The following is a 48,133-nucleotide window of genomic DNA, read 5'->3' as shown; positions in this document are numbered from 1 at the left end:
GTCGTTTGGGGGGGCGGGGGCGCGGGGGGGGGGCCCCCCCCCCCCCGGACCGGTGGTGCGGTGGATGCCCCGGATCAGGGGGCGACGGACACCGCCTCGGCCCGCTCGGCGGCCGGCCGGTCCGCGACCACGCGCTCCGCCAGATGCCCGAAGACCAGCCCGAAGGCGGTCCACAGCACCAGCTGGACGGCGAGCGCCGACAGCCGGAACTGCCACAGCAGCGTGGCGGAGAAGTCCGCGGGCACCTCGTTGACGACCGGCAGGAACGCATGGGCGAGCCCGACGGTGACCACGAAGGCGGCGACGGCGGCCACCGTCGCGTACCAGTTGCCCAGCTTCGGAGCCAGCCGCCGGCCGAGGATCGTGGCGGCGACGGCCAGCAGGATGCCGAGCAGCATCATCAGGAAATACAAGGCGGTGCGCTTACCGATGGTGTCGGGGTCACCGACCGACGGCGGATTGGCCGGGTACTTCAGGAACGGCACGACATAACCGGCCACCAGCGCCGCCCCGGAGAGCAGCAGGGCCGTGGCGCGCGCCCCGAACCGGCCGATCCGCCCCAGCGCGAAACAGAAGGCCAGCGCGGCGATCCCGCCCAGCGCCACGCCGTAGACCAGGACGCCGGTGGCGAGGCCGGCCGTGGACTGCAGTCCACGGCTGACCACTTCCATCTCGTGTTCGTGGCTGTGCGCCTCCTCGAAGGCGATGGCCGCGTCGATCCGCGGTTCGCCCAGCACGTAGGCGACGAGGAGCGCGAACCCGCCGGCGGCCAGACCGGCGAGCATGCCGCGCACCAGCAGGGTTCTGACGGTGAGGGAGTTCATGGCTGCGGTCGCCCGGTCAGTGGCAGGGGAAGCCGAGGAGGTGGCGCCCGTCGTGCAGCCATTCGTGGACTTCCGAACCGGACAGCAGCGAGGTGGCGCCCTGCTCCGCGCCGACGAAGTACAGCAGGACCAGCATCAGCACACCGGCGAACAGTGCCCAGGGGGCGATCGTCTTGAGCGGGAGCGGGGCGGGGGTGGCGCCGGCGGCCGGCGGTGCGATGGTCTGAGCCATGGCAGGACCTCCTGTTGGGGGGAACTCGCGTCCCCGGTAAATGGGAGTGCAGAACGACATGCGGGTCTGGCTCGTCCGGTACCGGCCCCTGGCGGGCTGATAAAAAACCGGACATACAGTGGCGCGACCGCGCCGGGATCCCACCGGCTTCCGTCATGCCGTCGTCAAGCACCGGGAAACGTACCGCGATCCGGCCACCTGGCCAAGACCGTACGGGGGGCGGACGGGTGCGGAACGGGGGCGCATCGACCGTCAACTCCCTTGTCGCAGCGGTGAGTTGGAGTCCGAGGAGAAGGAGAGAAGAGAGCATGACAACTCGGGTGATGCTGGTCTCACCGGCCGCGGGTGACGCCCAGCGCGCGGTGCGCTTCGACGACGACTTCCCGCCGCACGCGGCCGGACTGCGGCGGGCCCGGGCCGCCGCGGGCGTGCTGCCGGCCGCCGACCGGGTCTTCACCTCGCCCTCCGTGCGCTGCCGGCGCACCGCGGAGGAACTCGGGCTGCCGGCCGGGCCGGTGCCGGAGCTGGCGGGCTGCGCGATGGGGGAGTGGCGGGGGCGAACCCTGGCGGAGGTGGCCGAAACGGAACCGCTCGCGGTCTCCGCCTGGCTGTCCGATCCGGACTTCGCCGGGCACGGCGGGGAGTCGCTGCGGCAGCTCTGCGACCGGGTCGCGGGCTGGCTGACGCGAGCGGCGCTGGAGGCCGGGCGGGTGGTGGCGGTCGTGGAACCGGACGTGGTGCGGGCCGCGGCGGTGTGTGCGATGAGGGTGCCCGCGGACGTGTTCTGGCGGCTGGACGTGGCGCCGCTGACCGTGACGGAGCTGAGCGGACGGGGCGGCCGCTGGAATCTGGGGCTGGGCCGGGCGCTGGACCGCGGGGCGGGGAGCTGACCGGCGGGAAGCCGGCCGTGCGCCGGGGGGAGGCCGGTCGCGCCCCGGCGAGAAGCTGACCGTACCCCTTCAAAATTCATCGGTCGCTTCATCTACACATAAAGGCGACATAAGCGCAGAATGAATCCGTGGCCCGATGCCACGCGATAACGGCCAGGCTTGCGAGCGAAGGAGGCGAGTCGCATGGCCGACGTCTCACACCCCAGGGGAGATCTCGCAGGTCACCCCGACGCTTCGGAGATGCAGGCCCGATACGAGCGGGTGCTCGGCGGGCGTGATGTGGTACTTGTCGACGGTCCGGTCTTCCTCGTCGGCCTGTACTGCGCCGTCTCGCCGTGGATCGTCCATTACGCGCTGGCGCAGCCGGCCCTCATGGCGCACAACCTCATCGTCGGGATCGCGATCGCCCTGCTGGCGGTCGGCTTCACCACGACCCCGGCGCGGATGTACGGCCTGAGCGGCGCGATGTGCGCGATCGGCGTGTGGATGATCATCGCGCCCTGGATCGTGGGCCGCGGCGCGGACGCGGGCGTCATCTGGAACAACATCGTCATCGGTGCTCTGACGTTCCTGCTGGGCGCCTTGTGCGTCACCGCGGCATCGAGGCGCCGCACCACCGCCACCTGAAGGCGCCTCCCTGAGGTCGCACGAGTGACCGCCGGTCCGCCTGCCCCACCCCGGGCAGGCCGGCCGGCGGCCGTGTGCCACCCCCGGGCCGGCTACCGGCGCCGCCCGCGCCTGCCCGCCGAGGGGCGCCCGCCCTCTCTCGGAAGATCGAGGCGGGCCCCGCCCCGGCCGGCCGAAGCGCCGCGCCCGGATACGTCCCCACCTGCGTTGTCGTGTCCTGCCCGGCCCTGCCCTGCCCGTAACGCCGTTGGCCGCGCCGGCGCTCCCCGGCCGCCGCGGAGGCAGGCATGCGCCAACCGGACAAAGCCGGTTAAATCGATCGTGTGGGGCAGGGGCCTTGGGACCGCCGCCGCCCCGGAGAGGGAGCGCCCCGTGACCGCTGCACCCGTCGATGACCACGAAGACTTCGCCGACGCCGACCGCGGCTTCATCGCCGAGCTCGACCCGCCGCGGATCACCACGGACGACGGCCGGCCGGTCTGGGACGCCACGGCCTACGCATTCCTGGCCCAGAACTGCCCCGACACCGCCCACGAGGGCCTCTGGCGGCAGGGCCGGCTGGTCGGCCGCCAGGGCCTCTACGAGGTCACCGACGGCATCTACCAGGCCCGCGGCCTGGACCTGGCCCATATGACCCTGGTCGAGGGCGACCACGGCGTCATCGTCGTCGATCCGCTGCTGTCCGCCGAGACCGCCGCCGCGGCCCTGGAGCTCTACCGCAAGTACCGCGGCGACCGGCCGGTCACCGGGCTGATCTACACCCACTCGCACGCCGGGCACTTCGGCGGCGCCCGCGGCGTCGTCCCGGCCGGGCACCACCCCGTACCGGTCCTCGCCCCGGCGGGCTTCCTCGCCCACGCGGTCGGCGAGCACCTCTCCGCCGGACCCGCGATGTCCCGCCGCGCCGCCTTCACCTACGGCACCGCGCTGCCGAAGGGACCGGACGGCCAGATCGGCTGCGGGCTGGGCACCACCCGGTCCACCGGCACCCGCACCCTGATCCCGCCGACCGTGGACATCACCCGCACCGGCCAGGAGGAGATCCTCGACGGCGTCCACCTCGTCTTCCAGCTCACCCCGGACGCCGAGGCCCCCGCCGCGATGAACTTCGGCTTCCCCGCCCACCAGGCGCTCTGCCTGGCCGAGAACGCCACCCACACCCTGCACACCGTCCTGCCGCTGTACGGCGGGCCGGTCCGCGACAGCCGGGCCTGGTCCCGCCACCTCGACGAGGCGCTCGTCCTCTTCGGCGACGGAACGGAGGTCGCCTTCGCCTCGCACCACTGGCCGACCTGGGGCAAGGACCGCATCCGGGCCCTGCTCGCCGGCCAGCGCGACCTGTACGCCTATCTGCACGACCAGACCCTGCGGCTGCTCAACGCCGGCTGCACCGCTCCCGAGATCGCCGAGCAGCTGCAGCTGCCCCCGGCCCTCGCCCAGGTCTGGTCCCACCACGGCTACTACGGCTCGGTCAGCGACCACGTCAAGGCCGTCAGCCAGCGCTACCTGGGCTGGTTCGACGGCAACCCCGCCCACCTGTGGGAGCACCCGCCGGCCGAGCAGGCCCGGCGCTACGTCCACGCCCTCGGCGGCGTCGAGGCCACCGTCGACGCCGGCAAGCAGTACGCGGCCGACGGCGATCTGCGGTTCGCCGCGACCCTCCTCAACCACGCCGTCTTCGCCGAACCGGACAACCTGCGCGCCCGCCGCGCACTCGCCCAGGTCTACGAACGCCTGGGCCACGGCGCGGAGAACGCCGTCTGGCGCAACGTCTACCTCACTGGTGCGGGCGAACTGCGCGGCGCCCCCGCCGCCCGGGACGACACCCAGGACGCCACCGCCGCCCCCGACCTCGCCCGGGCGCTCACCGTCGACCAGCTGCTGGACTCGCTGGCCCTGCGCATCGACGGCCCGCGCGCCTGGTCGACCGCGCTCACCCTCGACCTCTACCTCCCCGACGAGGACCGCACCTGGCGGCTGACCCTCTCCAACGGCGCGCTCACCCACCGGTCTTCCCCCGGCGCCCCGGCCCCCTCCGCGGACGGCGTCCCCGACCTCACGCTCACCCTCACCAAGCCCCAGCTCCTCGACCTCCTCACCCCGCACGCCCCCGCCGGGGCCGCCCCGCCCACCGAACCCGGCCCGCTCCGCCGGCTCCTCGCCCTCGTCACCGCCCCGGACCCGGCGTTCCCGGTGGTCACCCCCTGACCCCTGCCGCCGCCGGTGTCCCCGCGTCAACCCCACGCCCCCCGGACCACCACGCCACCCCGCGCCACCCAGGGCGCGGCTGGGGCACACTGGCCCCGTGGCGAGCAGCATTCCCGAGGAATCGACCAGCTTCGTCGGACGGCGGAGCGAACTGCGGCGGATCGGCGACGCGTTGACGGCACATCGGCTGGTCACCCTGACCGGCCCCGGTGGCGTGGGCAAGACCCGGATCGCCGCCAGGGCGGCCAGGGCGGCGGCACCGCGGTTCCCCGACGGGGTCGGCTGGGCCGATCTGTGGCCGTTGCAGGGCGACGGGCTGCTGCTGGCCACCGTCTGCGACGCCGTCGGGCTCGCCGACCACACCGTGCGCACCCCGGCCGCCGCGCTGTGCTCCTGGCTCACCGACAAACGGCTGCTGCTGGTGCTGGATTCCTGCGAACACCTCGTGCCCGCCTGCCGGGACCTGCTCGGTGACCTGCTGACCGCGGCGCCCGGCGTGACCGCACTGGTCACCAGCCGGCAGCCGCTCGGCCTCGACGGCGAACGGGTCACCGAGATCGGCCCGCTGCCCTGCACCGGCGACAACGACGCCCTGGCCCTGCTCACCGACCGGGCCGGCACCGCCGCACCCGGCCTCGTCCTCACCGACCCCGCCCACGCGGCCACCGCGGACGGCATCTGCCGGCGGCTGGAAGGCATTCCGCTCGCCCTGGAGCTGGCCGGCGCGCAGATGGCCACCAGCTCCGTCGAGCGGATCGCGGAGCGGCTGGCCACCCGCTTCGACACCCTCGACACCGCCGGAGGGCTGCCCCTGCCGCCCCGCCACCGCACCCTGCGCTGCGCCATCGGCTGGAGCCACGAACTGTGCACCCCCCTGGAGCGGTTGCTGTGGGCCCGGCTCTCGGTCTTCCGCGGCACCTTCGACACGGAGTCGGCCGGGGCGGTGTGCACCGGCGGACCCCTCACCGCGCCCGAGGTGCGCACCGCCCTGACCGGACTGGCCGCCAAGTCCGTGCTCACCCGCGAGGGCGGCCGCTTCCGCATGCTCGACACCCTGCGCGAGTACGGCCGGATGTGGCTCGGCGAGCTCGGTGAGGCGTCCGCGATCGCCGACCGGCACGCCGCACACTTCGTCGACCACGGCCGCCGCGCCGAAGCCGGCTGGCTGGGCCCCGGACAGGTCGGCTGGTACCGCAGGGTCGCCGACGCGCACGTCGACCTGTGCACCGCACTGGACCACCTGCTGGTCACCGCCCCCGAGCGGGCCCAGGAACTCAGCGCCGCGGTCGGCTTCTTCTGGAGCTGCTGCGGCCATCTGCACGAGGCCCGCGACTACCTCTCCCGCGCCCTCGCCGCCGACGACCGGCCCGGCCGCGCCCGCACCCGGGCGCTGTGGGCGCTCGGCGTCGCCGTACTCCTCCAGGGCGATCTGCCGCAGGCCGAGGCCCTCGGGACGGAATGCGCGCGGGCCGCGAGGACGTCCCGGGACGCCGAGGCGGTGCTGGCGGCCGGCTATCTCCTCGGCCTCACCCACCTGATGGCCGGCCGCTCGATGTCCGCCCTGACCGTCACCGAGCAGGTCCTCGGCCCGCCGCCGGACGCCCCCTTCGACTCGCCGGGCCGGCTGCGCTGCCATCTCGTACGGATCTTCGCGCTCACCGGTCTCGGCAAGCTCGCCGAGGCCCGCGCCGAGGCCACCGCCCTGCGCCGCGGCTGCGTCGAACGCGGCGAGTACTGGACCCGCTCCTACACCGACTACCAGCTCTCCCTGATCTCGCTGTACCAGGGCCGGCCCGAGGAGTCCGCCGGCCACGCCCGGGCGATGCTCGCCGCCAAACAGGGCATCGGCGACAAGTTCGGCATCGCCCTCGGCCTGGACCTGCTCGCCGCCGCACTGGCCGCACAGGGCGCCGGCGCCGCGGCCGCCCGGGTCTACGGCAGCGGCCAGGCCCTCTGGCGCACCGTCGGCCACCCCCAGCGCGGCACCCCGGAACTGCGCGCGGTCCGCGAGGAGTGCGAGCGGCGGGCCCGCGCGGCGATCGGCGACCGGGCGTACGCGGAGGCCTTCCGGGAGGCCAGCGAGGAGCGCCCGGGCACCTCGCTGCCCCGGATCCTGGCCGGCGAACCGTGACCGCCGGGCCCGCGCCCGGTCACGCGGGCGGCTCACCGGCCAGCGCGTACAGCGTCTCGTAGGCGGTGGTGATCATCCGGCAGGTACGGCCGCGCCGGGTGGCCAGCGCCACCAGACCGGTGTGCGTGGCCGGGTGGAACCCGAGGAACGCCTGCTGACCGAAGGTCGCCCCGACGTGGAAGAGCAACGGCCCGCGCGGCGCCGGATGTTGGTACCACGTCAGGGTGTGGGTGTTGCGGCGCCGCCAGCCGCGCCGCAGCAACGGGACCTGGACGTCGCGCAGCGGCCCGGCCAGCGGCGTGCTCTCCGGCGAGAGGTGCGCCTCCAGATACGTGAGCAGATCGCCGGGCGTGGCCCGCACCGACCCGGCGGCCATGAACGCGCCCATGTCGGCACTGGCCACCGGCGTCACCCCGTTGGTCCGGTGCCCGACCGCGTCGGTACCGGTGGCGCCGGGCGCCAGCGTGGTCCCGGACAGTCCCAGCGGGCCCAGCACCCGGCCGGCGAGCAGCGCCGGATAGTCCTCGCCGGCGGCCCGGGACATCGCCGGACCGAGCAGCGCCAGCCCGAAGTTGGAGTACCGCCAGCGGGTGCCCGGCCGGTTCCGGGGCCGGGTGCGGGCGAAGGTCCGCAGCAGCCGCTCGGTGTCGTAGCGGGCGTAGCCGTTGGCGTACGGGTGCAGCAGCGCACCGGCGACCAGGTCGGCCGGGATCCGCGGCAGCCCCGAGGTGTGGGTGGCCAGATGCCGCAGGGTGATCCGGCGCGCCCGCGGATGGCGCAGCGGCAGCTCGGGCAGGTGGGCGACCAGCGGATCGTCCAGTGACAGCACCCCGGACCGGGCCAGATCGGCCAGCAGCAGCACCGTGAACGTCTTGGACAGCGAGCCGAGTTCGTAGCGCAGGGCCTGCCGCGGGGTGGGCGGGGCCAGCGCGGTGCCGCCGGTGACCACGGTCCGCAGGCCGCGCCGGGTCACCGCCAGCACCACGTCCGGCGCGTCGATCCGGGTGACCGCGTCGGCGAGGCGGTCGGCCGGCGGGCCACCGCGTGCCGCGGCCATCAGCGCGTGCCCATCAGCGCGCGCCCATCAGACCGCGGACATGGCCCGGGAGGTGGCCATCGCCGAGGCGAACGCGGCGACCAGGGTGGGGTGGTGCACCAGGTCGAAGACCCGCGCCGGATCGCCCTCCGGCATCCCGCGCTGGATCGGCATCGCGCCGCTGTCGGACTGCGCGGCGGCGTACCGCTCCCACAGCTCCGCGTCCAGCGTGGGCCGCGGCAGACACGCGTCGACGACCAGCAACTCGCCCAGCAGGTCCCAGTGTTCGAGGTCCGCCCAGTCCTCCGTCCAGGCCGGCAGGTACCGCGTGAGGTAGTCCGCGATGTCCGGGGGGATCCGTTCGGGCGCCTCGCCCCAGTTGGTGAGGTGGAAGACGGTGTGGGTCAGGTCGTAGGCGATGTGCAGCTGCACCGTCCACGGCTCGGCCAGCTGCCCCAGCCAGGTGCGCGCCACCGCCTGGTCGAAGTCGCTGCTCGGGGCGAGACCCAGCTTGCGTTCGGCGTTGAGCACCCCGAGGCGCCGGTTGGGCATCATCTCCAGCGCGTTCCAGGTGGCCGTGCGCCGGCACACCGCGATCGCGGCCTCCAGCCCCGGATGCCGGTGACCCAGCTCGTGGAAGGTCGCATAGACCTCCAGCGGTACGGGGGAGAGCGGCTCGTCGTGCTGCAGCCGGGCCAGCACGTTGCCACCGTCCAGCAGCTCCCGCCAGGCGAAGTCCAGCAGCTGCCCGGCCCGGGCCTTCTGCCGGGAACCGGCCACGCCCTCGCGGAACAGCACCTGCATGTTGAGCGCCAGCTCCCCGATGGGCTTGAGCCGTTCGACCACCGCGCCGCCGGAGCGGAAGTCCTCGGGGGTCAGCCGGAAGTGCTCGCGGTGGTCGTCGAGCCAGGACAGGGCCCGGTCGCCGACACCGTGCAGCAGGGCGGGGGACGCGGCCGTCACGGTCACGGGGCACTCTCGCTTTCGCCGGGCGTCCGGCCGCCCACCAGCACCGGATCCCCGCCCCGTGGGCCGGCCTCGGCCTCGTCGGCGGCGATCCGGGCCAGGGTGGCGGCGAACGCGGTCACCAGGGTGGAGTGGTAGCAGGCGGTGAACAGCTCGCCCGGGTCGCCGGAACCGGGCGCCGCGCCCAGCTCCGGCACGCTGCCGTCGGCCGCCTGCGCACCGGCCAGCCGCTGCCAGGCCACCGGATCGTACGGGGCCCGGGGCAGGCACGCGGTCACCGCCAGCAGCTCGCCGACCAGGTCCCACAGCTGCTCCGCCAGCCAGTTCTCCAGCCAGGAGGGCAGCCACAGCCGCAGATAGCCGGCGAGCTCGGGGGACAGCCGCTGCCGGTTGCGCCCCCAGTCGGTCAGATGGAAGACGTCATGGGTGATGCCGTAGGCCGCCTTGCGGTCCAGCGCCCAGGGCTCCGGCAGCCGGCCGAGGCCGGTCAGCGCCAGCACCGAGGCGAAGTCGGCGTGCCGCCGCAGCCCGATCCGCCGCTCGGCGTTGAGCACCCCGAGCGTACGGGTGTGGTCCTCGCGCGCCACCCGCCAGCCGCGCAGCCGCGTGGTGGTCCGCACCAGCTCGTCGGCCTCGGCATGGCGCAGCCCGGCCTGCGCGAACACCCCGTACAGCTCCACCGGGTAGGTGGCGAACGGCTCGCCGCGGATCAGCTCGGCGAACAGTTCCCCGTCCCGGGTCTCGTTCCAGGCGAACGCGAACAGCCCGCGGGCCGTCCGGCGGATCTCCTCCCGCGGGTGCATCGCCCCGATCAGCTGGGTGAGTTCGGCCAGCTCGCCGAGCGGCTTGAGGGTCAGATTGGGGTCGGCGTCGGTCGTCACGTCGGGCGGCAGGCGGAAGAACCCGCGCGCCCCGTCCAGCCACCCGAGGCTCGCCCGGACCAGATGGTCCAGCAGCCCCGGGTCGCCGTGCCCGCCGGTCACCCGCCCCGCCCGTAGAACCGCCGGGCGGCCACCACGTGCAGCGCGACCCGTGGATCGGCGCCGCCCATCTGGTGCACGAACGCCAGCCCGCTGTCCAGCCCCAGGGTCTGCGGCACGTCGGGCAGCCGGGCCAGCCAGCGGCCCACACCGGCCGCCTGCAGCCAGTCGCGGCGGCGGACCGCCCGGACGAACCCCCGGGACAGGTCGTCCGTACGGGCGGCGAGCTGCTCGGCGAGGCCGGGCGCCAGCCCCGGCAGGGCCAGCGCGGCCAGCTGCGACACCCGGTGCGACAGCTTCGGCCAGGGGGAGTCACCGACCCACGCGGTGCCGGCCTCCGGTGCCGGCGGCCACGACCGGCCGTCCCCGGGCAGGAACGCGTGCGCCGCCTCGACCAGGCCGCGGTAGCTCCACACCGACACCTCCGAGGCGCCGTCACCCGGCGGATAGGCCAGCAGCGCCTGCCGCACCACCGCTTCGTCGTCCGCGCCGGCCGGTGCCGTCCGGTGTTCCATGGCGTACGGCGCCAGCGCATCGGCGCCGAGCACCCGTACCGCGGCCGGGGTCAGCGCGTCCTCGTGCCGCAGCATGCCGGACAACGCATAAGGGTCGCCCTCACCCCGCAGGGCGAGGGCGACCCCGGTTGCGGCATCGGCGATCACAGCGCTGAGCGGGACTGCTCCTTGCGTCTGTTCAGCCAACGCTTTCCCCTCAGCGGACGTCGGTCTTGGGCCGGGGGGTGGGCGGCGAGATCAGGAGCAGCGCGGCCAGCAGCAGCGCACCTCCACACTCGCGGGTGTCGCGGAAGACGCCGTCGGCCTCGGCGGGTTCAAGCAGTCCCTCGACCTCGGCGGCCAGGGTGGCCGTCTCGACCGGCGCTGTGCGATCCGTAACCATGCGATCAACTCCTTTGACGAATGGGATACCAGATTCACATCGTGGTTTTTGGGACGCAACGGGAGAGAGTTCGCGAAGAGCGACGAACTTCGCATGCTTGACGTTCGCTCAGAGACCGTTCCGCGCCTCAAACTCCTCGTGGATCATGCGAGTTGGGCGCTGGGCACCGTGTTCCGACGGCGCTGCGCCCCGGGCGCGCCAGGGATGACACGCTCGCACCGACGGCGGATTTCGCTGCTCCGTTCGGATGTCATCGGGCCCCGGGAGGGATGGCCCGGCGGCCACCGGCGGCACGGTGGCCGGGCTGCCCTAGAGTGCGACCGTGCCGACGTACAGCATTGGTCAGGCAGCGGGGCTGCTGGGTGTGAGTTCGGAGACCGTCCGGCGGTGGGCCGACGGCGGTCAGCTGCGGATGGCACGGGACGGCGGGGGGAACCGCGTCATCGACGGGGTCAGCCTGGCCGGGTTCGCCAAGGAGCGGGCCGCCGGACTGCATCCGGTGCCCGGCGAGGTGCTCACCTCCGTGCGGAACTCCTTCGCCGGGATCGTCACCAAGGTGACGATGGACGACGTGATCGCCCAGGTCGAGATCCAGTCCGGGCCGCACCGGCTGGTGTCGGTGGTCAGCCGGGAGGCGGTCGAGGAGCTGGGGATCGAGGTCGGGGTGACCGCCACCGCCCGGGTGAAGTCGACCCATGTGCACATCGACCGGCCCGGCGGACGGGAGTGAGGGGGAGGGGCGCATCCCCTCGGTGGCGCGGTGGGGGCGGCCCGCTCAGCGGCAGAGCAGGGCCGCGTGCAGGTCGAGTTTGTGGTCGAGGCGGGACAGGTCGCGGCCGGTGAGGGTCTCGATGCGCTGGATGCGGTAGTGCACCGTGTTCACGTGCAGGTGCAGCGCCTCGGCCGTCCGTGCCCATGAGCCGTGCTGGGCGAGGAAGACCTCCAGTGTCTCCAGCAGCATCCGGTGCGACGTCGAGCCGGCCCGCGCCAGCGGACCCAGCACCTGGCTGCTGAAGGCCGCACGGACCTCCGCCGGGACCCCGGCCAGCAGCTCGGCCAGCGTGCCGAGGTCCTCGACACCGGCCACCCGGGCACCGTCCGGAGCCCCGGCCCGGGCCGACGCCAGGGCGTAACGGGCCTGCTGGAAGGCGGAGTTGAGGCCGCCCGGGGCCGGTACGGGAGCACTGACCCCGGCGTGCAGCGGCGCCTGCGGGCGGCAGGCGGTGAGCGCCGGCCAGACCTCGGCGAGCGGGGCGGAGTCCTCGGCGTCCGGGGCCGCGTGGACCACGGCGACCGCCTCGCCGCCCGGCAGCCGCCCGGCCGCGAACCGTTCGCCGGGGGAGTGCCGCAGCGCCTCCGCCAGCGCGCTCACCACCCGCCCGCTCTCCTCACCGCCCAGCGCGGCCACCACCACCCGGTACGGCCCGTCGGCCGGCAGCCCGCACGCCCGCAGCGCCGCGTCGAGTGCCGCGCCGTCCGCCGCCCCCGCTTCGGCCGACGCGAGCAGGGCGACCAGCGCGTCCGCGGCCCGCCGCCCGGCCGCCTGCCGCGGCGCGGCACGCCGGCGGTACCGGTCCACGACCTCGGCGATCTCGTGCACCGCCCGCGGCGGGGCGTCGGCCCGGCCGGCCATGTGCAGATGCCAGGTGTCGTACGGGCCGGCGTCCCCGTCGATCCGTACCGTCGGGCCCGCCCCGGCCGCTTCGCGGGCCTTGAGGGCCTGCCGTGCCGTCAGCGGCGGGGCGGCCGGGGTCCGGGCGATCACCCGGCCGGTCGCGGACAGCAGGTAGCAGGGCGGGCCGCCCAGGTGGGCGAAGGCACGGTCCAGCAGCGCGTCCGGGGCGGCGTCCGCGGCCAGCAGCGCGGCCAGTTCGTCACGGACGTTCTCCGGCAGCGCGTAGTGATCCGTCGGGCGCCGACTCAGCTCGCCCCACTGGCGCAGGTACACCGCCTCCGTGACGGCGCGGAAGGTGGTGTGCGCGGGGACCGCGACCAGCACGATGCCGTGGTCGCGGCAGGAGTCGACGAGCACCTCGGGGACCGTGCCGTGGGTCTCCTCGCCCACCAGCAGCGCGGTGGCCCCGGCGGCGTCCAGCGCGGAGACGAACCGGTCGACCTCGGCGCGGCCGTCACCGGGCGTCCACCACACCAGCCCGCTCAGCACCAGCTCGCCCGGCTGCAGGAACCGCGCCGGGTCCGCCAGATCGGTGGCGGTGACCCCGCGGACTTCCCGGTCGAGCAGGGGGCCCTCGCCCCACAGCAGGGTCAGGTCGAGCGAGTCGACCCGCAGGAGATCGTGGACGTGCATGTGCTGGCTCCTCGGTCGGCCGCCGGAGACGAACTCCGGCATCTCACATTCACGAGGCGAAAGTGAGTAATGGCATCGTAAATGCAAGCTGATCAAGCCCCAAGCCCTCTTGGTTGGTCATCCAGTTCCGGCCCGCGGCGATGGTGGTTCTCCGTGCTCCACACCGGTCGTGCCGGGCGGTGCGCCGTTGCTTCCCTCGGCGGCATGGACCTCCACACGGTGCTGGAAGTGCGCGACGCCCGGCAGAGTGCCCCCTGGCGCCCCGGCGATGCCTATTTGGGCGGCGGCACCTATCTCTTCTCCGAACCCCGGCCGTGGCTGCGGCGCCTGGTCGACCTCGGCCGGATGGGCTGGGAGCCGCTCACCCGGCGGCCGGAGGGCGCGCTGAAGATCGCGGCGACCTGCACCATCGCCCGGCTCTCCCGCTTCGCGGCCATCTCGACGCCCCGGAGGCCCCGCTGTTCGAGCAGTGCTGCCGGCGTTCCTCTCCTCGTTCAAGATCTGGAACATGGCGACCGTCGGCGGCAACCTCTGCAACGGACTGCCCGCCGGGCCGATGATCTCGCTCACCGCCGCGCTCGACGGCAGCGCTCTGCTCCGGGCCCAGGACGGCTCACTGCGCCGCACCGAGGTCGCCGATCTCATCACCGGCGCCGGCCACAAGGACCTCGCCGAGGGCGAACTGCTCCGCTCGGTCACCCTGCTGGTGATCCGCGGTCAGCTGCGCCGCCCGCTCGCGCTCACCGTCGCCCAGCTGCGCGCACGGTGGCCGCGGCACCGGGCCGAGGTGGTCTTCGACTGCGCCACCAACGGGCCGCAGCGGCACACCTTCGAAGGGGTGCTGCTGCGGGACGTCCTCGACGCCGCGGGCCCGGCCTTCGACGCGTCCCGGCGCAAGGAGCGCTCCCGCTATCTGCTGGCCGTCAGCGGCGGCGACGGGCACCACACGGTGCTGTCCTGGGCGGAGATCGACGCCGACTTCGGTGACGCCCCGGTCCTGCTCGCCACGGCCCTGGACGGCCGCCCCCTCGACACGGCCGGCAGCCGGCTCGTGGTCCCCTCCGACCGCTGCGGGGCGCGCTACATCAGCGCGATCACCGGCATCTGGGTGGGCCCCTGCGCCCCGCCCGAGCCGTCGTCGTGACGCCCGGGCCGGTGCGGTCAGGCCGCGGCGAGCGCGATCTCGGTGGACTTGACCAACGCGGTCACCTCGGAACCGGCGGCCAGCCCCAGCTCCTCGGCCGCGTCCCGGGTGATCGCGGCGGTCAGCTCACCGCCCCCGACGGCGACCTTCACCCCGGCCATCGCACCGCCGGCCGAGACAGCGGTGACCGTGCCGGGCAGCCGGTTGCGGATGCTCAGCCCGCCGACCTCGCCGGTGGCCAGCGCGACCTCGGTGGACTTGATCAGCGCACGCACCGCCGTGCCCTCCGCCAGGCCCAGTTGTTCGACCGCCTCGCGGGTGACCGCGGCGGTGATCTCCTGCCCGCCGTCCAGCCGGACCCTGACCAGGGCCATGACCTCGCCGGGGGCGACGGAGCGGACGGTCCCGGACAGCTGATTGCGGATGCTCAGACTCATGCCCCACACCCTGCGCGCTGCCGCCCGGCCGCGCATCGCGAGGAATTTCGTCCCTTCCTCCAAGGCGGCTGGCATTTGCTACGGAGATCCTTCCAGCGGATTGCACCTGCGAGGCCGAGCTGCCTATCTTGTCGCACATGCAGTCCTACACGATCGGCCAGGCGGCGCGGCTGCTGGGCGTCAGCCCGGACACCGCCCGCCGGTGGGCGGACGCCGGCAAGGTCGCGACCCATCGCGACGACAGCGGCCGCCGCCTCATCGACGGCCGCGACCTGGCCGCCTTCTCCATCGAGGTGGCACAGACCGGCGCCGGTGAGGACGACACCTCGTACACCTCCGCCCGCAACGCCTTCCCGGGCATCGTCACCGCCGTCAAACTCGGCGATGTCGCCGCCCAGGTCGAGATCCAGGCCGGTCCGCACCGGCTGGTCTCCCTGCTGACCCGGGAAGCGGTGGAGGAACTGGGACTGGAGGTCGGCATGCAGGCCACCGCCCGCGTGAAATCCACCAGCGTGCACATCGACCGCTCCTGAGCCACCCGACCGCACCCGAACCCCCGCGGTGGCGTCCGCCCGCACCACCTGGCCGGCTCCCCACCGTCCACCGCGGCAGCACCACAGCCGGACCGCGCCCCGTCCCCACCGGCCGGCTGCCCACCCCAGCGGCGTCGCCCTTCCCCCAGCTCTCGAACGTCCTCGAGCAGGGGAGGCCCCAACCGGCGCGGCTTTCCCCATCCGCTCGGACGCCCCCTCGTCCCGCGTCACAAGGAGTCCCGCCCATGCCCCCGTTCCTCACCGGACGCCGCGCCGCCGCCGCGGTCGTGACCGCCGCCCTCCTCGTCCCGCTCGCCGCCTGCGGCAAGGACGACGGCAAGACCGACAAGGGCGCCGAGAAGTCCGGCGGCAGCACCGCCACCACGCAGCTGACCGTGCTCGCCGCCTCCTCGCTCACCGACGTCTTCAAGAAGGCCGCCGCGGTGTACGAGAAGGAGCACCAGGGCACGAAGGTGAACTTCTCCTTCGCCGGCTCCCAGGAACTCGCCGCCCAGGTCAAGCAGGGCGCCCCCGCCGACGCCCTGGTCACCGCCGACACCAGGACGATGGACGGGCTGAAGGCGGACGCCGGCACGCCGACCGTCATCGCCCACAACCGCCTGGTCATCGTCACCGGCGAGGGCAACCCGAAGAAGGTCCACACCCTCAAGGACCTCGCCGACAGCAAGCTGAAGGTCGTGCTCGCCGCCCCCGAGGTGCCGGTCGGCCGCTACAGCAAGAAGGTCCTGGACGCCCAGCAGCTCAAGGTCACGCCGGTCTCGCAGGAGCCCAACGTCCGCGCCGTCCTCGGCAAGGTCGAAATGGGCGAGGCGGACGCCGGCCTGGTCTACCGGACGGACGCCGCCACCGCGCCGAAGAAGGTCGACGCCATCGACATCCCCGACAAGCAGAACGCCGTCGCCGCCTACCCGGCCGCGACCCTGAAGACCTCGAAGCACGCCGCCGCCGCGGCCGCCTTCGTGAAGTGGCTGAGCACCCCCGAGGCCCAGAAGATCCTGCGAGACGCGGGCTTCCAGAAGCCGTAACGGGGCTGAAGCGCGCACGGGACTGCCCGGCTCGGGGGAGCGGACAGCCCCGTGCGCGCCACCGGGGCCGGCCCGCCCGGCCCGCCGGCGCCGGCCGGCCCGATCCGCCCCGACCCCAGGACCGACGATGAGACGCTCCCGCACCCCCGCCCGGCCCGCGGCCGCCCGGCGCCGCACGCCCGGCACCCGCAGCCCCGCCGCGCTCGCCGTGCCCGCACTGCTCGCCGTCGCGTTCCTGCTGATGCCGCTGCTCGGCATCCTCGCCCGCACCACCTGGAGCGACCTCGGCACCCATCTGACCAGTCCCGGTGTCACCGAGGCGCTCGGCCTGTCGCTGCTGGTCTCCTTCTGGGCACTGGGCCTGTCGCTGCTGCTCGGCGTGCCGCTGGCCTGGCTGCTGGCCCGGGTCAGCTTCCCCGGCAAGGCGGTGGTCCGCTCGCTGGTGCTGCTGCCGATGGTGCTGCCGCCGACCGTCGGCGGTGTCGCCCTGCTGCTCGGCTTCGGCCGCCGTGGACTGCTCGGCCCCTGGCTGGAGGACACCTTCGGCATCGTCCTGCCGTTCCACACCTCGGGCGCGGTGGTCGCCGCCACCTTCGTCGCGATGCCGTTCCTCATCATCAGCCTGGAGGGCACGCTCGCCGGCCTGCGCCCCAGTTACGAGGAGACCGCGGCCTCCCTCGGCGCGTCCCCGGCCCGGGTCTTCGCCACCGTCACCCTCCCCATGGTCGCCCCCGGCCTCGCCGCCGGCGCCGCGCTCACCTGGGCCCGCGCCCTCGGCGAATTCGGCGCCACGATCACCTTCGCCGGCAATCTCCCCGGCACCACCCAGACCCTCCCGCTCCAGGTCTACCTGCTGCTCCAGGACGCCCCGGAAGCCGCCACCTCGGTCTCCCTGCTGCTGCTCGTGATCGCCATGGCGGTGCTGATCTGCCTGCGCGGCCGCTGGACCGGCGCGACGCCGGCCGGCCGTACGCCGCCCACCGTGCCGGCCCCCGACGAGACCGAGCCGCCCGGGACCGACGACGGCGGTCTGACGGATGTGACGGGTCGTCAGGGAGTCGCCGTCACCGTCGCCGAACAGCATGCGAACCGCTGGCCGCTGCACGCCGAGGTCACCGGCGGCACCGAACTGACCCTGGACGCCGGAGCCGGCACCACCATCGCGGTCGTCGGCCCCAACGGCGCCGGCAAGACGACCCTGCTGCGCGCCCTGCTCGGCCTCACCCCGCGCGCCCACGCCACCCTGCGGCTCGGCGCCACCGACGTCACCGCCCTGCCCCCGCACCGCCGCGGCGTCGCCTGGGTCCCCCAGGACGGCGCGCTCTTCCCGCACCTGAGCGCCCTGAGCAACACCGCCTACGGCCTGCGGGCGCACGGCGTCCCGCGCACCGAGGCCCGCCGCGCCGCCCAGGAGTGGCTCGACCGGCTGGGCGTCGGCCACCTCGCCCACCGCCGGCCCGCCCAGCTCTCCGGCGGCCAGGCCCAACGCGTCGCGCTGGCCCGGGCGTTGGCCGCCCGCCCCCGCCTGCTGCTGCTCGACGAACCGCTGGCCGCCCTCGACCAGACCACCCGCGCCCACGTCCGGCACGCGCTGCGCCGCCATCTCGCGGGCTTCGGCGGGGTCTGCCTGATCGTCACCCACGACCCCGTCGAGGCGGTCTCGCTCGCCGACCGGGTCCTCGTCCTCGACGACGGCCGCGCCCTCCAGGACGCCCCGCCCGCCGAGGTCACCCGGCATCCCCGCTCGCCCTGGGTGGCCCGGATGCTGGGCCGCAACGCCTGGCCCGGCACCGCCACCGGCGACGGCCTCGCGCTCGCCGGCGGCGGGCACCTCGTCGTCGCCGACCGCCTGCCCGAGGGGGCCCGGGCGCTGGCGGTGATCGCCCCCGAGGCGGTCTCGGTCCACCTCGACAAGCCCGCCGGCAGCCCCCGCAACGTCTGGCCCGGCACCGTACGGGAGATCACCTCGGCGGGCAGCCGGCTGCGGATCCTGATCACCTCACCGCACGCCCCCGACCTCGTCGCCGAGATCACCCCGTCCGCCGCGCTCGAACTCGGCCTGGCCGACGGGGTGCCGGTATGGACCGGCATCAAGGCCACCGAGGTCTCCCTCGTGACGCTCTAGCGACGACGGGACCCCGCTTCTCAGCGGTGTTCCGAGGCCGCCGGCTCCAGCACGAACACCGGGATCTCGCGGGTCGTCTTCTTCTGGTAGGCGTCGTAGTCCGGGAACGCCTCGACCGCCCGCCCCCACCACACGGCCTTCTCCTCGCCGGTGACCTCACGGGCCGTCATGTCCCGGCGGACCGGGCCGTCCTGGAGCTCCACCCGGGGGTCGGCGACCACGTTGTGGTACCAGAGGGGGTTCTTGGGCGAGCCGCCCAGGGACGCCACCACGGCGTACGTCCCCTCGTGCTCCACCCGCATCACGGGGGATTTGCGGATCTTGCCGCTGCGGGCGCCGCGGGTGGTCAGCACCACGACCGGCAGCCCACGGATCGTCGTGCCCCGCGTTCCGCCGGAGCTCTCGTACTCCTCCACCTGCTCCCGCACCCACGGCGTCGGGCTCGGTTCGTACTCACCCTGAAGAGGCATCCGCCCCTCCTCTCTCCCTGTACGGCGGTCATGGCACCGGCCGCGGCCCACCGCGGTCCGCGGCCGCCCCGACCTTCGCTCAACAACCGCGGGGGACGCAATCATCCCGGCCGCCGCGTCGTGTCCCGGTCCCTCCACCGTCCCCGCCGGCGGACGCTGGGGAGGGGACGACCGGGGCCCGGCCCGCACACCGTTCGGTGTGCGGAACCGGGCCCCGAGGACGGTTGGTGACGTCAGGACACCAGCTCCACCGCGCGGCGGCTCCGGCGGTGCTGCTCGGCCCAGTTGGTCAGCGCCGCCTCACAGGCGTGGTCGAGGTGGCGCAGCCCGCTCAGGTCCAGCTCCACGTCCCGTTGGGCGGGCAGCGCGTCGAGCTGGTCCAGGATCTTGGGCAGCCGCAGGAAGGTGGCGTTGCCGACCGCCCGCACCAGCACCGGCTGCTCGGCGTCCTTTGGCGTCTCGATGTCCAGGTGGACGTGCGAGGTCTCCCAGGCCGTCTTCGCGACCGCCAGCAGCAGCCCGATCAGCACCCCCTCGAACATGTTGACCGTGACGATGGCCAGCGCGGTGACCAGCAGCACCACGGCCTCGCCGCGGTGCTCGCGCCACAGCGGCCGCCATGCCTTCAGCGGCAGCAACTTCCAGCCCGCGTGGATCAGTACGCCCGCCAGCGCCGCCACCGGGACGATGCCCAGCGCGGCCGGGAACGCCGCCGCGAAGACCAGCAGCCAGACCCCGTGCAGCACCCGGGACGCCTTGGTCCGCGCGCCGGCCTGGACGTTGGCGGCGCTGCGGACGATGACCGCGGTCATCGGCAGCGCGCCGAGCAGGCCGCACACGGTGTTGCCGGCGCCCTGGGCCATCAGTTCCTTGTCGTAGTCGGTCTTCGGCCCGTCGTGCAGCCGGTCCACCGCCGCGGCGCTGAACAGCGATTCGGCGGAGGCGATCAGCGCGAAGGCGAGGACCGTGCCCAGCACGCCGATATCGGTGAGCCGGCCCAGGTCCGACATGCCCGGTGGCTGGATCGCGTCCAGCAGCCCGCTGACCCGGACCCGGGCGACCGGCAGGTCCAGTGCCCAGACCGTGGTGGTGGCGAGCGCCACCGCGACCAGCGGCGCCGGGAGCACCCGGGCGCCGCGCCGCCAGCGCGGCCACAGGACCAGCACGGCGACGGTCCCGGCGCCGACCGCGAGCGCGGAGAGCGCGGTGCCCGAGCCGACGGTGGCGGCGGCCAGCGACGGTACGCCGCCGATGTTGGCCAGTCCGCTGCCCGGCGCCTTGGCGTCCGTGAGGGCGTAGAGCTGACCGGCGATCAGCACCAGGCCGATGCCGGCCAGCATGCCCTGGACGACGGCGACCGAGATCGCCCGGAACCAGCGGCCCAACTTCAGTGCGCCCATGGCCAGTTGAAGGACACCGGCCGCCAGTACCAGGGCTCCCAGCGTCCCGAGGCCGTACTCCTTGACGGCCTCGAAGACCAGCACGGTCAGGCCCGCGGCCGGGCCGCTGACCTGCAGGCTGCTGCCGGGGAGGAGCCCGGTGAGCAGACCGCCGACGACCCCGGTGACCAGGCCCAGTTCGGCCGGTACGCCGGAGGCGACGGCCACCCCGACGCACAGCGGGACGGCCACCAGGAAGACCACCAGGGAGGCGGTGAAGTCGGCCCGGAAGGACGCGGCGCGGGAGGAGAACAGTCGCTTCATCGTCGTCACCCCCGCGCTCACAGCGGAAGGAACAGGTCGGTGGCCGGGTGGTGGGCCGCGACCAGGCCGGTGTGCACTTCGTAGAACCAGCCGTGCAGGTTCACCTCGCCGGCCGCCAGCCGCTCCTGCACGCACGGGTACTCGCGCAGCCGGGCGAGCTGCTGGCGCACGTGCTGCTGGACCGCGGCGGAGACGGTCGGCTCGGGGTCCTCGGGCAGTTCGTCGGAGAGCGCCTGGGCCAGCCAGTCGCGTACCGCGGGCGCGCCGGTCAGATCCTCACCGCGGGCCTTGGCGCCGACCGCGCCGCAGTGCGAATGACCGCAGACCACGATGTCGGCGACCCGCAGCACCCGCATCGCGTACTCGATGGTGGCGGCCTCCGCGCAGGCCACCATGTCCTCGCGGTATACGGGCACGGCGTTGCCGGCGGTGCGCAGTTCGAAGAGTTCGCCCGGACGCGCCCCGGTGATCAGGGACGGTACGACCCGGGAGTCGGAACAGGTGATGAAGAGGGCGAGGGGGGACTGGCCGGCCGCGAGCCGGCCGTAGGTCTCCTGCTCCTCACGCCGCTCGGCGATACGGGCCGTCAGGCCCCGGGCATGCTGGATGAAGGTCTCCACGAGGAGGTCTCCTGCTGATGAGTGGTGCCACTGTGGGGGTGGTGGCGGGAACGTGCGAGGCCCGTTTGGTGGTGCAAGCCACCACGGCCGCGCTCAGCAGCGGAAGACGCAGTGCAGGACGGGGAACGGGGCCGGTCTCGATGCGGCCCGGGTCGAACTGCCCGCGGCCGGGCGGCCGGACCCGCCGGCGGAAGGCGCCGCCGGGACGTCGGCACCGGACGGTGGCAGCGGACGGCCGGCGTGCCGGGGCACGCCGACGGAGGTGCGCGCGGTCCCCCGTGGGGCGCCGCGCTCGGCGTCCCGTTTGGTCTTCTCCTCGTCGGAGTCGGAGTCGGAGCCGGGTTTGACGGCCGGCGGGGCGCCCGCGGACTTGGCGGCGGGGGCGGCGAACGTGGCGGTCGCATTGGCGCCGGCGGCCACCGCACCCAGCAGGAAGGCCAGTACGACGGCGACGGCGATCAGCGGGCCCCGGAGCATGCGCACCGGTATGCCGGGTGTGCCGCGGTCCTTCCGCATTCTCGTCCCCCGTCGTAGGTCCCTGTGCCTACAGCTTCTCCTTACAGTGCAGCATCCATATTTCCGGCAGGAAAACGAGAAATGACGCCATGTTTCAAGATTTCTCGTGCGGCACCGGCGCCCCGTCCGCCGGGTGCGGGCACTCATGCCCCCTCCGCTTCCGTACCGGCGCCCGCTCGCGCCGTGCGGACGGTGCGCGGCCGCCGGGCCGACCAGCCGACGGCGGGCACCACCGCCAGCGCCAGCACCCCGCCGGCCAGCGCCAGGACCGGATAGCCGCCGGCCGCCACGACCAGCCCCGACGACAGCCCGCCGGCCGCCCCGGCGCTCGCGATGCCGACGTCGACCAGGCCCTGGACCGCGGCGCGCCGCTCGGGCGGCAGGGCGTCGGTGACCATGGCGGTGCCGCTGACCAACCCGGCGTTCCAGCCCAGGCCCAGCAGCACCAGGGCGGTGGCGAGCAGCCCCACCGCGTGCGGCGGCGCCGTCGCGGCGAGCACACCGGCCGCCAGCAGCAGCGGACCCGACGCGGCGGCGATCCACCGCCGGCCGTACCGGTCGACCAGCAGCCCGGTCAGCGGCGAGGGCAGGAACATGGCCGCCACATGCAGCGCGATCACCAGCCCGGCGGCCTGCGGGTTTGATCCGTGCGCCAGCATGTGGACCGGCGTCATCGTCATCACCGCGATCATCACGAGCTGGGTGAGGACCATGACCGCGGTACCGGCCGTCAGACCGCGCCGCTGCGCCTCGCCCAACGGGCCGCCGCTCGCGTCGACTTCGGCCGGAGTGGCGTCCGCCCGCTCCGATGCGGCGGCGAGGCGCGCGGCCAGCCGGAGCGGATCGGGCCGCAGCAGCACGGCCAGCACCAGCGCCGCCGCGGCGAACGCCACGCAGGCCAGCAGGAACGGCCCGGCCAGCCGGGGGATGCCCCAGGCGTGCGCCAGGTCACCGGTCCAGGTCACCAGGTTGGGGCCGGCCACCGCGCCGAGCGTGGTGGCGAACAGCACCGTGCTCACCGCGCGTCCGCGCCGTGCGGGGGAGGCCAGATCGGCGCCCGCGTAGCGCGCCATCAGATTGGTCGCGGTGCCCGCCCCGTAGACCAGCAGGGCCCCGCACAGCAGCGCGGCGCTGCCGACGGCGGCCGCCACCACCACCCCGAGGCTGCCCAACGCCCCTGCGCCGTACCCGAGGGCGAGCCCCGGGCGCCGGCCCCAGCGGCGGCACAGCCGGCCGATCCCGGCCGCGCCGCACGCGGCCCCGGCGGTGAACAGCGCACTGGGCACGCCCGCCAGACCGGTCGAGCCGAACATGTCCTCGGCGAGCAGCGCGCCGACGGTGATGCCCGCGGCGAGCCCGGCCCCGCTGAGGACCTGGGCCACCACCAGGACGGCCAGGACGCGCCGTTGTTCCGGCCTCTCGTGCATGATGTGGGGACCCCTATACCGGTGCTAGCGGCTTCAGCGCCGCGATGTCCGCGAGCGGCATGTCCAGCTGCTCGTGGAGGAAGCGCACGATCGTCCAGTGCGGCAGCGCGCCCTCGTCGAACGGCCCGAACTCCGCGCAGTACAACGGGATCCAGCGCAGCGCCTCCTCCAGGACCTGTTCGCGGCCCGGCTCGCGCTGGTAGTCCTCGTAGGCGATGCTGCGGTGCTCGATGAAGTGCCGCCCGGGGAGCCGCTGTTCGCACAGCGCGCGGTATTCCCGGGTCTGCAGGATGAGGTAGTGCCAGATCTCGTCGATGTCCTGCTCGACCGGGAGGAACAGGCCGCCGAGCCGGTCGGGGTACCGGGAGACCAGGAAGAGGTAGCGCAGGCATTCCGTGACCTGGCGCGCCACGAATTCCCGCGGCGCCTCGCCGCGGGCGGCGAAATGGTCGATGACCTCGGTGTGCAACGCCTCCCCGAGCAGCTCCCGGAGGGCGTCGGCGGACAGCGGCGGACGGCTGGTCATGGGTCTCCTGTACGGGTACGGACGGGCAGGCGGGGAGAGGTAGTTCAGTCGGCGTCGACGAGCCAGGCGTACTTCCCGGATTTCCCGATGGGAAGGTGCGCATGGTGCACCACCCGGCAGCGCCGCCCGGTGAGCTCGCCGACGGCGTCCTCCAGGGCGGTGGACTCGGTGGCCCCGACGGGTGCGCCGTGGAAGGTGGTGTACGCCAGCAGGGCCTCGGCGGGACCGGTCAGCTGAAGTTGGTGGACGAACACGTCGGGGGTGACCTCGCCGATGCGCCGGTCGAGATCTCCGTGGGCGACCGGCCCGCTCCGCGTCGGCAGCAACTCCTTGCGGCGGCCGCAGAATTGGGCGATCCGGTCCGGGTCCGGGGTGCCGTCCAGGGTGCGTACGCAGTCGCCCGAGCGGTAGCGGATCAGCGGCATGAAGGGGTTGCGCACACTGGAGACGATGAGTTCGTGGATCGTGCTCCCCGGGGCGACCGGATGGAGCTCCACGCTCATCCCGTCGAGGTACGGACGGTATCTGCCGCGCCGGTCGCTGAAGTAGAGGTAACCGAGCTCGGTGCTGCCGAAGAGGTCGATGACCGGGCAGTCGAAGTGCTGCGCCAGGAAGCGGCGGACGTTGACCGGGGTGTACTCGTAGGCATGGATGACGCTGGCGGGCGGCGGGAAGTCGTCCCACAGCCCCCACTCCCCGACCTTCCGCAGCAGGTGCGCCAGGTGGTACCCGGAGCAGTCGAGGTGGTAGAGCCCCTGCGGATGCGACCGCCGGGCCGCGTCGATCTCCTGGAGCATCCGCACCACCTCGTCGCGTTCCCAGCGCGCGGGGTCGAGCCGCAGGTTGAGGTAGCAGGTGCGGTCGTCCAGCCACCGGTCCTCGAAGGAGGGGACCACCGCCGGCGGTACGCCCCGGCGGGCCGCGCCGACCCGGGCCACGTGCTCGGTCGCCAGCACGGTGGTGAGCGAGACCCGCCGGCAGCCCGACTCCCAGGTCCCGGCGATGTCCGGATGCTCGCTCCACAGCCGGTAGTAGGAGTGCAGCAGGAAGTACGGGGGCCGGATCAGCTGCATCCGGGCGTGGTTGGTGCCGGTGGACAGTACGTACTCCGCCTCACCGGCTTCCAGGGCCGCGGCCAGGTGGGGGGTCATCCAGTTCTCCGGGAAGCCACGGGCGATGTCCGGTTTGTCGAGCACCGGGAAATAGCCCTTAGCCAGCGAGGCGCGGTAGAGCGGTATGTCGCGGATCTGCTCGATGACCTCGGCGGTCGGCTGACCATCCATGGAACCCTCGTCATGGCTCGAAGGAGAAGGGACGTGCCCACGGGGACGGGGCGCGGCGCCCGGGAGCGGGCCGGCCGCGGGGGAAGTGCCGCGGCCGTGTCCCGCTCCCGGGCGCCGGGGAGTGCCGGAGAACGATCAGGAGATACAGCCGGCCTTCGGCGTGGCGCTGATGCAGCCGGCCTTGGGTGCGGCGCTGATGCAGCCCTGCTTCGCCGCCTGCGAGGCGGAGTTGGCGGCCAGCCAGCTGCGCCACACGTCGTCCTGGGCCATCTTCTTGATGAGCTGCTCCATGGGGACCTCCGGTGAGAGTACGGAAGACGGTCCGGCAACGGCGCTGACCTGCGCCGATGCCGCACACCGAAAGTAAAAGACTGGCCAAGCGCATGTCAATGAAAGGCAATGCCGGGGCGGTGTGAAGCGACTTCGGCGCGCCAACTTTGGCGGGATACCACCGGGCTGACCGGAGCCCGGAACTACCTGACGGCCAGTCAGGAAAAGCCCGCCCGGGAAAGGGCCCGGCCGGCGCCGTGCGCCATCCGGCCGCCGCCGATCGGGGGACCTGCCGGGCGGGCGCGCGGCGCGCGACCGTGCCCGGGGAACGCTCACCACCGGCCACCCGGCCCCTCGCACCGGTTGCCGTACCAGGGGAGTGAAGCTGTGCACATTCTGCTCATCGCCGGCGCCTTCAACAGCCTGACCCAGCGCGTGCACGCCGAACTCGGCGACCGCGGCCACCGGGTCGGCGTGGAACTGGTGACCGCGCGGACCCCGCTGCTCGACGTCGTACGCCGGCACGCCCCCGACCTGATCGTGGCGCCCATGCTCACCACGGCCGTCCCCCGGGAGGTGTGGTCCGCCCACACCTGTCTGATCGTGCACCCCGGTCCGGTCGGCGACCGCGGCCCGTCCTCCCTGGACTGGGCGGTACACCTGGGCGCGGATACCTGGGGTGTGACCGTCCTGCAGGCCAACGACGAGATGGACGCCGGCGACATCTGGGCCTCGGCGAGCTGCCCGGTCCCCGAGGTGGGCAAGAGCGACCTGTACCGCAACGAGATCGCCGACGCGGCCGTCGAGGCGGTGCTCACCGCCGTCGAGCGCTTCGCCTCCGGCACCCACCGCCCGCAGCCCCAGGCCACCTTGCCCGAGAGCGCCCGAACCGGCCGGCCCAGGCCACCGTTCCGCCAGGACCTGCGGCGCATCGACTGGCGGTCCGACCCCACCGCCACCGTCGTACGCACGCTCCGCGCCGCCGACTCCCGGCCCGGCGTACGGGACGAACTCCTCGGCCACACCTGGATGTTGCACGGCGGTCACCCCGAGGACACCTTGCGCGGGCGGCCGGGTGACCTTCTCGCCACCCGGTGCGGCGCGATCTGCCGGGCGACGGCCGACGGCGCGGTGTGGATCCCCGAACTCCGGGCGCCGCGCCGGCCGGGGGAGCCCGGAACCGTCAAGCTCCCCGCCACCCTCGCACTGGGCGACCGTCTGCCGCCGCTCCCCGAGATCCCGGCCCCGCTCGACGCCGGCGACGCGCCTCGCACCTGGAGCGACATCCGCTACCGCGAGGACGGCCCGGCCGGCTTCCTGGAGTTCTCCTTCCCGGGCGGGGCGATGAGCACCGACCACTGCCGGCGGCTGCTCGCCGCCTACCGCCACGCCTGCACCCGGCCCACGTCCGTGCTGGTCCTCGGTGGCCGACGGGACTTCTTCTCCAACGGGATCCACCTCCATGTGATCGAGGCCGCGGCCGACCCCGCAGAGGAGTCCTGGGCCAACCTCCGTGCCATGGACGACCTCGTCGAGGCCGTACTGACCACCACCGACCGGCTGGTGGTCGCGGCGCTCGGCGGCAACGCCGCGGCCGGCGGGGTGATGCTGGCGCTCGCCGCCGACGAGGTGTGGTGCCGCTCGGCCGCGGTGCTCAACCCGCACTACCGGCTGATGGGGCTGTACGGCTCCGAGTACTGGACCTACACCCTGCCCCGCCGGGCCGGGCGCGAGACGGCCGAACGGCTCACCACCCGCGCCCTGCCGGTCACCGCCGCGACCGGTCAGCGGCTCGGCCTGGTGGACCGGGTCGTCGAGTGCGGCGCACGGGACTTCACCCACCGGACCACCGAACTGGCGCGGCGGCTGGCGGCCTCGCCGGCGGTCCAGTCGCGGATCGCCGCCAAGAAGGACGCCCGGGAACGGGACGAGGCGCAGCGGCCGCTCGCCGCCTACCGGGAGCATGAACTCGCCCGGATGCACCGGATCTTCTTCGACCCGGACCAGCCGTACCACGCCCTGCGCCGGGCGTTCGTCCGCAAGGAACCCGCGGACGGCACCCCCGCGCACCTCAACCCGGCCGCTTCCGCGGGGATTTGAGCAGCGCGCAGGAGTGCCGGCCGGCGTCAGGAAGCGGGCTGGTACTTGTATCCGACGCCGAAGACCGTACGGATCGAATCGCGCAGGCCCGGCCCCAGACGTCTGCGCAGCCGGGCGATGTGCACGTCGACGGTGCGGGTGCTCGACTGGCAGCTCGGCCAGACCGCGGCCATCAGCTGCTCCCGGGTGAAGGCCCGCTGGGGATGCCGGACGAGATGCGCGAGCAGGTCGAATTCGAGCTTGGGCAGGCCGAGTTGGCGGCCCTTGATGAAGACCGTGCGGGCCGCGTTGTCGATCTGGATGGGCGCGGGGCGGAGGGCCGGGCCGGCCGCCGGCTCCCCGGGACGGGGCGGGGTGTCACCCGGTGGCGCCAGGATGATGTGCACCTCGTCCGAGGGCAGCCGGTGCACCGAGACCGGCTCCAGGGAGTGCAGGGTCAGTTGCCAGGTGCCGTCCGGGAGCCGGTCGACCGCCAGGGGTGGCCCTTCGCCGGGCCCGGCCATGACCGGGCGGCCGAAGTCGGCGTCCGGTCGCAACGCAAGCGGGGTCGTCGAGGAGTTCATAAACATGATCTGGGCCCATTCCTCTTGCAAAGCAGGCGTGTACGGACAGACATGGCGGTGCTCGACGTTCGAAGGGTGCTGAGGTGCTGTGCAGCCATCGCGACGTTCATCCGGTGGTGGGGCGTGGTGGCGAACAGGCACGTGTGAGGCGGCTGCACCCAAGGGGGGCAATCGCTTCCGTCCGTGTCACAAGAACGTTCGCGCCCATGCCCGTACGCGGCCATGACGTGGTGCGTGGCCACGGCCTCCGGTCGGAACGAACGCTACATGTGATCGCGCGGTTCCGGAAAGTAGCTTCCGCTAATTTCGGTTGCTCTTGAGCCGAATCCGTGATTGCGGTGCGCCAACTCCCGTGCGGCACGGGTGGGTTGTGACCGGCGGCGGGATGTCGTTTCGTTCAACGAAGGTGCGAAAAATTGCCGGAATCTGAGGGTGCGTCATCAGTGTGGGAGTCGTTTGCGCCTGGAAGGGCGCCGCGAAGAGGCCCGGAGCGGCGTCCGTGCCGCACCCGCGGTGACTTCTCGGTCCGGGAGGGGGTCTCGGGCCGGCATGGCCGGAAATCGCGGGCGAACTGACCGAGAGGTGGGGGCCGTCGGCGCCTACGTGGGTCCGGTGCGACGGATCGACGGCCGTCGCGGGGTGCCGGGCGGGGGAGTCGGGTGCGATACGGAGGGGTAGCGCGCCGACGTCCTCCACTTGTGGAGGGTGCGTGAAGGCCTGAATATGCCAATTAAATGCCCTGCGGCCTGACGGAGGCGCAAAGTGAAGAGGGCCGCGGGAAGTTGGCCGGAAAATGGTTTCCCCTTCAATCTCTTTCTCCGTGGTCAGAGCAAAAGGGTGCGGAACCAGATATTCCAGGCGACTGTTTTCCAGGTGAGTTGATGATGAGTAGGGTGTGGCCCGCTGCTGCTCGACCGGTGGCAGGGCCAGCTGAATTCGGCGCGGCTGGAATGCGGTGTGGCGGATGACGCCTTCGTGACCGGGAGGGAACCATGGCGGCCGGCTCTTTCGAGGGGCAGTACGTGTGGAGTCCGGCGGCCGACGACCGGGCGCTGGCCCGGGCCTGCATGGACGTCACCGCCGGGCGGTACCTGAGCGCGCACGACGTCCTGAAGGAAACCCGCGACGATTTCGAGGTACGCGCCCACCGCTCGCTCGTCCTGGCCTCGGTCGCCGCCGACTCGGACCTCGCCGAACGCTGGCTGGCCGAGGAGCCCGGCCCGGAGGCCGCACTGCTGTGGGCCAGGGTGGCCATGCTCCGGGCGCTGCGCATGGCCGACGCCGGCGCCGGTGACCGGCGGCAGGGCGCGCTGGCGCGGATCGCCCGGACGGCGTGCGACCGGGCCGCGCAACTGCTGCCGAAGGACCCCACCCCCTGGGTCGCCCAGCTGGCGCTGACCCGTCTCGAGCGCCCCCTGGACCCCGCGCCCCAAGGTCTGCTGACCGCGCCGCCCGGCCCCTGGTACCTCTTCGCCCACATCCTCCGGCTCGACCCCTGGCACCGCGAGGCACACCACCGCTTCCTGTCCTTCTTCTTCCCGCGCTACGGCGGTTCGTCCAGCGCGAGCTGGGACGTCGCCGCGTTCCTCAGCCAGCGGGCGCCGGCCACCTCGCCGTTGCGGCTGCTGCCGCTGGTGGCCCTGGTCGAGGACTACAACCCCGCGGCTCCGCTCGCCGACCGCACCTGGGAACAGCCCCAGTGGACCAGCGCGGCACTGAGCATTCACCGCAACTGGCTGCCGGAGGTACGGGACTACCGTTTCACCCCGGTGCTCGATCTGGCCTATCTGGCGCACGCGTTGTACATGGCGAAACACGAATTCGAGGCCCGGGAGGTCCTCACGGCGATGGGGCCGTACGCCTCCCGTATGCCCTGGAGCGCATTCGGCGATCCGGCGGAACAATTGTCGAAGGCGAGGCGTTCCTGCGGTCTTCCGGTGCCGCACGACATCTGATGCGGTAAATCTTCCCCCCAGAAAGGTTGCGGTTGTGTCCGAGCGCACGTCGATAACCCGCTCGAAATCCCCCCGTACGGCCGACCCGGTCACCCTCGACGACGACGCCACACTGCATGCGATGGGCTATCCGAGGAAACTCACCCGGAGATTCCTCGCCTTCGACAATTTCGCCATCTCGTTCACCATCATCAACATCATCTCCGGCATCTTCTCGTCCTTCGGATTCGGCATGAACGCGGGCGGGCCGCGGATCCTGGTCTTCGGCTGGATCGGGGTGTCGGTCATGGTGCTGTTCGTCGGCGCCGCGATGGGCGAGATCGCCTCCGCCTACCCGACCAGCGGCGCGCTCTACTTCTCCGCCGGCAAGCTGGCCAAGCGGCACCAGGGCGCCTGGTCCTGGTACACGGGCTGGCTGAACTTCGTCGGCCAGGTCGGCGGCACCGCCGCCACCAACTTCGCGGCCGCCACCTTCATCCAGGCGTTCGTGGCGATGCAGTGGCCGTCCTACACGCCGACGCCGCAGCAGACCGTCGTCATCACCGCCGCCATCCTGCTCGTGCAGGCGCTCGCGAACACGTACACGGTCCGGCTGGTTGCACTGGTGAACCGGATTTCCGTCTGGTGGCTGCTGATCGGCATGGTGGTGATCGTCGGCGCGCTCACCTTCGTTCCGGACCACCACCAATCGCCCTCGTTCGCCACGCACTTCGTCAACAACACCGGCTTCACCCACGCGATGTACGGCGGAATGCTCGGACTGCTCGTCACCAGCTGGACCTTCACCGGTTTCGACGGCAGTTTCCACATGTCCGAAGAAACCGTGAAGGCAACGGTCAACGCGCCGCGCGGCATCATGCGGGCCATCACCTACTCCGCGATCACCGGGCTGATCCTCATGCTCGCCCTGGTCTATGCGATTCGGGACTACGGCCATGCGGCGGGCGCCGAGGCGCCGCCGGTGCAGATTCTCATCGACGCACTCGGTCAAAACACCGCGAAGTTCCTGCTGTTGATCGTGATCGGCGCGATGCTGTTCTGCGGACTCGCCAACATGACCAGCAATACCCGGCAGATCTTCGCGTTCTCCCGGGACGGGGCGATGCCCGGCTCCCGCTGGTGGCATTCGGTGTCCGCCCGCACCCGTACGCCCGTCAAGGCGGTCTGGCTCGCGGCGGCCTGCCCGCTGGTGCTGGTGCTGCCCGGCTGGTGGTCGCACACCGCCTTCACCGCGGTGGTGAGCGTGAACGTCGTCGGGCTGTTCCTCGCCTACGCCGTACCGATCTTCCTGCGGCTGCGGCTCGACGACTTCCAGGCCGGGCCCTGGCACCTGGGCCGTTTCGGCAAGCCGGTCGCGGCCATCGCGGTGATCTGGATCCTGATCAGCAATGTGCTGTTCATGCTCCCGCAGGCGTCCCCGATCACCCCCGCCTCCTTCAACTACGCGCCCCTCGCACTGGCCGTGGTGCTCGTCATCGCCACCGTCTGGTGGTTCGCCACCGCCCGCCGGCGCTTCCAGGGCCCGGTCAGCTACGGCCGCCCGGACGAGGTCGCCGCGATGGACCTCATCTAGGGCCGGACCCGTCGGACCGGCCCCGGGACCCGAGGGACCTCCGTCCCCGCTGTCACCCCACGCCCACCGCCCCCACCGGAAGGGACCAGATCACCCGTCATGCCCGCCACCGACGCACTCACCGTCACCACCGCCACGCCGGACGACTGGCAGCAGGTGGTCCAGTGGGCCGCCGACGAGGAGTGGAACCCCGGCCGCGACGACACCGCCTGCTTCCACCCCACCGACCCGGACGGCTTCTTCCTGGGCCGCCGCGGCACCCGGCCCGTCTCCGCGGTCTCCGTCGTCAACTACTCCGCGTCCTACGCCTTCCTCGGCTACTACCTCGTCCACCCCGACCTCCGCGGACAGGGGCTGGGCCTGGCGACCTGGCGCGCCGCCTTCCCGCACGCCGGCACCCGGACCGTCGGCCTCGACGCGGTCCCGGCCCAGCAGGCCACCTACCGGCGCGCGGGATTCACCCCCGCCCACGAGACCGTCCGTTACGGCGGGCGACCCGGCCGTCCCGGCACCCCGCCGCCGCCCGAGGTCGTCCCCGTCACCGGCTCCCACCTCGATGCGCTCGCCGCCTACGACCGGCGCTGCTTCCCCGCCGACCGGCGCGGCTTCGTCACCCGCTGGCTGACCGCCCCCGGCCACACCGCCCGGGCGTACCTGCACGACGGGGAGATCGCCGGCTACGGCGTGCTGCGCCCGGCCCGCACCGGGCACCGCATCGGCCCGCTCTTCGCCGACACCGACCGGGCCGCCGAGGCGCTCTTCGACGCCCTGGCGGCCACCCTCGCCCCCGCCGACGAGATCTCCCTCGACGTCCCCGGCCCCCGGTCCGGCGCCCACGCCCTGGCCACCGGCCGCGGTCTGACCCCCCGCTCCCACACCGTCCGCATGTACACCGGCCCGGTCCCCCCGACGGACCAGCACCGCACGTACGGCGTAACGAGCCTGGAACTGGGCTGACCGTCCACCGGGCGCCCCGGTGGCGGGGCGCCCGGACGGTTCAGGCGCCCACGGTGCCGTCGATGCCCTCGCGGAGCAGGTCCGCATGGCCGTTGTGACGGGCGTATTCGTGGATGAGGTGGAGCATCACCAGGCGCAGGGAGACGTCTTCGCCCCAGCGGGGCTGGTGGCCCGTGATGTCGAGGGACGGGGCCTGCTGCTCGATGCGGCGGGCGTGCGCCACCTCCTCCTGCCAGGCGGCGAACGCCTCGGCGCCGGTGGAGCCGTCCGGGTCGTAGGCGGCCTGGTAGTCGCCCTCCGCGGACCAGACGAGCGGCAGGTCCTCGCGGTTGATCACCCGGCGGAACCAGGTGCGCTCCACCTCTGCCATATGGCGTACCAGGCCGAGCAGGGTGAGCGTGGAGGGCGGCATCGAGCGGCGGCGCAGGTCCTCGTCGGAGAGGCCCTCGGCCTTCATGGCGAGGGTGGCGCGGTGGAAGTCCAGAAAGGCGCGCAGGGTCTCCCGTTCGCCGGCGCGTACGGGCGGGGAGATGCGTTCGGTGGTCATGGCGGTCCTTCGGGAGGTGTCAGAGAGGGGTGGCCGGAGGCCTCCGGGCGGCGGAGCGGGAAAGTAGCGGACCGTCCCGGTCTGAGGGACGATCTTCGTGAGTGCTCCGTAGCGCGCCGGGGAGGCGGCCGATGGGATCTTCCCGAGTGGTGCGGGCCGCCGCAAGCGTTTTTCTGGCGCTCGCCGCCGCGGGCTGCGCGCACGACCGCGGATCGCCCGCCGCCCCGCCGACGGGCCCACGGGGTCCCGGCCCCTGGCACCGGGTCTTCGCCGACGACTTCCGCGGCGACCGGCTCAACCCGGCCAGATGGACGACGTGTTACGACTGGAACCAGGGCGGGTGCACCAACCGCGGCAACGACGAGCTGGAGTGGTACCGGCCCGGCCAGGTCTCGGTCGGCGACGGCCGGCTCACCCTGACCGCGCGGCGGCGGACGACCCGGGGGACCGACGGCCGCGTCTACCCCTGGACCTCCGGCATGGTCTCCACCGGCCGCAGCTCCTGGAACGCCCGCCCGCGCGCCGTCTTCACCTACGGCTACTTCGAGGCGTCGGTGCGCATCCCCCGGCAGGGCGGGATGCTGCCGGCCTTCTGGCTGATGCCGGCCTCGCGGTTCACACCCCCGGAGATCGACATCGCCGAGGTGCTGCAGACCCCCCGGCTGATCGATATGACGGTGCACTGGCGGGGGCCGGACGGCGATGAGCGGGCGACCGCGGGCAGCTTCGGGCCGGTGGACTTCCCGGCCCGTCACCATGTGTTCGCGCTGAACTGGGAACGGGACGCGCTCACCTGGTACATCGACGGCGAGATCCGGTTCCGGGTGACCGATCCCGCGAAGATCCCGCATGTACCGATGGAGCTGCTGTTCACCCTCGCGGTCGGCTATCCCGCGCTCCCGCCGCCGGACGTGCACACGGCCCGGATGTCGGTGGACTGGGTACGGGTCTGGCAGCACTGAGCCGGTCCGGGCACGGGCCCGCCCGGCGTTGGTTCCCGGGCGGGCCCGTGCCCTCCGGCGGGCTCACGACGGGACACAGGGATCACTTCCCGTGCGGGGCCTGGACGGCCGGGGTGTCACTCCTCTAAGGGCCGCCCCGTTGCCCGGGGCAGGGTGCCGGCTTCCGACGGCCCGCCGACCGGACGGCCGAGCAGGGCGCGGGTACGGCGGTACAGGCGCCAGCCCGTCGTGCGAAGGGACTCCCCGGCGGGATTCACCGGTGCGCCGCCGCCGCGGACCCACTGGGTGAACTGCTCCGGCCGGGTGTCCGCCCGCACCATCAGCCGGGGGATGCGCATCGGGTCCCGGTCGGCCGTGGCGAGGGCGTTGCGCACCGCGCAGGCCGAGGTCCAGCCCGCCTCCCGTACCGTGCGGCGGACCGCACTGCTGGAGTAGCCGTGCGGATAGGCGAAGGCGTAGACCGGGTGGCTGAGTGCGTCCTCCAGCCGCCGCTTGCAGTCGACGACCTCGTGCCAGACGCGCTGCGCGGGCAGGGCGTCCAGCTGGGGGTGGGTGACGGTGTGGCCGCCGATCTCGATGCCGAGCGCGTCCAGGGTGGCGATCTGGCGCCAGCTCAGCATGGCGGCCGGCGGCAGCAGACTGCCCTCCGGCGCACCGCCGGGCGGATGCACGGCACCGGTGGTGATGAACACCGTTGCGGGCAGGGCGCGTTCGGTGAGCAGCGGTGCCACCGACCAGTAGAAGTCCGCGAAGCCGTCGTCGAAGGTCAGCACCGCGCAGCGGGCGGGCAGCGCGGGCCCGCCGCGGATCGCGGCCACCAGCCGCCGCAGCGGGATGACGGTGAGCCCGGCGTCCGCGATGCGGTCGAGCTGCTCGGTGAAGGCCCGGGGGGAGACCGTGTACGGCGCGATCCAGGGCGGCGGGTCGCTGTTCACCGAGTGGTAGAGGAAGACGGGCACGGCGCTCATGACCGGTGTCCTTTCAGGACCCCCATGTGGGGCCGGAAGTGCTCTCAGGAGCCTCCTGGGGTGCGCTCCGGCAGGATGCGGTAGACGACCGCGTCGGCGGTGCGGTGGATGACGGGATAGTCGGAGCGGTGGGCCAGTGCGCTCCGCAGGTGGGCCAGGGTGCCCGGCGGCAGCGCTCCGGTGGCGGTGACCTGGGCCTCCTGGGCCCGGTTCAGGATCAGGTAGACCGGGCGCGGCGGCCCCGCCCCGGTCAGCACGTGCAGCTCGGCCGCGGGGTCACGGCGCACCTGCCACTGGTCGCCGGGCGCGGCCTCGGACAGCCACAGCCGGTCGTGGTACTCGTAATCGTGGTAGGCGTACGGGAAGTTGTCCGAGGCGCCGACGATCAGCGAACCCTCCGGGGCGTGCGTGGCCAGCCACTTGGCGGCCGAGGTCTCCGAGGTGGTGAAGTAGTTGACGTTCTCCTTGCCGAAGTACGCCAGGGACAGCGCGCCGAACAGCGCCACCAGCACCACCGGCACCGCCGCGGCCCGTGCCCGCCGCAGCGCGCGGCGCAGACCGCGGCCGCGGGAGGCGGTCAGCAGCGGAGGCAGCAGCAGCGCCGCGGCGCCGAACGCGGTCGCGGGCAGCGCGAACAGATACACCCGGAAGATCATCTCGCCGCCGTAGCTGTTGGCCACGGCCCAGGGCAGCGGCGCCACCGCCAGCCACGGCAGGGCGGTGCGCCGCAGCGAGGGCCGCACCAGCACCGCCAGCGCGGCGAGCGCGAAGACCACCGCGGACAGGATCCGGTCGGCCCAGGCGACCATCACCTGGCCGCTGGTGGCCCCGGTCAGGCCGAGCAGTCCGGACCCGGCGTTCGACTCGGGCGTGGTCAGGCCGGTGATCAGGTCGTTGAGGTTCGCCTCCAGGAACGGCCGGGCCGCGGTCAGGTCCCAGGCCAGCGTCAGCGTCAGCGAGACCAGCAGGACCGGCAACGCCACCCGGCGGTTGCGGCGGGGCAGGGACAGCAGGAGCAGCGAGCCGATCAGCATCACCGGGGTGAGCGGATGCGACACGACGATGGTGACGATCGCGAGCAGCACCAGCACCGCCCAGCCGAGCGGTGGCCGGCCCGGTCGCGGCCGGCCCGGCCGCGGCAGGCGGTGGACGACGGCCGCGATGACGCAGACGTACAGCAGGAAGGCGAACGCCTGCGGCGAGAAGTAGTCCTGGCCCACCCACGAGCAGCTGAAGAAGAGGAAGGCGCCGCCCCAGACCAGCCGCCGGCTGCGGGTGAAGGAGCGGTACAGCGCCAGCAGCGGGACCACCAGCGCCGCGTTGATCAGCAACGGGAACCAACTGGCGTAGGAGCCGGGCGACTTGAGTCCGATGTGGCTGACGAAGAGGTCGTTGAGCCAGAAGAAGCCCGGCCAGTGGGCGTAGATGGACAGCCGGCCGGCCGCCGTGGGCAGGGTGCCGGTGTCCAGCAGCACGTCGGTGACCGCGACGTGCTTCCAGGCCCAGGAGTAGCGCAGTTCGGGGTAGAGCGCGAGAGGGGTGGCGTGCAGGAAGGTGATCAGCGCCAGCACGTAGCCGGCGTGTTGCCAGGCGCGGGTGCGCCGGTCGGCCAGCGCGGCGCAGAATCCGATGCCGAGCAGCACCAGCCCGGTCCAGTAGATGACCGGCAGGACCTGCACCAGGCCCAGGTCCCGCATCGCGCCGAGGTCCACCGCGCGCAGCGAGAGTCCCCACAGCAGCAGCGCGGTGGGCAGCGCGAGCACCGCCAGGGTGTGCAGGGCGGCCTGGGCGCGGGTGCGTTCGACGGGGCGGCGCAGCCGGCCGACGGCATAGCCGAGGACGGTGGCACCCACCCCGGTCACCAGCGCCGGCACCGTGCGCGGCGGTGCCTCGCCGCCCGGCCGCAGCCCGTCGGCCACCGCGGCCGGCAGGGTGTGGCGCAGATAGGTGCGTTCGCTGGCCAGCGCCGGGCCGGTACCGGCGTGCCGGGCGACGGCCGCCTTCGACAGCCCCTCCGCGTAACAGCGGGCCCGGAAGTACGCGCGGGTGGTGCGGGCGCCGGGCACGTGGTGGCGGACCGCGGCGGCCGGCTCGTACAGCAGTTTCCCGTCGGGGTTGCGGGCCGCGACCCGCAGGCACAGTTCGGTCTCCTCGCAGCCCAGCGGGCGGGTGCCGATCCGGCCCAGGTCGGTGCGGAAGCCGCCGGCGGCCACCACCTCGGCGCGCCGGAAGGACATGTTGGCACCGATGAAGTTCCGTACCGGCGCCCGGTGTTCGGGCAGGCCCTGGTACGAGCAGCCGACCACCCAGTCGAACTCGCGGGGGAACCAGGCGGGCCGGCCGGTCTCCCACAGGGGGCGGACCAGCCCGCCGACGCCGAGCACCCGCGGATCGTGGTAGGCGGCGAGCAGCCGGGCGGTCCAGTCCGGGTCGGCCGCCGCGTCGTCGTCGAGGAAGGCCACGATGTCGCCGCCCGCGGCCCCGACCCCGGTGTTGCGGCCGCCGGAGAGCCCGCGTGCCTCGGCGTTGGGCAGCACCCGTACGCCGGAAAGTGCGCACTCGGCCCGCCGCGCCAGCTGGGGGCAGTGGTCGACGACGAGCACGATCTCGTCGGCCGGTTGGTGCTGGCGCTGCACCGAGTGGACCGCGTCCAGCAACTGCTCCCAGCGGTCGAGGGTGTAGGCGCAGATCACGACGGTCAGGGTCGGCTCGGTACGGGACGCGGCCGGAGCCGGCCGCGTTCCGACGGTCGTCGGTGCGCCACCACAGAGCACGCCGAGCACGAAGCGGACCGCCTGCAGCAGACCGGTGGCGAGGAGGCGGACTCCGAGCGCGTTCATCGGGGGCTCCTTGCGGGGGACGGCAGCCAGCGCGGCAGCGTGATCAGCAGCGGCAGGGCGAGTGCGCACTCGGCCAGCAGCCAGGCGGCCCCGACACCGGTGATGCCGAAGGGCGGGATCAGCCGGACGGTCAGGCCCAGCACCAGGGCGCACAGCGCCGCCTGGAGGGCGACGGCCCAGGCCAGCCGGCGGCGGGCGCGCGCCACGTCGATGGCCACGTTGAGCAGCAGGTTGGGCAGTGCGGACAGGGCCAGCAGCCGCAGCACGCCGGTGGCATGGTGGGCGTAGTCGGCACCGAAGACCGACAGCAGCCAGGGGGCGGTGACGACCAGGGCGGTCACCGCGACGGTCAGCAGCGGACCGGAGTGCCGCAGCACCCGGCGGCCGAGCTCGCTGATCCGGGCGGGGTCGTGCGCGGCCTCGACCAGCAGCGAACTTCCCATGTTGTACGTCGCCAGGTACAGGGTGTAGGCGATCACCCACGACAGGGAGAAGTAGGCGTTCCGGGCGCCGCCCAGGGTGTCGAGCACGATCAGCGGCACGATGTTGTAGGCGGACAGCCGGAAGAGGGCGCCACCGTAGTCGGTGGCGGCGTAGCCGAGCAGCCGGGTCGGCATCCGCCCGTCGGCGTGCGCCCGTTCATGGGCCGGCACCGCGCGCCGCAGCAGGACGTAGTTGGCGACGAGCAGCGAGACGGCCAGTGCCCCGGCCCACGACAGCAGGATGCCGGAGCTGATCGCCCAGCCCGCGGCCAGCGTCAGCACCAGGACCTTGACCACCGCGAACACCGCGTTCTCGCCGAGCACCCAGTGCGCCCGGCGGACGCCGGTCAGCGCCCCGTCCTGCACGATGAACAGCGCATAGCCCATCGTCCCCGCCACGAAGAACGGGGCGATCAACGTGCCGCGCAGGAAGCCCAGTCCGGGGGCGATCAGCGGTACCAGGGCGAGGAAGGCGCCGGCCAGCAGGCCGGCGCACAGTCCGGCCGCGGCGTAGCTGCGCAGCAGCAGCCGCCGGGTGTGCCGGCCGGCCGACGGGACGAACCGCACCAGTACGTCGGAGAGGTTGAGCTGTCCGAAGCCGGCGAGCAGGGTCACCGCGGAGATCACGGCGTACGAGCGGCCGACGGTGTCCGGGCGGTACCAGGACGTGGCGAGCACCCAGTAGAACGCCCCGACCGCGGCCGTCATCAGCGAACTGGCCACCAGTACATGGCCGTTGCGCAGCAGCGGCTCGTAGCGGAGCGCGGAGCCGACGCGCCGGCGCAGCACGACCAGATAGGGCGCGGCGGTCAGGTCCGCGACGCCCGGGGGAGCGGTGTGCGGGGTCATGACGGGCCCGTTCCGGCGGTGGCGGCGTGGTGGGTGGCGCGGACGCTGCGCAGATAGCCGACCGGCCCGTAGAGCAGGCCGCGCAGCTCCAGCAGGGCCAGCCGGGCCGGCCAGGCGCCGGCCGGTGCCGAGCGGTCGTGGGCCCGGCCGACGGCGTACCGGACGCCGCCCGGCAGCCGGCGCAGCAGGGCGGGCAGCGCCCCCGGACGGTGCCGCAGCGCGGCGGCCAGGAAGGCGCCGAACCCGGCGCCGTAGCCGAACGCCTGGGCCGGCAGGGCGGCCGCCGCACGGCGGTGGCGGTGCCAGATGACGGCGTCGGGCTGGTAGACGATGCGCTGCCCGGCGGCCAGGACGAGGAAGAAGGCCAGCAGGTCGTCGCCGCCGTACGCCGGGGTGCCGGTGCCGGTCGACGGGTCGAAGCCGCCCAGCGCTCGCAGCACGTCGGTGCGGAACGCCATGTTGGCGCCGGAGCCGAATTGCCCGGCGGTGAACGGGAAGAGCGGATCGGCGGGCGGGTCCGCCAGCGACCAGCTGCGCGCGGCGAACCCCTTGCCGAAGCCGCCGTGGAACTCCAGCGCGGACTGTGCCGCGGTCTCCAGTTCGGCCGGCACGATCAGCCCGGTGACGCAGCCGACCGGTGCCCCGCCGTCGCCCGCGGCACCGCCGTCGAAGGCCCGCTCCAGGGCGTCCAGCCACCCGGGGTCGGCCAGCGTGTCGTCGTCGGTGAAGGCGCAGATCCGGCCGCGGGCTGCGAGCAGTCCGCGGTTGTGCGCCCGGGCCAGGCCCGCCATGGATTCCCTCACATACCTGACCCGGGACGGATAGCGGTCGCGCACCAGCCGCTCGGCGGCGTCGTCGCGCGGCGCGTTGTCGACCACCACGACCTCGTACGAGGGGTGCCGGCTGCGCAGCAGCGAGTCCAGGCACTGGCCGAGCATCCCGGGACGGTTGTGGGTGGCGACGATGACGGTGATCGTGGGCGGCGCGGCCGCTCCCGGGTCCCGGACCGGACGACCGGGAACGGTCCGGGGTGCCTCCGGGGCGGCCACCGTGGTCAGTTGGCGATGCGCGGCTTCGGCCAGCGCGTGGTACAGGCCGGTGGTGTCCCCGAGGACACCGTGGGCGCTGACCATCCCGAGCGGGTGTCCTTGCAGCCGCACCAACGCCAACACGCGTCCACCCGGAGCGGCGGCCGGTGCGCCGCCGGGTGAGCGCAGCTCACCGGGCGCCGCCAGGTCCAGCTCGACGACATGGGCGGGGGTGTAGAGCGAATCGTGGGCGGCGAGACCGGGGCAGGCCGCAGCGGTGCGCGGACCGAGGCCGTTCATCGCTTCCCCGCTCCCAGGGGCGCCGAGCGCCGCCCACCGGGGCGTTCGGCGACCAGCGTCCGCAGCACCCGGCGGCCGTCGGAGACCGCGTGCAGATGCGAGCGCCCGCTGCGGCGGGGAAGTTCCAGGCTGGGCACTTCGGCGACGCGAAGTCCCAGCCGCAGTGCGTGGGCGATCAGTTCCGCCTCGATCTCGAACCCGGGCGCCTGCGGGTGCAGGTCGTCGAGGAAGCTGCGGCGGAAGGCGCAGAAGCCGTAGCACAGGTCGGTCAGGGTGGCGTGGTAGAGCCGGTTGACGACGGTGAGCAGTGCGCGGTTGCCCAGCGAGCGCACCGCCGTCAGGTCGAGCGAACCGCCGCCGGCGATGAAGCGGGAGCCCTTGACGAAGTCGAAGCCGTTGTCGAGGAAGTGCACGTAGTGCGGGATCTCGCCGGGCCACATGCTCCCGTCGGCGTCCATCATGACGATGTATTCGCAGGTCGCGGCCAGGAAGCCGGTACGCAGCGCATTGCCCTTGCCCTGCCCGGTCTGCTGGACCACGCGCACCGACGGCAGGCAGTGCGCGGCCATCCGCACGGTCGCGTCGTCCGACGCGCCGTCGACCAGGATCACCTCGTCGATGGAGGACGGGATGTGGTTGAACACCCAGGGGACGTTGCGGGCCTCGTTGTGCGCCGGGATCACCAAACTGACGGTGTGTGAGGTCGGTGGGAGGTCGCTGGCGCGGCGCATCGGGAGCGGACTGGTGATGCGGTCGCTGGAGCGGCGCAGCGGGCGGCCGCCGTCGACGGTGCGCTGGATCGTGCCCGAGGGCAGGGTGGTACTCATGAGCGTGCCTCACGAAGCGGCAACGGACGCCCGGGCCGGAAAGCCGCAGGGCGTACTTGAAGGTGAGGGGCGTACACGTCGGCGCGGCCGCCGGAGCCTGTTCGACAAGGCGCGGTACACCCGCGAACCGAAGGAGAACGAACTGCGGGGACGCGACGCAGGAGGGCCTCGCGGAGGAACTCGGTCGCTGTGCCCGGGCGATGAGACGCCGGCCGTTCTCGGACGCTGGAAGCGTCGACCACCACAACTGGCAAATGTGCTGTCCGTTGGGGCTGCGGGGCGATGCCCGCGCTGCCTACGGGTGCCAGGGCCCCATCATGGACAGCCCCTCGGTACCGAGTCAAGAGGAAATGTCCAAAATGTCGGAGAAATTATCTTCGGGGTACGGAGGGCCGTTCAGCCCTCGCCGCCGGCGCGGGTGCCGCCCGCGGCCTCGACGATCCGCCGGGTGATCTCCCCGGGCCGCACCGGACGGCCGTAGTACCAGCCCTGTGCGCAGTCACAGCCGATCGACCGCAACCGCTGTGCGTCGGCGGCCGTCTCCACGCCCTCCGCCGTCACCGACAGCCCCAGCGAATGCGCCAGCGACACCATGCCGCCGATGATCCGCCAGCCGACCGGATCCTCCCCGGACGCATGCAGTTCGGACACGAACGATCCGTCGATCTTCAGCCCGGAGACCGGCAGGTCCCGCAGGTACGCCAGGTTCGACCAGCCGGTGCCGAAATCGTCCACCGTCAGCGACACCCCCATGCCGACCAGCTCGTGCAGCGCCTCCAGCGCCGGGTCCCGCGGGCCGAGCATCGCGCTCTCGGTGATCTCCAGCTGCAGCCGGTCCGGCTCCAGATCGCTCGACCGCAGGATCCGGTCGATATCCGCGATCAGCCCGGCGTTGCGGGCCTGCCGCACCGCCAGATTGACGTTCATCCGCGGCGCCGCGTCACCGAACCGCGCCGCCCAGCGAGCCGCCTGCTCACAGGCGTGCAACAGCACCCAGCGGCCCAGCGGAACGATCAGCCCGCTGTCCTCGGCCGTCGTGATGAACTCGTCCGGACCCAGCACCCCCAGCTCCGGATGGCGCCAGCGCACCAGCGCCTCCACCGCCACCATCGCCCCGTCGTCCAGCGCGCACAGCGGCTGGTAGTCGAGGAAGAACTCCCCGCGGTCCAGCGCCATCGGAATCCGCACCGACATCGCGTACTGGCTCACCGCCACCGCGTTGCGCTGCGGATCGAACAGCGTCCAGCGGCCCCGGCCCTCCTTCTTCGCCCGGTACAGCGTCAGGTCCACGCTGCGCATCGCGGCGCTCGCCGTCGTCGCGGCGACCGGCTGCTCCACCACCCCCATGCTGGCCCTGACCACCAGCTGCTGATCGCCGATCAGGAAGGGCGGTCCCAGCGTCCCCAGCAACCGCTGGGCCAGCGCGATGCCCTCCTGCGGCCCGCTGCTCCGCTCCATCAGGACCGCGAACTCGTCCCCGCCCAGCCGCGCCACCAGATGACCCAGCGGCGCCACCCCGGAGTGCAGCCGGTCCGCGACCGCCCCCAGCAGCTGGTCACCCGCGTCATGGCCCAGGCTGTCGTTGATGTTCTTGAAGCCGTCCAGGTCCAGCGAGCACAGCCCGAACCGCGCCCCCGGCCCCGGATCGTCGAACAGCGCCTCCAGCCGCTCGAAGAACGCCGTCCGGTTCGGCAGCCCGGTCAGCGGATCGTGCGTGGCCTGATGGCGCAGCCGTTCCTGCAGCCGGTGCTGGTCGGTGATGTCCTCCAGCATCGCCACCTGGAAACGGGGCGTGCCCTGTTCGTCGCGGATCAGCGAGACCGTCAGATGCGTCCAGATCACCTCGCCGTCCCGCCGGTAGTACGGCTTGTCGCACTGGAAGTTCTCCCGCCGGCCCTTGACCAGCTCGTGGTACGTCTCCCAGACACGGGCCGAATCCTCGGGGTGGACCAGCGACTCGATGTTGAGCCCGCGCATGTCCGCGGCGGTGGCCGCGAACATCTCCTGCAACGCACCGTTCACCGCGATGAGGTTCCCCTCCAGGTCCGCGAAGCCGATGCCGATCGCCGCGCGCTCGAACATCGCCCGGAACCGGGCCTCCGACGCGTACAACGCCCGCTCCGCGTCCCGCCGCGCCAGGTCCACCGCACGCCGGATCGCCTCCTGCTCACGCAGCGTCCGGTCCCGCAACGCGGCCGACCAGCCCGCGGCGAACGCCCCGGTCAGCGCGGGCCCCCGGCCGTCCGCCGCCGGCCACTCCTGGATCAGCTCGACGGCCCGGGCGAGCAGCACGGGATCGGTGAACTGGGCGTCGACCAGCAGCGCCCCGGCCCGCTCGGCCGGCCCCGGGTCGAACGGGTCCTCCGCATGGGCGCGGCTGAGCAGCTCGGCCGTGCGGTACACCAGCGGGCCCAGCACCCCCGGGCTCACCGCGGCACCGTGGCCCTGCCGCAACAGCCGGGACCAGGAGTCGCGGAAACGGACCGCGGCGGCGTCCACGCGCCGCCCCCCGGCCAGGAAACTCACCGTTTCAACCCCACTCCCGCCAGACCGCTGACCAGCTCCGGATGCGGTCCCACCGACGCGGGGTCCTGCGGACGCCACTCCGTGAGGTAGACCACCCCCGGCTCCAGCAGCTCGAATCCGTCGAACAGCGCCACGATCTGCTCCCGGGTACGCATGGTCAGCGGCGCCGATGCCCGTGCGTACAGGTCCTCGTGCTTGTCCACCACATCCGGCCGGCCCTCCCGCGACCCGTGCGACAGCGCCAGCGCACTGCCCGCCGGCAGCGGCGCGAACAGCTCCCGGACGATCCGCGCCGGGTCCTCCTCGTCCGTCACGAAATGGAGCACGGCCAGCAGCAGCACCGCCACCGGCTGGCCCGGACGCAGCAGTTCCGCCACCGCGGGCTGCGCCAGCAGCGCCGCCGGATCCCGCATGTCGGCCTGGGCCACCGCACACAGCGGGTCATCGGCCACCAGCAGTCTGCTGTGCTGCACGGCCACCGGGTCGATGTCCACGTACACCACCCGTGCCTCCGGCTGCACCACCCGCGCGACCTCGTGGACCGGGCCGAAGGTGGGGAGCCCGGAACCGATGTCCAGGAAACGGGTGAGGCCCTCCCCGGCGAGGAACTGCACGGCCCGCCGCAGGAAGGCCCGGTTCGCGCGCATGATCAGCGGCAGGTCCGGCCACATCTCGATGGCCTCCCGGGCGAGCTCCCGGTCCGCCGCGAAGTTGTGCGAACCGCCCAGGTAGCAGTCGTAGACCCGGGCGACGTTCGGAACGTCCTGGTCGGTGCCCTCGGGTACCCACCGCCGCCGCGTCATCCAGCGTCCCTCCTCCCCAGGCGAGAGGAATCCCACGCTGCAGAGAAAAGCCTCCTACGATCCCATATCCGCCGCAAGCGGGCCAGTCGGGAGCCGTGCCGCGTACGCCGGACGGGCGGACCGCGCGCACCGCCGCCGGCGCGCGCAGAATGGAATCCTCCGAGGGGACGCCATGCCCGGACGCATCGAGGACTACGCCCTGCTGGGCGACCTGCAGACCGCCGCCCTGGTCGGACGGGACGGCTCGATCGACTGGCTGTGCCTGCCCCGCTTCGACTCGCCCAGCTGCTTCGCGGCCGTCCTCGGCGACGAACGGCAGGGCCACTGGCGGATCGCCCCGGTGTCCGGCGGAGCGTGCACCGGCCGCGCCTACCGCGGCGACACCCTGATCCTGGAGAGCATTTGGCAGACCCCCGACGGCGCCGTCCGGGTCGTCGACTTCATGCCGCAGCGCGACCAGTCACCACGCCTGGTCCGCCTCGTCGAGGGCCTGCACGGCACCGTCGAGATGCGCGGCGACCTGCGGCTCCGCTTCAACTACGGCCGGATCGCCCCCTGGGTGCGGCGCACCGAGCACCACCGCATCGCGGTCGCCGGCCCGGACTCCGCCTGGCTGCGGCTCGCCCCCGGCGTACACACCTACGGCCACGACACCAGCACCCGTTCGGAGTTCACCGTACGGGCCGGTGAGCGGGTGCCGTTCGTCCTGACCTGGCAGCCCTCCCACCTGCCCAACGCCCACCGGATCGACCCGGACCGGGCGCTGCGGGAGAGCACCGACGCCTGGCGGCGCTGGACGGCCGGCTGCCGCTACGACGGCGAATGGCGCGACGCCGTCCGGCGCTCCCTGATCACCCTCAAGGCGCTCGCCTACCGGCCCACCGGCGGGATCGTCGCCGCCGCCAGCGCCTCCCTGCCCGAACACCTCGGCGGGGTGCGCAACTGGGACTACCGCTTCTGCTGGCTGCGCGACTCCAGCATGACGCTGTCCGCCCTGCTGCGCGGCGGCTTCCGCGACGAGGCGGCGGCCTGGCGGCAGTGGCTGGTACGGGCCATCGCCGGCGACCCGCGCGACCTGCAGAGCGTCTACGGCGTCGCAGGCGAACGGCGGCTGCCCGAGACCGACGCCGACTGGCTGCCCGGCTACGAGCGCTCCGTCCCGGTCCGCTTCGGCAACGCCGCCGTCGACCAGCTCCAGCTCGACATCTACGGCGAGGTCGTCGACACCCTCTACCTCGCGCTGCGCGCCGGCATCCCGATGGAACGCCATGTCTGGGGCCTGCTGCGGACCTTGATGTCCTTCATCGAGGCGCACTGGCAGGACCCGGACGAGGGCCTGTGGGAGGGCCGCGGCGGCCGCCGGCACTGGGTGCACTCCAAGGTCATGTCCTGGGTCGCCGCGGACCGGGCGGTCCGGATGGCCCGGCTGACCGGCCTCCCGGCGCCCGTCGACCGCTGGCGGGCGATGCGCGACGCGGTACACGCCAATGTCTGCGCATACGGTTACGACCGGGAACGCGGCGTGTTCGTCCAGCGCTACGGCAGCCGTGACCTGGACGCGGCCACCCTGTTCATCGTCAAGACCGGCTTCCTGCCGCCCGACGACCCCCGGGTCGTGCGCACCGTCGACGCGGTGCGCGACGGACTCGACCACGCCGGCTTCCACCGCCGCTACGCCGCGCGGACCGCGGTCGACGGCCTGCCGGGCACCGAAGGCGCCTTCCTGGCCTGCTCGTTGTGGCTCGCCGACGCGCTGGCCGCGACCGGCCGCCGGGACGCCGCCCGGGAACTGTTCGCCCGGGTGCTGTCGGCGGCCAACGACGTCGGCCTGCTCTCCGAGGAATGGGACCCCGCACAACGCCGCCAACTGGGCAACACCCCCCAGGCGTTCACCCATGTCGCCCTGGTGAACACGGCGTTCCTGCTGTCCGAGGACGCCGCCGTCGCCGCATGACGCCGCCCATATCCGGCCAACTCCCTTTACCTGCTTGTTCGTTCAGCCGCGCAGCGCCCCGTAGCGCCGCAGCGCGCCGCGCACCCGGGAACGCAGCCAGGGCCGGGCGGTGATGAAGTCCCGGGCCGTACGCTCGGCCGCGTCGTGCAGCAGACAACCGCCCGCCACCAGTGTCGGCCGCCACAACACACCCTGTGGCAGGCTGCGTTGCTCGGTGGTGAACGCCTGCTTGTACTCCGAGTCGCCGGTGCCCAGGTCGACGGTGGTCACCCCCAGCTCCGCCGCGGTCGCGATCACCCGGCCGAGCAGCACCGTCCCCGGCGAATGCGCCGCGTACCGGTGGTCGAAGGCGGTGACGCAACAGGTCATCACGGTCGCCGAACGCAGCGTGAGCTGCATCGCCGCCGGCTCGTCACCCAGGTACAGCACGGACAGCGCGCCGGTGCACGTCGGCGCCCGCAGCCCCGCCAGGACGCGCGCCAGCTCCGTACCGCACTCCGTGGCCAGCGGATCGGACCAGCCGCTCGCCCGGTACTGCGCCGACTTCCAGCGCAGCATCGTCCTCAGCAGCCCCGGATCGCACTCGTCGAAGACGTACCGCACCGGCACCTCGCCGCGCGCCAGCCGGTTCTCGTGCTTGCGCAGCGTCTTCGCCGACGCGGGCGAACGCCGCCGGACGGCCGTGCGGTGGGCCTCGTAGCCCTCGCTCAGATCGGCCAGCGGACTCGGCACCCGGCCCAGCAGCCGGACCCCCGCGGGCACCGCGGTGCCCGCCCCGCCGAGCGGCGGACCGGCCGGCTCGGCCTGCACGAACCGCCACACCGCCAGCCGGCACGCGGCCAACACGGCACGGTAGTCGGGCCGCGGCAGACCGGGCTCGCAGAGCAGCCCGCCCACGTCCGTGAAGCCCTTGCCGATGACCTCGCCGACGCCGTGCCCGCGCTCCTCGAAGCCCAGCCAGCCGCACCGCCCGTCGCTCTCCAGCACCGCGACCCGGGCGGCCGGCCGGACCCCGCCGACCGCCCGCGCGAAATCCGGGGACAGCACCGGGTGCGCCGGGCGGCCCGGCGCGGACAGCGCCCGGGCCCAGCGCTCGGCCCGGATCCCGTCGAGCGCACCGGCCGCCAGGACCTCGATGTCCATCCCTACGCCTCCGCATCCCGCGCCGGGGCAGCCGGCGCGGGGTCGTCGGGGAGATCCGGAAGAAGACCCTCAGGAGCGTCCCCCGGAGCGCGCGGCCGTCACGGCAGATACCGCTCGATGACGCCCGGACCCTCCTCGGCGATGAGTCGCCTGGCCCATTCCAGGCTCGACGGGGTGGGCTCGCGCCCGGACGCCCGCACCAGGTCCTCCGGGTCGTAGGGCCGCTCGCTGCCGGTGTACAGCTCGGCCGGCCGGTGCGGGGCCGGCTGCTCCTTGCCGTTGCTCGTCACAGGTCCTCCTTCGTCCGCGCCCGCCGGGTCGCCGGGACCTCGCTTGGTTCCATCATGGGGCGGTCACCGAACACCCGCACGGCGTACGCCGGACCGCGGCCCCGCGGCCGGTCCGGCCCCCGGCCGCGGCGCCCCCGGATACCGCGGCGGGAACGCCTGCTCGGTCCAGATGGTCTTGCCGTACGGCGTGTACCGGGTGCCCCAGCGCTGCACCAGCTGCGCGACGATGAACAGCCCCCGCCCGCCCTCGTCCTCACTGGCCGCGTG

Annotated in this window: 44 protein-coding genes, 1 pseudogene and 1 riboswitch (1 of these 46 running past the window's edge); of the genes and pseudogenes, 16 read left to right on the top strand and 29 right to left on the bottom strand. The window is 73.4% G+C overall.

Translation table 11 applies throughout. The features are described from left to right. Positions 1-74 precede the first annotated feature (74 nt). Entirely contained in the window at positions 75-824 is a 750-nt protein-coding gene (locus ACFV1J_RS22765; protein ID WP_385860710.1) for a CbtA family protein, read from the bottom strand. Positions 825-840: 16 nt separating this feature from the next. Beyond that, the gene (locus ACFV1J_RS22760) at positions 841-1,056 is read right to left on the bottom strand and encodes a CbtB domain-containing protein (protein ID WP_385860709.1); all 216 of its coding nucleotides are present in this window, start codon (positions 1,054-1,056) and stop codon (positions 841-843) included. 41 nt (positions 1,057-1,097) lie between these two features. Further along, a riboswitch (cobalamin riboswitch) is annotated at positions 1,098-1,253 on the bottom strand. A 111-nt stretch (positions 1,254-1,364) separates the two neighbouring features. Between ACFV1J_RS22760 and ACFV1J_RS22755 the strand changes: the two genes are divergently transcribed. From ACFV1J_RS22755 to ACFV1J_RS22740, 4 genes are all read left to right on the top strand, one after another. Then, complete coding sequence (locus ACFV1J_RS22755; protein WP_385860708.1) at positions 1,365-1,946, top strand: histidine phosphatase family protein; 582 nt, start codon at positions 1,365-1,367, stop codon at positions 1,944-1,946. Between the two features lie 183 nt (positions 1,947-2,129). Then, positions 2,130-2,573 (top strand): SPW repeat protein, encoded by a 444-nt coding sequence (locus ACFV1J_RS22750; protein ID WP_385860707.1) that lies wholly within the window; start codon positions 2,130-2,132, stop codon positions 2,571-2,573. A gap of 372 nt (positions 2,574-2,945) precedes the next feature. Continuing rightward, complete coding sequence (locus tag ACFV1J_RS22745; protein WP_385860706.1) at positions 2,946-4,781, top strand: alkyl/aryl-sulfatase; 1,836 nt, start codon at positions 2,946-2,948, stop codon at positions 4,779-4,781. Positions 4,782-4,878: 97 nt separating this feature from the next. Further along, positions 4,879-6,912 (top strand): ATP-binding protein, encoded by a 2,034-nt coding sequence (locus ACFV1J_RS22740; protein WP_385860705.1) that lies wholly within the window; start codon positions 4,879-4,881, stop codon positions 6,910-6,912. Between the two features lie 19 nt (positions 6,913-6,931). On the opposite strand, the gene ACFV1J_RS22735 is transcribed toward ACFV1J_RS22740, so the two are convergent. The 5 genes from ACFV1J_RS22735 to ACFV1J_RS22715 are packed head-to-tail and all read right to left on the bottom strand — an operon-like array spanning position 6,932 to position 10,791. Then, on the bottom strand, positions 6,932-7,969 hold the full coding sequence (locus ACFV1J_RS22735; RefSeq protein ID WP_385860704.1) for a serine hydrolase domain-containing protein: 1,038 nt from the start codon (positions 7,967-7,969) through the stop codon (positions 6,932-6,934). Between the two features lie 27 nt (positions 7,970-7,996). Continuing rightward, on the bottom strand, positions 7,997-8,917 hold the full coding sequence (locus tag ACFV1J_RS22730; protein ID WP_385860703.1) for a DUF6895 family protein: 921 nt from the start codon (positions 8,915-8,917) through the stop codon (positions 7,997-7,999). Continuing rightward, positions 8,914-9,897 (bottom strand): DUF6895 family protein, encoded by a 984-nt coding sequence (locus ACFV1J_RS22725; protein WP_385860702.1) that lies wholly within the window; start codon positions 9,895-9,897, stop codon positions 8,914-8,916. Before ACFV1J_RS22725 ends, ACFV1J_RS22730 begins: the two co-directional genes overlap by 4 nt. Further along, positions 9,894-10,556 carry a hypothetical protein gene (locus ACFV1J_RS22720; RefSeq protein ID WP_385860718.1) on the bottom strand — a complete coding sequence of 221 codons (663 nt, stop codon included), beginning with the start codon at positions 10,554-10,556 and terminating at the stop codon, positions 9,894-9,896. Before ACFV1J_RS22720 ends, ACFV1J_RS22725 begins: the two co-directional genes overlap by 4 nt. Before the next feature lie 49 nt (positions 10,557-10,605). Beyond that, positions 10,606-10,791 carry a hypothetical protein gene (locus ACFV1J_RS22715; protein ID WP_030411128.1) on the bottom strand — a complete coding sequence of 62 codons (186 nt, stop codon included), beginning with the start codon at positions 10,789-10,791 and terminating at the stop codon, positions 10,606-10,608. A gap of 322 nt (positions 10,792-11,113) precedes the next feature. On the opposite strand from ACFV1J_RS22715, the gene ACFV1J_RS22710 reads away from it, so the two are divergent. After that, positions 11,114-11,521: a molybdopterin-binding protein gene (locus ACFV1J_RS22710; protein WP_385860701.1), complete on the top strand. Its 408-nt coding sequence runs from the start codon at positions 11,114-11,116 to the stop codon at positions 11,519-11,521. A 45-nt stretch (positions 11,522-11,566) separates the two neighbouring features. Here the strand turns inward: ACFV1J_RS22710 and ACFV1J_RS22705 are convergent, their stop codons facing one another. After that, positions 11,567-13,099, bottom strand: coding sequence for a PucR family transcriptional regulator (locus ACFV1J_RS22705; protein WP_385860700.1), 1,533 nt, complete (start codon positions 13,097-13,099; stop codon positions 11,567-11,569). Between the two features lie 204 nt (positions 13,100-13,303). Between ACFV1J_RS22705 and ACFV1J_RS22700 the strand changes: the two are divergent. Next, positions 13,304-13,802 (top strand): annotated as a pseudogene (locus ACFV1J_RS22700) (FAD binding domain-containing protein); the annotation flags it as partial. Beyond that, positions 13,782-14,243, top strand: a complete 462-nt coding sequence (locus ACFV1J_RS22695; protein ID WP_385860717.1) for a molybdopterin-dependent oxidoreductase — start codon at positions 13,782-13,784, stop codon at positions 14,241-14,243. The pseudogene ACFV1J_RS22700 and the gene ACFV1J_RS22695, both read left to right, overlap by 21 nt. Before the next feature lie 17 nt (positions 14,244-14,260). On the opposite strand, the gene ACFV1J_RS22690 is transcribed toward ACFV1J_RS22695, so the two are convergent. Then, positions 14,261-14,680, bottom strand: coding sequence for a molybdopterin-binding protein (locus ACFV1J_RS22690; RefSeq protein WP_385860716.1), 420 nt, complete (start codon positions 14,678-14,680; stop codon positions 14,261-14,263). A gap of 137 nt (positions 14,681-14,817) precedes the next feature. Here ACFV1J_RS22690 and ACFV1J_RS22685 point away from each other — a divergent pair, with 137 nt between their 5' ends. The 3 genes from ACFV1J_RS22685 (at position 14,818) to ACFV1J_RS22675 (ending at position 18,384) form a co-directional block, all read left to right on the top strand. Next, positions 14,818-15,213 carry a molybdopterin-binding protein gene (locus ACFV1J_RS22685; protein WP_385860699.1) on the top strand — a complete coding sequence of 132 codons (396 nt, stop codon included), beginning with the start codon at positions 14,818-14,820 and terminating at the stop codon, positions 15,211-15,213. Positions 15,214-15,458: 245 nt separating this feature from the next. Beyond that, the gene (gene modA, locus ACFV1J_RS22680; RefSeq protein WP_385860698.1) at positions 15,459-16,259 is read left to right on the top strand and encodes a molybdate ABC transporter substrate-binding protein; all 801 of its coding nucleotides are present in this window, start codon (positions 15,459-15,461) and stop codon (positions 16,257-16,259) included. A gap of 127 nt (positions 16,260-16,386) precedes the next feature. Continuing rightward, positions 16,387-18,384 carry an ABC transporter permease gene (locus tag ACFV1J_RS22675; RefSeq protein ID WP_385860697.1) on the top strand — a complete coding sequence of 666 codons (1,998 nt, stop codon included), beginning with the start codon at positions 16,387-16,389 and terminating at the stop codon, positions 18,382-18,384. Between the two features lie 20 nt (positions 18,385-18,404). On the opposite strand, the gene ACFV1J_RS22670 is transcribed toward ACFV1J_RS22675, so the two are convergent. The 8 genes from ACFV1J_RS22670 to ACFV1J_RS22635 form a co-directional block, all read right to left on the bottom strand. After that, positions 18,405-18,854 carry a nitroreductase family deazaflavin-dependent oxidoreductase gene (locus ACFV1J_RS22670; protein ID WP_385860696.1) on the bottom strand — a complete coding sequence of 150 codons (450 nt, stop codon included), beginning with the start codon at positions 18,852-18,854 and terminating at the stop codon, positions 18,405-18,407. Between the two features lie 233 nt (positions 18,855-19,087). Then, positions 19,088-20,557, bottom strand: coding sequence for a SulP family inorganic anion transporter (locus ACFV1J_RS22665; RefSeq protein WP_385860695.1), 1,470 nt, complete (start codon positions 20,555-20,557; stop codon positions 19,088-19,090). Between the two features lie 17 nt (positions 20,558-20,574). Continuing rightward, positions 20,575-21,177, bottom strand: a complete 603-nt coding sequence (locus tag ACFV1J_RS22660; protein WP_385860694.1) for a carbonic anhydrase — start codon at positions 21,175-21,177, stop codon at positions 20,575-20,577. A 93-nt stretch (positions 21,178-21,270) separates the two neighbouring features. Next, positions 21,271-21,693, bottom strand: a complete 423-nt coding sequence (locus ACFV1J_RS22655) for a hypothetical protein (RefSeq protein WP_385860693.1) — start codon at positions 21,691-21,693, stop codon at positions 21,271-21,273. A gap of 143 nt (positions 21,694-21,836) precedes the next feature. Beyond that, positions 21,837-23,120, bottom strand: a complete 1,284-nt coding sequence (locus ACFV1J_RS22650; RefSeq protein WP_385860692.1) for an MFS transporter — start codon at positions 23,118-23,120, stop codon at positions 21,837-21,839. A 13-nt stretch (positions 23,121-23,133) separates the two neighbouring features. Further along, positions 23,134-23,646: a hypothetical protein gene (locus ACFV1J_RS22645; RefSeq protein ID WP_385860691.1), complete on the bottom strand. Its 513-nt coding sequence runs from the start codon at positions 23,644-23,646 to the stop codon at positions 23,134-23,136. Positions 23,647-23,690: 44 nt separating this feature from the next. Continuing rightward, positions 23,691-24,929 carry a hypothetical protein gene (locus ACFV1J_RS22640; RefSeq protein ID WP_385860690.1) on the bottom strand — a complete coding sequence of 413 codons (1,239 nt, stop codon included), beginning with the start codon at positions 24,927-24,929 and terminating at the stop codon, positions 23,691-23,693. A 135-nt stretch (positions 24,930-25,064) separates the two neighbouring features. After that, positions 25,065-25,220, bottom strand: a complete 156-nt coding sequence (locus ACFV1J_RS22635) for a hypothetical protein (RefSeq protein ID WP_385860689.1) — start codon at positions 25,218-25,220, stop codon at positions 25,065-25,067. A 366-nt stretch (positions 25,221-25,586) separates the two neighbouring features. Between ACFV1J_RS22635 and ACFV1J_RS22630 the strand changes: the two genes are divergently transcribed. Continuing rightward, complete coding sequence (locus tag ACFV1J_RS22630; RefSeq protein WP_385860688.1) at positions 25,587-27,299, top strand: hydrogenase maturation protein; 1,713 nt, start codon at positions 25,587-25,589, stop codon at positions 27,297-27,299. Positions 27,300-27,325: 26 nt separating this feature from the next. Here ACFV1J_RS22630 and ACFV1J_RS22625 read toward each other — a convergent pair whose 3' ends face one another. After that, a complete protein-coding gene (locus ACFV1J_RS22625) occupies positions 27,326-27,862 on the bottom strand; it encodes a winged helix-turn-helix domain-containing protein (protein ID WP_385860687.1) in 537 nt (178 codons plus the stop codon). Positions 27,863-28,854: 992 nt separating this feature from the next. Here ACFV1J_RS22625 and ACFV1J_RS22620 point away from each other — a divergent pair. The 3 genes from ACFV1J_RS22620 to ACFV1J_RS22610 all read left to right on the top strand — a co-directional run bounded on the left by ACFV1J_RS22620 (position 28,855) and on the right by ACFV1J_RS22610 (position 32,347). Next, positions 28,855-29,817, top strand: a complete 963-nt coding sequence (locus tag ACFV1J_RS22620) for a hypothetical protein (RefSeq protein ID WP_385860686.1) — start codon at positions 28,855-28,857, stop codon at positions 29,815-29,817. Positions 29,818-29,938: 121 nt separating this feature from the next. Continuing rightward, a complete protein-coding gene (locus ACFV1J_RS22615) occupies positions 29,939-31,390 on the top strand; it encodes an amino acid permease (protein WP_385860715.1) in 1,452 nt (483 codons plus the stop codon). Between the two features lie 99 nt (positions 31,391-31,489). Continuing rightward, positions 31,490-32,347, top strand: coding sequence for a GNAT family N-acetyltransferase (locus ACFV1J_RS22610; protein WP_385860685.1), 858 nt, complete (start codon positions 31,490-31,492; stop codon positions 32,345-32,347). Between the two features lie 40 nt (positions 32,348-32,387). Here the strand turns inward: ACFV1J_RS22610 and ACFV1J_RS22605 are convergent, their stop codons facing one another. Beyond that, positions 32,388-32,894 carry a DinB family protein gene (locus ACFV1J_RS22605; RefSeq protein WP_385860684.1) on the bottom strand — a complete coding sequence of 169 codons (507 nt, stop codon included), beginning with the start codon at positions 32,892-32,894 and terminating at the stop codon, positions 32,388-32,390. Between the two features lie 131 nt (positions 32,895-33,025). On the opposite strand from ACFV1J_RS22605, the gene ACFV1J_RS22600 reads away from it, so the two are divergent. Beyond that, positions 33,026-33,856 carry a family 16 glycosylhydrolase gene (locus ACFV1J_RS22600; RefSeq protein ID WP_385860683.1) on the top strand — a complete coding sequence of 277 codons (831 nt, stop codon included), beginning with the start codon at positions 33,026-33,028 and terminating at the stop codon, positions 33,854-33,856. Positions 33,857-33,972: 116 nt separating this feature from the next. Here the strand turns inward: ACFV1J_RS22600 and ACFV1J_RS22595 are convergent, their stop codons facing one another. The 7 genes from ACFV1J_RS22595 to ACFV1J_RS22565 form a co-directional block, all read right to left on the bottom strand. Further along, positions 33,973-34,824 (bottom strand): polysaccharide deacetylase family protein, encoded by an 852-nt coding sequence (locus ACFV1J_RS22595; protein ID WP_385860682.1) that lies wholly within the window; start codon positions 34,822-34,824, stop codon positions 33,973-33,975. Positions 34,825-34,868: 44 nt separating this feature from the next. Further along, positions 34,869-37,664 (bottom strand): glycosyltransferase family 2 protein, encoded by a 2,796-nt coding sequence (locus ACFV1J_RS22590; protein ID WP_385860681.1) that lies wholly within the window; start codon positions 37,662-37,664, stop codon positions 34,869-34,871. Further along, positions 37,661-38,995, bottom strand: a complete 1,335-nt coding sequence (locus ACFV1J_RS22585) for a lipopolysaccharide biosynthesis protein (protein WP_385860680.1) — start codon at positions 38,993-38,995, stop codon at positions 37,661-37,663. Before ACFV1J_RS22585 ends, ACFV1J_RS22590 begins: the two co-directional genes overlap by 4 nt. Beyond that, positions 38,992-40,323, bottom strand: a complete 1,332-nt coding sequence (locus ACFV1J_RS22580) for a glycosyltransferase family 2 protein (protein WP_385860679.1) — start codon at positions 40,321-40,323, stop codon at positions 38,992-38,994. The genes ACFV1J_RS22585 and ACFV1J_RS22580 overlap by 4 nt, the downstream gene beginning before the upstream one ends. Next, entirely contained in the window at positions 40,320-41,150 is an 831-nt protein-coding gene (locus tag ACFV1J_RS22575; RefSeq protein ID WP_385860678.1) for a glycosyltransferase family 2 protein, read from the bottom strand. Before ACFV1J_RS22575 ends, ACFV1J_RS22580 begins: the two co-directional genes overlap by 4 nt. A gap of 396 nt (positions 41,151-41,546) precedes the next feature. Next, positions 41,547-43,649, bottom strand: a complete 2,103-nt coding sequence (locus tag ACFV1J_RS22570) for a putative bifunctional diguanylate cyclase/phosphodiesterase (protein ID WP_385860677.1) — start codon at positions 43,647-43,649, stop codon at positions 41,547-41,549. Positions 43,650-43,672: 23 nt separating this feature from the next. Continuing rightward, positions 43,673-44,479: an SAM-dependent methyltransferase gene (locus ACFV1J_RS22565; protein WP_385860676.1), complete on the bottom strand. Its 807-nt coding sequence runs from the start codon at positions 44,477-44,479 to the stop codon at positions 43,673-43,675. 172 nt (positions 44,480-44,651) lie between these two features. On the opposite strand from ACFV1J_RS22565, the gene ACFV1J_RS22560 reads away from it, so the two are divergent. Then, a complete protein-coding gene (locus ACFV1J_RS22560; RefSeq protein ID WP_385860675.1) occupies positions 44,652-46,433 on the top strand; it encodes a glycoside hydrolase family 15 protein in 1,782 nt (593 codons plus the stop codon). Positions 46,434-46,475: 42 nt separating this feature from the next. On the opposite strand, the gene ACFV1J_RS22555 is transcribed toward ACFV1J_RS22560, so the two are convergent. From ACFV1J_RS22555 to ACFV1J_RS22545, 3 genes are all read right to left on the bottom strand, one after another. Beyond that, complete coding sequence (locus ACFV1J_RS22555) at positions 46,476-47,576, bottom strand: GNAT family N-acetyltransferase (protein WP_385860674.1); 1,101 nt, start codon at positions 47,574-47,576, stop codon at positions 46,476-46,478. A 98-nt stretch (positions 47,577-47,674) separates the two neighbouring features. Beyond that, complete coding sequence (locus ACFV1J_RS22550; RefSeq protein ID WP_385860673.1) at positions 47,675-47,866, bottom strand: hypothetical protein; 192 nt, start codon at positions 47,864-47,866, stop codon at positions 47,675-47,677. A 63-nt stretch (positions 47,867-47,929) separates the two neighbouring features. Continuing rightward, a protein-coding gene (locus ACFV1J_RS22545; RefSeq protein ID WP_385860672.1) for a SpoIIE family protein phosphatase crosses the window boundary here: on the bottom strand, positions 47,930-48,133 show its 3' end. It continues 2,271 nt past the right edge of the window; only the last 204 of its 2,475 coding nucleotides appear in the window; its start codon lies off the right edge, out of view; its stop codon occupies positions 47,930-47,932.

The sequence above is a fragment of the Streptomyces sp. NPDC059649 genome, from assembly GCF_042734445.1.
Classification (GTDB): domain Bacteria; phylum Actinomycetota; class Actinomycetes; order Streptomycetales; family Streptomycetaceae; genus Streptomyces.
Note: the sequence above shows the minus strand (reverse complement) of the source record. Positions and strands in the feature narration are given on the sequence as shown.

Excerpts from the sequence above, each read along its gene's own strand:
- ACFV1J_RS22655 (WP_385860693.1), bottom strand. The coding sequence starts at position 21,693 with ATGCGGAAGGACCGCGGCACACCCGGCATACCGGTGCGCATGCTCCGG.
- ACFV1J_RS22615 (WP_385860715.1), top strand. The coding sequence starts at position 29,939 with ATGGGCTATCCGAGGAAACTCACCCGGAGATTCCTCGCCTTCGACAAT.
- ACFV1J_RS22625 (WP_385860687.1), bottom strand. The coding sequence starts at position 27,862 with ATGAACTCCTCGACGACCCCGCTTGCGTTGCGACCGGACGCCGACTTC.
- ACFV1J_RS22690 (WP_385860716.1), bottom strand. The coding sequence starts at position 14,680 with ATGAGTCTGAGCATCCGCAATCAGCTGTCCGGGACCGTCCGCTCCGTC.
- ACFV1J_RS22645 (WP_385860691.1), bottom strand. The coding sequence starts at position 23,646 with ATGACCAGCCGTCCGCCGCTGTCCGCCGACGCCCTCCGGGAGCTGCTC.
- ACFV1J_RS22765 (WP_385860710.1), bottom strand. The coding sequence starts at position 824 with ATGAACTCCCTCACCGTCAGAACCCTGCTGGTGCGCGGCATGCTCGCC.
- ACFV1J_RS22590 (WP_385860681.1), bottom strand. The coding sequence starts at position 37,664 with ATGAACGCGCTCGGAGTCCGCCTCCTCGCCACCGGTCTGCTGCAGGCG.
- ACFV1J_RS22750 (WP_385860707.1), top strand. The coding sequence starts at position 2,130 with ATGGCCGACGTCTCACACCCCAGGGGAGATCTCGCAGGTCACCCCGAC.
- ACFV1J_RS22580 (WP_385860679.1), bottom strand. The coding sequence starts at position 40,323 with ATGAACGGCCTCGGTCCGCGCACCGCTGCGGCCTGCCCCGGTCTCGCC.
- ACFV1J_RS22665 (WP_385860695.1), bottom strand. The coding sequence starts at position 20,557 with ATGAAGCGACTGTTCTCCTCCCGCGCCGCGTCCTTCCGGGCCGACTTC.
- ACFV1J_RS22735 (WP_385860704.1), bottom strand. The coding sequence starts at position 7,969 with ATGGCCGCGGCACGCGGTGGCCCGCCGGCCGACCGCCTCGCCGACGCG.
- ACFV1J_RS22595 (WP_385860682.1), bottom strand. The coding sequence starts at position 34,824 with ATGAGCGCCGTGCCCGTCTTCCTCTACCACTCGGTGAACAGCGACCCG.
- ACFV1J_RS22610 (WP_385860685.1), top strand. The coding sequence starts at position 31,490 with ATGCCCGCCACCGACGCACTCACCGTCACCACCGCCACGCCGGACGAC.
- ACFV1J_RS22705 (WP_385860700.1), bottom strand. The coding sequence starts at position 13,099 with ATGCACGTCCACGATCTCCTGCGGGTCGACTCGCTCGACCTGACCCTG.
- ACFV1J_RS22585 (WP_385860680.1), bottom strand. The coding sequence starts at position 38,995 with ATGACCCCGCACACCGCTCCCCCGGGCGTCGCGGACCTGACCGCCGCG.
- ACFV1J_RS22760 (WP_385860709.1), bottom strand. The coding sequence starts at position 1,056 with ATGGCTCAGACCATCGCACCGCCGGCCGCCGGCGCCACCCCCGCCCCG.
- ACFV1J_RS22555 (WP_385860674.1), bottom strand. The coding sequence starts at position 47,576 with ATGGACATCGAGGTCCTGGCGGCCGGTGCGCTCGACGGGATCCGGGCC.
- ACFV1J_RS22575 (WP_385860678.1), bottom strand. The coding sequence starts at position 41,150 with ATGAGTACCACCCTGCCCTCGGGCACGATCCAGCGCACCGTCGACGGC.
- ACFV1J_RS22620 (WP_385860686.1), top strand. The coding sequence starts at position 28,855 with ATGGCGGCCGGCTCTTTCGAGGGGCAGTACGTGTGGAGTCCGGCGGCC.
- ACFV1J_RS22755 (WP_385860708.1), top strand. The coding sequence starts at position 1,365 with ATGACAACTCGGGTGATGCTGGTCTCACCGGCCGCGGGTGACGCCCAG.
- ACFV1J_RS22715 (WP_030411128.1), bottom strand. The coding sequence starts at position 10,791 with ATGGTTACGGATCGCACAGCGCCGGTCGAGACGGCCACCCTGGCCGCC.
- ACFV1J_RS22675 (WP_385860697.1), top strand. The coding sequence starts at position 16,387 with ATGAGACGCTCCCGCACCCCCGCCCGGCCCGCGGCCGCCCGGCGCCGC.
- ACFV1J_RS22605 (WP_385860684.1), bottom strand. The coding sequence starts at position 32,894 with ATGACCACCGAACGCATCTCCCCGCCCGTACGCGCCGGCGAACGGGAG.
- modA (WP_385860698.1), top strand. The coding sequence starts at position 15,459 with ATGCCCCCGTTCCTCACCGGACGCCGCGCCGCCGCCGCGGTCGTGACC.
- ACFV1J_RS22650 (WP_385860692.1), bottom strand. The coding sequence starts at position 23,120 with ATGCACGAGAGGCCGGAACAACGGCGCGTCCTGGCCGTCCTGGTGGTG.
- ACFV1J_RS22635 (WP_385860689.1), bottom strand. The coding sequence starts at position 25,220 with ATGGAGCAGCTCATCAAGAAGATGGCCCAGGACGACGTGTGGCGCAGC.
- ACFV1J_RS22670 (WP_385860696.1), bottom strand. The coding sequence starts at position 18,854 with ATGCCTCTTCAGGGTGAGTACGAACCGAGCCCGACGCCGTGGGTGCGG.
- ACFV1J_RS22640 (WP_385860690.1), bottom strand. The coding sequence starts at position 24,929 with ATGGATGGTCAGCCGACCGCCGAGGTCATCGAGCAGATCCGCGACATA.
- ACFV1J_RS22685 (WP_385860699.1), top strand. The coding sequence starts at position 14,818 with ATGCAGTCCTACACGATCGGCCAGGCGGCGCGGCTGCTGGGCGTCAGC.
- ACFV1J_RS22560 (WP_385860675.1), top strand. The coding sequence starts at position 44,652 with ATGCCCGGACGCATCGAGGACTACGCCCTGCTGGGCGACCTGCAGACC.
- ACFV1J_RS22600 (WP_385860683.1), top strand. The coding sequence starts at position 33,026 with ATGGGATCTTCCCGAGTGGTGCGGGCCGCCGCAAGCGTTTTTCTGGCG.
- ACFV1J_RS22565 (WP_385860676.1), bottom strand. The coding sequence starts at position 44,479 with ATGACGCGGCGGCGGTGGGTACCCGAGGGCACCGACCAGGACGTTCCG.